At 63.1% G+C, this 57,114-nt stretch carries 51 protein-coding genes and 1 pseudogene (2 of these 52 running past the window's edge); 32 read left to right on the top strand and 20 right to left on the bottom strand.

Annotated elements, in window-relative coordinates:
* Both PRJ_RS15605 and PRJ_RS15600 read left to right on the top strand, forming a co-directional pair.
* Positions 1–1,215, top strand: partial view of a thiamine pyrophosphate-binding protein gene (locus tag PRJ_RS15605; protein ID WP_104961886.1) — the 3' portion only. It extends 471 nt beyond the left edge of the window; only the last 1,215 of its 1,686 coding nucleotides appear in the window; its start codon lies beyond the left edge, outside the window; its stop codon occupies positions 1,213–1,215.
* 63 nt (positions 1,216–1,278) lie between these two features.
* On the top strand, positions 1,279–2,727 hold the full coding sequence (locus tag PRJ_RS15600) for an NAD-dependent succinate-semialdehyde dehydrogenase (protein WP_121161815.1): 1,449 nt from the start codon (positions 1,279–1,281) through the stop codon (positions 2,725–2,727).
* Positions 2,728–2,860: 133 nt separating this feature from the next.
* Here PRJ_RS15600 and PRJ_RS15595 read toward each other — a convergent pair whose 3' ends face one another.
* Positions 2,861–3,586, bottom strand: a complete 726-nt coding sequence (locus PRJ_RS15595) for a FadR/GntR family transcriptional regulator (protein ID WP_104961884.1) — start codon at positions 3,584–3,586, stop codon at positions 2,861–2,863.
* Between the two features lie 328 nt (positions 3,587–3,914).
* On the opposite strand from PRJ_RS15595, the gene PRJ_RS15590 reads away from it, so the two are divergent.
* The 7 genes from PRJ_RS15590 to PRJ_RS15560 all read left to right on the top strand — a co-directional run bounded on the left by PRJ_RS15590 (position 3,915) and on the right by PRJ_RS15560 (position 10,751).
* On the top strand, positions 3,915–5,063 hold the full coding sequence (locus PRJ_RS15590; RefSeq protein WP_223843534.1) for a branched-chain amino acid ABC transporter substrate-binding protein: 1,149 nt from the start codon (positions 3,915–3,917) through the stop codon (positions 5,061–5,063).
* A 131-nt stretch (positions 5,064–5,194) separates the two neighbouring features.
* Positions 5,195–6,133 carry a branched-chain amino acid ABC transporter permease gene (locus PRJ_RS15585; RefSeq protein ID WP_104961883.1) on the top strand — a complete coding sequence of 313 codons (939 nt, stop codon included), beginning with the start codon at positions 5,195–5,197 and terminating at the stop codon, positions 6,131–6,133.
* Between the two features lie 11 nt (positions 6,134–6,144).
* Positions 6,145–7,392: an ABC transporter ATP-binding protein gene (locus PRJ_RS15580; RefSeq protein WP_104961882.1), complete on the top strand. Its 1,248-nt coding sequence runs from the start codon at positions 6,145–6,147 to the stop codon at positions 7,390–7,392.
* Complete coding sequence (locus tag PRJ_RS15575) at positions 7,389–8,162, top strand: ABC transporter ATP-binding protein (RefSeq protein ID WP_104961881.1); 774 nt, start codon at positions 7,389–7,391, stop codon at positions 8,160–8,162. Before PRJ_RS15580 ends, PRJ_RS15575 begins: the two co-directional genes overlap by 4 nt.
* The gene (locus tag PRJ_RS15570; RefSeq protein WP_104961880.1) at positions 8,159–8,875 is read left to right on the top strand and encodes an ABC transporter ATP-binding protein; all 717 of its coding nucleotides are present in this window, start codon (positions 8,159–8,161) and stop codon (positions 8,873–8,875) included. The genes PRJ_RS15575 and PRJ_RS15570 overlap by 4 nt, the downstream gene beginning before the upstream one ends.
* 73 nt (positions 8,876–8,948) lie before the next feature.
* The gene (locus PRJ_RS15565) at positions 8,949–9,296 is read left to right on the top strand and encodes a RidA family protein (RefSeq protein WP_104961879.1); all 348 of its coding nucleotides are present in this window, start codon (positions 8,949–8,951) and stop codon (positions 9,294–9,296) included.
* A 63-nt stretch (positions 9,297–9,359) separates the two neighbouring features.
* Entirely contained in the window at positions 9,360–10,751 is a 1,392-nt protein-coding gene (locus PRJ_RS15560; protein ID WP_104961878.1) for an amino acid permease, read from the top strand.
* A 147-nt stretch (positions 10,752–10,898) separates the two neighbouring features.
* Here PRJ_RS15560 and PRJ_RS15555 read toward each other — a convergent pair.
* Positions 10,899–12,115, bottom strand: a pseudogene (locus tag PRJ_RS15555) (DUF3422 domain-containing protein).
* Positions 12,116–12,620: 505 nt separating this feature from the next.
* Positions 12,621–13,535 (bottom strand): LysR family transcriptional regulator, encoded by a 915-nt coding sequence (locus PRJ_RS15550; protein WP_003253946.1) that lies wholly within the window; start codon positions 13,533–13,535, stop codon positions 12,621–12,623.
* Between the two features lie 206 nt (positions 13,536–13,741).
* On the opposite strand from PRJ_RS15550, the gene PRJ_RS15545 reads away from it, so the two are divergent.
* From PRJ_RS15545 to PRJ_RS15530, 3 genes are all read left to right on the top strand, one after another.
* Positions 13,742–14,764: a zinc-dependent alcohol dehydrogenase family protein gene (locus tag PRJ_RS15545; RefSeq protein ID WP_014591301.1), complete on the top strand. Its 1,023-nt coding sequence runs from the start codon at positions 13,742–13,744 to the stop codon at positions 14,762–14,764.
* Positions 14,765–15,278: 514 nt separating this feature from the next.
* On the top strand, positions 15,279–16,664 hold the full coding sequence (locus tag PRJ_RS15535) for a hypothetical protein (protein WP_104961877.1): 1,386 nt from the start codon (positions 15,279–15,281) through the stop codon (positions 16,662–16,664).
* The gene (locus tag PRJ_RS15530; protein WP_104961876.1) at positions 16,664–18,019 is read left to right on the top strand and encodes a GntR family transcriptional regulator; all 1,356 of its coding nucleotides are present in this window, start codon (positions 16,664–16,666) and stop codon (positions 18,017–18,019) included. The genes PRJ_RS15535 and PRJ_RS15530 overlap by 1 nt, the downstream gene beginning before the upstream one ends.
* A gap of 127 nt (positions 18,020–18,146) precedes the next feature.
* Here the strand turns inward: PRJ_RS15530 and PRJ_RS15525 are convergent, their stop codons facing one another.
* Both PRJ_RS15525 and PRJ_RS15520 read right to left on the bottom strand, forming a co-directional pair.
* Complete coding sequence (locus PRJ_RS15525; RefSeq protein WP_104961875.1) at positions 18,147–19,448, bottom strand: MFS transporter; 1,302 nt, start codon at positions 19,446–19,448, stop codon at positions 18,147–18,149.
* Positions 19,449–19,514: 66 nt separating this feature from the next.
* Positions 19,515–20,828, bottom strand: coding sequence for an L-fuconate dehydratase (locus PRJ_RS15520; protein ID WP_049586184.1), 1,314 nt, complete (start codon positions 20,826–20,828; stop codon positions 19,515–19,517).
* Positions 20,829–20,929: 101 nt separating this feature from the next.
* On the opposite strand from PRJ_RS15520, the gene PRJ_RS15515 reads away from it, so the two are divergent.
* The 8 genes from PRJ_RS15515 (at position 20,930) to PRJ_RS15480 (ending at position 32,336) form a co-directional block, all read left to right on the top strand.
* Positions 20,930–21,877: a LysR family transcriptional regulator gene (locus tag PRJ_RS15515; RefSeq protein ID WP_104961874.1), complete on the top strand. Its 948-nt coding sequence runs from the start codon at positions 20,930–20,932 to the stop codon at positions 21,875–21,877.
* A 27-nt stretch (positions 21,878–21,904) separates the two neighbouring features.
* Positions 21,905–22,876 (top strand): LysR family transcriptional regulator, encoded by a 972-nt coding sequence (locus tag PRJ_RS15510; RefSeq protein WP_104961873.1) that lies wholly within the window; start codon positions 21,905–21,907, stop codon positions 22,874–22,876.
* 146 nt (positions 22,877–23,022) lie between these two features.
* Positions 23,023–24,564, top strand: coding sequence for a UxaA family hydrolase (locus PRJ_RS15505; RefSeq protein WP_064493097.1), 1,542 nt, complete (start codon positions 23,023–23,025; stop codon positions 24,562–24,564).
* A gap of 35 nt (positions 24,565–24,599) precedes the next feature.
* Complete coding sequence (locus tag PRJ_RS15500; RefSeq protein WP_104961872.1) at positions 24,600–25,658, top strand: Ldh family oxidoreductase; 1,059 nt, start codon at positions 24,600–24,602, stop codon at positions 25,656–25,658.
* A gap of 20 nt (positions 25,659–25,678) precedes the next feature.
* Positions 25,679–26,896, top strand: a complete 1,218-nt coding sequence (locus tag PRJ_RS15495) for a fumarylacetoacetate hydrolase family protein (protein ID WP_104961871.1) — start codon at positions 25,679–25,681, stop codon at positions 26,894–26,896.
* A gap of 99 nt (positions 26,897–26,995) precedes the next feature.
* Positions 26,996–28,303: an MFS transporter gene (locus PRJ_RS15490; protein ID WP_177429911.1), complete on the top strand. Its 1,308-nt coding sequence runs from the start codon at positions 26,996–26,998 to the stop codon at positions 28,301–28,303.
* 125 nt (positions 28,304–28,428) lie between these two features.
* Positions 28,429–30,078, top strand: a complete 1,650-nt coding sequence (locus PRJ_RS15485) for a VRR-NUC domain-containing protein (RefSeq protein WP_104961869.1) — start codon at positions 28,429–28,431, stop codon at positions 30,076–30,078.
* Complete coding sequence (locus PRJ_RS15480; RefSeq protein ID WP_104961868.1) at positions 30,075–32,336, top strand: ATP-dependent DNA helicase; 2,262 nt, start codon at positions 30,075–30,077, stop codon at positions 32,334–32,336. Before PRJ_RS15485 ends, PRJ_RS15480 begins: the two co-directional genes overlap by 4 nt.
* 97 nt (positions 32,337–32,433) lie before the next feature.
* Here the strand turns inward: PRJ_RS15480 and PRJ_RS15475 are convergent, their stop codons facing one another.
* Entirely contained in the window at positions 32,434–33,615 is a 1,182-nt protein-coding gene (locus tag PRJ_RS15475; protein WP_104961867.1) for an NnrS family protein, read from the bottom strand.
* 215 nt (positions 33,616–33,830) lie between these two features.
* On the opposite strand from PRJ_RS15475, the gene xerC reads away from it, so the two are divergent.
* From xerC to ureG, 9 genes are all read left to right on the top strand, one after another.
* Positions 33,831–34,745, top strand: coding sequence for a tyrosine recombinase XerC (xerC, locus tag PRJ_RS15470; protein WP_004576552.1), 915 nt, complete (start codon positions 33,831–33,833; stop codon positions 34,743–34,745).
* 277 nt (positions 34,746–35,022) lie between these two features.
* Positions 35,023–35,856 carry an urease accessory protein UreD gene (locus tag PRJ_RS15465; RefSeq protein WP_104961866.1) on the top strand — a complete coding sequence of 278 codons (834 nt, stop codon included), beginning with the start codon at positions 35,023–35,025 and terminating at the stop codon, positions 35,854–35,856.
* A gap of 9 nt (positions 35,857–35,865) precedes the next feature.
* Complete coding sequence (locus PRJ_RS15460) at positions 35,866–36,168, top strand: urease subunit gamma (protein WP_003253929.1); 303 nt, start codon at positions 35,866–35,868, stop codon at positions 36,166–36,168.
* 19 nt (positions 36,169–36,187) lie between these two features.
* Positions 36,188–36,505 (top strand): urease subunit beta, encoded by a 318-nt coding sequence (locus tag PRJ_RS15455; RefSeq protein ID WP_010953752.1) that lies wholly within the window; start codon positions 36,188–36,190, stop codon positions 36,503–36,505.
* Positions 36,502–38,205 (top strand): urease subunit alpha, encoded by a 1,704-nt coding sequence (ureC, locus tag PRJ_RS15450; RefSeq protein ID WP_014591285.1) that lies wholly within the window; start codon positions 36,502–36,504, stop codon positions 38,203–38,205. The genes PRJ_RS15455 and ureC overlap by 4 nt, the downstream gene beginning before the upstream one ends.
* A 9-nt stretch (positions 38,206–38,214) precedes the next feature.
* On the top strand, positions 38,215–38,718 hold the full coding sequence (ureE, locus tag PRJ_RS15445; RefSeq protein WP_003253926.1) for an urease accessory protein UreE: 504 nt from the start codon (positions 38,215–38,217) through the stop codon (positions 38,716–38,718).
* An 18-nt stretch (positions 38,719–38,736) separates the two neighbouring features.
* Positions 38,737–39,282 carry a HupE/UreJ family protein gene (locus tag PRJ_RS15440; protein WP_064493089.1) on the top strand — a complete coding sequence of 182 codons (546 nt, stop codon included), beginning with the start codon at positions 38,737–38,739 and terminating at the stop codon, positions 39,280–39,282.
* On the top strand, positions 39,282–39,956 hold the full coding sequence (locus PRJ_RS15435) for an urease accessory protein UreF (protein ID WP_047605152.1): 675 nt from the start codon (positions 39,282–39,284) through the stop codon (positions 39,954–39,956). The genes PRJ_RS15440 and PRJ_RS15435 overlap by 1 nt, the downstream gene beginning before the upstream one ends.
* Before the next feature lie 11 nt (positions 39,957–39,967).
* Positions 39,968–40,591, top strand: coding sequence for an urease accessory protein UreG (gene ureG, locus PRJ_RS15430; RefSeq protein ID WP_010953755.1), 624 nt, complete (start codon positions 39,968–39,970; stop codon positions 40,589–40,591).
* Positions 40,592–41,353: 762 nt separating this feature from the next.
* Here ureG and PRJ_RS15420 read toward each other — a convergent pair.
* The 11 genes from PRJ_RS15420 to mcpP form a co-directional block, all read right to left on the bottom strand.
* On the bottom strand, positions 41,354–42,082 hold the full coding sequence (locus tag PRJ_RS15420) for a thioredoxin family protein (protein WP_064491051.1): 729 nt from the start codon (positions 42,080–42,082) through the stop codon (positions 41,354–41,356).
* A gap of 94 nt (positions 42,083–42,176) precedes the next feature.
* Complete coding sequence (locus PRJ_RS15415; RefSeq protein ID WP_104961864.1) at positions 42,177–44,378, bottom strand: LTA synthase family protein; 2,202 nt, start codon at positions 44,376–44,378, stop codon at positions 42,177–42,179.
* 135 nt (positions 44,379–44,513) lie between these two features.
* Entirely contained in the window at positions 44,514–45,794 is a 1,281-nt protein-coding gene (locus tag PRJ_RS15410) for a hypothetical protein (protein ID WP_104961863.1), read from the bottom strand.
* Positions 45,795–45,840: 46 nt separating this feature from the next.
* A complete protein-coding gene (locus PRJ_RS15405; protein WP_104961862.1) occupies positions 45,841–46,593 on the bottom strand; it encodes a hypothetical protein in 753 nt (250 codons plus the stop codon).
* A 45-nt stretch (positions 46,594–46,638) separates the two neighbouring features.
* Positions 46,639–47,319 carry a C39 family peptidase gene (locus tag PRJ_RS15400; protein WP_104961861.1) on the bottom strand — a complete coding sequence of 227 codons (681 nt, stop codon included), beginning with the start codon at positions 47,317–47,319 and terminating at the stop codon, positions 46,639–46,641.
* 61 nt (positions 47,320–47,380) lie between these two features.
* On the bottom strand, positions 47,381–48,832 hold the full coding sequence (locus PRJ_RS15395; protein ID WP_104961860.1) for a heme utilization protein: 1,452 nt from the start codon (positions 48,830–48,832) through the stop codon (positions 47,381–47,383).
* Between the two features lie 49 nt (positions 48,833–48,881).
* Positions 48,882–49,460, bottom strand: coding sequence for a hypothetical protein (locus tag PRJ_RS15390; RefSeq protein WP_010953763.1), 579 nt, complete (start codon positions 49,458–49,460; stop codon positions 48,882–48,884).
* A 1-nt stretch (position 49,461) separates the two neighbouring features.
* Positions 49,462–49,899: a hypothetical protein gene (locus PRJ_RS15385; RefSeq protein WP_014591274.1), complete on the bottom strand. Its 438-nt coding sequence runs from the start codon at positions 49,897–49,899 to the stop codon at positions 49,462–49,464.
* Positions 49,900–50,196: 297 nt separating this feature from the next.
* Positions 50,197–50,766 carry an AAA family ATPase gene (locus PRJ_RS15380; protein WP_064491055.1) on the bottom strand — a complete coding sequence of 190 codons (570 nt, stop codon included), beginning with the start codon at positions 50,764–50,766 and terminating at the stop codon, positions 50,197–50,199.
* Complete coding sequence (gene pnuC / locus PRJ_RS15375) at positions 50,763–51,329, bottom strand: nicotinamide riboside transporter PnuC (RefSeq protein WP_104961859.1); 567 nt, start codon at positions 51,327–51,329, stop codon at positions 50,763–50,765. Before pnuC ends, PRJ_RS15380 begins: the two co-directional genes overlap by 4 nt.
* A gap of 243 nt (positions 51,330–51,572) precedes the next feature.
* Positions 51,573–53,207, bottom strand: a complete 1,635-nt coding sequence (gene mcpP, locus PRJ_RS15365; RefSeq protein ID WP_104887511.1) for a methyl-accepting chemotaxis protein McpP — start codon at positions 53,205–53,207, stop codon at positions 51,573–51,575.
* A 300-nt stretch (positions 53,208–53,507) separates the two neighbouring features.
* On the opposite strand from mcpP, the gene PRJ_RS15360 reads away from it, so the two are divergent.
* Complete coding sequence (locus PRJ_RS15360; RefSeq protein ID WP_026031837.1) at positions 53,508–54,338, top strand: undecaprenyl-diphosphate phosphatase; 831 nt, start codon at positions 53,508–53,510, stop codon at positions 54,336–54,338.
* On the top strand, positions 54,331–54,744 hold the full coding sequence (locus tag PRJ_RS15355) for a DUF1294 domain-containing protein (RefSeq protein ID WP_064491057.1): 414 nt from the start codon (positions 54,331–54,333) through the stop codon (positions 54,742–54,744). The genes PRJ_RS15360 and PRJ_RS15355 overlap by 8 nt, the downstream gene beginning before the upstream one ends.
* Positions 54,745–54,802: 58 nt before the next feature.
* Here the strand turns inward: PRJ_RS15355 and PRJ_RS15350 are convergent, their stop codons facing one another.
* Both PRJ_RS15350 and PRJ_RS15345 read right to left on the bottom strand, forming a co-directional pair.
* Positions 54,803–55,162 (bottom strand): MmcQ/YjbR family DNA-binding protein, encoded by a 360-nt coding sequence (locus PRJ_RS15350; protein WP_104961857.1) that lies wholly within the window; start codon positions 55,160–55,162, stop codon positions 54,803–54,805.
* The gene (locus PRJ_RS15345; RefSeq protein WP_003253907.1) at positions 55,155–56,057 is read right to left on the bottom strand and encodes a LysR substrate-binding domain-containing protein; all 903 of its coding nucleotides are present in this window, start codon (positions 56,055–56,057) and stop codon (positions 55,155–55,157) included. Before PRJ_RS15345 ends, PRJ_RS15350 begins: the two co-directional genes overlap by 8 nt.
* Positions 56,058–56,190: 133 nt before the next feature.
* Here PRJ_RS15345 and PRJ_RS15340 point away from each other — a divergent pair, with 133 nt between their 5' ends.
* Complete coding sequence (locus PRJ_RS15340) at positions 56,191–56,802, top strand: FMN-dependent NADH-azoreductase (RefSeq protein WP_020191409.1); 612 nt, start codon at positions 56,191–56,193, stop codon at positions 56,800–56,802.
* Between the two features lie 68 nt (positions 56,803–56,870).
* On the opposite strand, the gene PRJ_RS15335 is transcribed toward PRJ_RS15340, so the two are convergent.
* Positions 56,871–57,114, bottom strand: partial view of an NAD(P)/FAD-dependent oxidoreductase gene (locus PRJ_RS15335; RefSeq protein WP_104961856.1) — the 3' portion only. It continues 959 nt past the right edge of the window; the window shows 244 of its 1,203 coding nt (coding positions 960–1,203); the start codon falls outside the window, past its right edge; its stop codon occupies positions 56,871–56,873.

Here is a 57,114-nt window from a genome sequence, read left to right as displayed (position 1 = left end):
CGCCCGGGCCCGGTGGTGGTGGCGCTGCCCGAAGACATGCTCACCGACTTGGTGAGTGTGGCCGATGCCCGCCCGGCCAAGCGTGTGGAAGCGGCGCCAGCGCCGGAAGCGCTGGGCGAGCTGCAGCAGCTGCTGGCCGGGGCTCAGCGCCCGCTGGTGATCGTCGGTGGCGGCGGCTGGACCGCCGAGGCGGTGGCCGACCTGAAAACCTTCGTGCACACCCAGAACCTGCCGCTGGCGGCCTCGTTCCGCTGCCAGGACCTGTTCGACAACACCGATCCGCACTACGCCGGCGACCTTGGCCTGGCGGCCGGCCCGGTATTGGTGGATGCGGTGAAGCAGTCCGATCTGCTGGTCGTGGTGGGCGCGCGGCTGGGTGAAATGACCACCGGTGGTTATGCCCTGGTCGACATCCCGACGCCGAAACAGGCCCTGGTGCATGTGCATGCCAGCGCCGAGGAAATCGGCCGCGTCTATCAGCCGGCCCTGGGCATCAACGCCGGCCCCGGCAGCTTCCTGCGCCAGGCCAACATCCTCGGTCCGGTGCGCCCGCAGGCCTTCGAAGACTGGACTGCCAGCCTGAACAGTGGCTACCGCGGCAACTTCGACACCCCGCGCTCGCCGGGTGACGTGCAGATGAGCGAAGTGATCGCCTGGCTGAACAGCAACCTGCCGGCCGACAGCATCCTCACCTGCGGCGCCGGCAACTACACCGGCTGGGTGCACCGTGGTTACCAGCATCGGGTGTTCCGCACCCTGTTGGGCCCGACCAACGGCTCGATGGGCTACGGCGTGCCAGCGGCGGTGGCGGCCAAACTCACCTACCCGCAACGTACCGTGGTGGCGTTTGCCGGTGACGGCTGCTTCATGATGAACGGCCAGGAGCTGGCCACTGCCGCGCACTACGACGCCCGGCTGATCACCGTCGTGGTCAACAACGGCATGTACGGCACCATCCGCATGCACCAGGAAAAGACCTACCCGGGCCGCGTTTCGGGCACCGAGCTGCACAACCCGGACTTCGCTGCCCTGGCCCGTGCCTATGGGTTGCACGGTGAAACGGTCACTCGCACCGAAGATTTCGTCGCCGCCTTCGAACGCTGCCAGGCGTCTGGCAAGCCGGCGCTGATCGAGATCCAGGTCGACCCCGAAGCTCTGACCCCGCGCATGACCCTCAGCCAGATCCGCGACAAGGCCTTGCAGGCCCAGCGCTGATTTCACCTCAGGTGGGGCGCGGTCTGGCCCCACCTTTTTTATTCTTCGAACGAGCCAATCGACATGAATCTTGCCGATCACGATCTGCTGCGTGAAGTTTGCTATATCGACGGTAAATGGCTGCAGGCCGACAGCGGTCAGCGCATTGCCGTGACCAATCCGGCCACCGGTGACGTGCTGGGCCACGTGCCGCGCATGGGCGCCGAGGAAACCCGTCGCGCCATCGCCGCGGCCGAGCGTGCCTTGCCGGCCTGGCGCGCACTGACTGCCAAAGAGCGCGCGGCGCGCTTGCAGGCCTGGTTTCGCGAGATCCTTGCCCACCAGGAAGACCTGGCGCGGATCATGACCGCCGAGCAGGGCAAGCCGCTGGCCGAGTCCCGCGGCGAAATCGCCTTTGCCGCGGCCTATGTGGAGTTCTATGCCGAAGAGGGCAAGCGTATCTACGGCGATGTGATCCCGTCGCCGAATGCCGACCGCCGCCTGCTGGTCACCAAGGAGCCGATTGGCGTGTGCGCGGCGATCACGCCGTGGAACTTCCCGGCGGCGATGATCACCCGCAAGGCCGCGCCGGCGCTGGCGGCAGGCTGCACCCTGGTGCTCAAGCCGGCTTCGCAGACGCCGTTCAGCGCCTTGGCGCTGTGTGTGCTGGCCGAGCGCGCGGGCATTCCTGCTGGCGTGCTGAGCGTGGTCACCGGTGATTCGGCGGCCATTGGCGGCGAACTGACCACAAGCCCGGTGGTGCGCAAACTGTCGTTCACCGGCTCAACGCCAATCGGTATTCAATTGCTGCAGCAGTCGGCCGCCACGGTAAAAAAGGTGACCATGGAGCTGGGCGGCAACGCGCCGTTCATCGTGTTTGACGACGCCGACCTGGAAAAGGCCGTGGAAGGTGCGCTGATCGCCAAGTTCCGCAACAGCGGGCAAACCTGCGTGTGTGCCAACCGCTTCTACATTCAGGACGGCATCTACGAGCGCTTCGTGGCGCGCTTTGCCGAGCGGGTCAATGAGCTGGTGGTGGGGCAGGGCGATGCTGCCGGTACTCAAGTAGGGCCGATGATCGACGGGCGTGCTGCACGCGGCGTCGAGCAGTTGGTGGGCGAGGCGGTCGAAGCCGGTGCGCGGGTGGTGACCGGTGGCCGTCGTCATGGGCTGGGGGAGGCGTTCTTCGAACCGACCTTGCTGGCCGATGTGACGCCAGACATGCGCGTGGCGCGTGAAGAGATTTTTGGGCCGGTGGCGCCGGTTTTCCGCTTCAGCACCGAGCAGGAGGTGATCGCCCAGGCCAATGACACCGAGTTTGGCCTGGCGTGTTACGCCTATACCCAGGATGTGGGGCGGGTGTGGCGGGTGTCCGAGGCGCTGGATTACGGCATGGTGGGTATCAACGTCGGCGTGGTGGCCACTGAGGTGGCGCCGTTTGGCGGGGTCAAGGCCTCCGGGCTGGGCCGGGAAGGGTCGCGCTACGGGATCGAGGATTACCTGGAGATCAAGTACACCTGCCTGGGGCTTTGAGGTCGTCCTGTACCTTTGATGTTGGGGCCATTCGCGGGCAAGCCCGCTCCCACAGGTACAGCACAAGCCCAGGCATTGTGCGATCCCTGTGGGAGCGGGCTTGCCCGCGAAGAGGCCGGTGCAGGCATACAGATCAGGCCTTGCTGTCCAGCAACCGCTGATAGCGCGACAGGCTCTCTTCCAGATGCTTGCGCAGCGCCGTACGGGCGCTGCTCACATCGCCCATGCTGATCGCCGACAGGATCGCGCCGTGTTCACGGCCGATCTTCTTGATGTGCGCCTGGCGGTTCTTGCCGGTCACCTGGCCGTGCTTGAGGTTCAGGTCAAGGATGATGTCCGGCCCCAAGGCTTCGAGCAGTTGGGTGAAGTGCGGGTTGTTGGTGGCGCGGGCAATGGCCAGGTGGAACTCGAAGTCGGCCTTGGCTTCTTCTTCCTGGGTGGCGCCATCAAGGGAGTTGAAGCGGTCGAACGCCTCGGTGATCGCGGCCATGCTCGCGGGGCTGCGGCGCTCTGCGGCGCGGGCCACCGACTCGGCCTCGATGCCTAGGCGCAATTCGAGAATGTGCGCGGCAGCGCGCACATCGTCGACCACGCTGTCGATGGCAAAACCGATGCGCTTGACGTCCTGCTCGACCACGAACACGCCCACGCCCTGGCGGGCGATCAGGCGCCCGCCCAGGCGCAAGGAGGCCACGGCCTCACGCACTACCGGGCGGCTGACGCTGAACTCCTTGCACAGCTCCTGCTCGGACGGCAGCTTGTCGCCCGGCCCGTAGGTGCCGTTGTCGATCCGGCTGGACAGCTCCTGGATCACGGTTTCCGCCAGGTTGGCGCGGCGCGTGCCTAAGGACGCATTCATAGAAAAGTTGCTCCTGAAACTGGTTGGCTCATCACGGTTGTTCTCCGGCAGGTTGCGCGCAGCCCGTAAGCGCCTTTGCGGCGGGATCCGTAGCCAACCAGCGGTGATGTTGTCGGCATAGGTTATCAAACATCTGACACAGCTTGTATGACGACCTGTTTTTTGCTGCGAATCCCTTCGTTGCTCGCCGGTTTTTTTAACGACATCCAGAGCATACACCCATTGACAGTTGCCTGCTGACTGTTATCTTACAAGTGCGACGGCGATCCTGCCAGTTCGCATGCGGTAAGTGATGTCGAGGTTCGTCCAATCATACTGGGAGCTGAGCATGTATAAGAACAATGGAGGGCGTACAGCCCTCGCCACCGCGGTAACCTTGCTGATGGCCATGGGGACGGCGCACGCAGTAGAGACCGAAACCGTCAAGATCGGTTTCGCAGGCCCCCTGACCGGGCCGTCGGCACACCAGGGACAGGACGTTGAGCATGGCATTCAGATTGCCGTGGAAGAAGCCAACCAGCAGCAACTGAAAATCGGCGACAAAGTAGCGCAGTTCAAACTGGTGTCCGAGGATGACGTCGCCGACCCGCGCACCGGCACCGCCGTGGCGCAGCGCCTGGTGGACTCGAAAGTGGCGGTGGTGATCGGCCATTACAACTCCGGTACCAGCATCCCGGCGTCGAAAATCTACGCCGCCGCCGGTATTCCGCAGATCTCGCCGTCGGCCACCAACCCGGCACTGACCCGTCAGGGCATCCCGTCTGTGTTCCGCGTGGTCAACGACGACGCCACCCTGGGCCGCTATGCCGGCAATTACCTGGTCGGCAAGCTTGAAGCCAAGCGCATCGCCATCTTCGATGACCGCACCGCCTATGGCCAAGGCCTGGCCGATGAAGTCACCAAGGCCGTCAAGGCCGCCGGCGGCAACGTAGTAGTGCGCGAGTACACCAACGACAAGTCCACCGATTTCAACGCCATCCTCACCACCGCCAAGGCGCAAAAGGCCGACGCGGTGTTCTTTGCAGCCCTGGACTACCAGGCCGCACCAATGGCCAAGCAAATGAAGAACCTGGGCCTCAAAGCCCGTTTCATGAACATCGGCAACCTGCCCAACGACTCGTTCAAGCAGATGGCCGGCAGCGCCGCCGAAGGCACCTACGCCTGGAACTACGGCACGCCGCTGCTGGAGATGCCCAAGGGCGCGGCCTTCGAGCAAAAGCTCAAGGACAAGTTCGGGGTTGGCGTGGTGCAGTCTTCGCCAGCAGCCTACGACGCCACCTGGGCTGCGATCAACGCCATGGTCAAGGCCGGCTCCGACGACCCCAAGGTCTACCTGCCGGTTCTCAAGAAAGAGAGCTATGAAGGTGTCACCGGCACCATCGCCTTTGACGACCAGGGCAACCTGAAGAGCCCGGCCGCGACCGTATTCCAGTTCGCCGATGGGGGCTGGAAGACCCTGTCGGTCGAGCGCGACTGACCCGCAGCACCCATAACAAGCAGGCTTGAGCCTGCACATAACAAGAAGACTTTTCCCACCTGCCAAGCCAGTCGGCCGCGTGGCGCCTTGGCGCCGCGCGGCGACGCAATGCAGTTTCGAGGATTCAGCGCGTGGACGGTACATTCGATATCTTGTTGCAACAGGTGCTCAATGGCCTGGTACTGGGCAGCATCTATGCCCTGGTCGCTCTGGGCTACACCATGGTTTACGGCATCATCGGCCTGATCAACTTCGCCCACGGCGAAATCGTCATGGTCGGCGCTATGGTGACTATTTCGGTACTGACGATGCTTGCCGGCGCAGGTTTTGCTCCCGGCATCATCACCTTGCTGCTGGCGATCATGGCCGCAGTGGTGGTGTGCATGCTGCTGGCCCAGGGCATGGAAAAATACGCCTACCGGCCGCTGCGCAAGGCGCCGCGGCTGACCCCGCTGATTCTGGCCATCGGCATTTCCATCGCCTTGCAGAACCTGGCGATGATGATCTGGGGGCGTGGCTACAAGACCTTCCCGGAAGTGGTTGAAACCCAGCCGGTGGAAGTGTTCGGCGCCACCATCACCAACGTGCAGCTGTCGATCATGCTGATCGCGGTGGTGATCATGTTTGGCCTGTGGCTGCTGGTGGACAAGACCCGCCTGGGCAAGGCCATGCGCGCCACGGCGCAAAACCAGGAAGTGGCGGGACTGATGGGCATCAACATCAACCGGGTGATCAGTGCCACGTTTCTGATCGGCGCAAGCCTGGGCGCCATCGCCGGGGTGATGCGTGCGGTCAACTACGGCCAGGCAGACGCCTACATGGGCCTGTTGCTCGGCCTCAAGGCGTTTTCGGCCGCAGTGCTGGGGGGTATCGGCAACCTGTTCGGGGCCATGGCTGGTGGTTTGCTGCTGGGGCTGATCGAGTCGCTGGCCGCCGGTTACACCGGGCAGCTCACCGGTGGCTTCCTGGGGGCCAACTACCAGGACATCTTTGCCTTTGCGGTGCTGATCCTGGTGCTGTTGTTCCGTCCCAACGGCCTGCTTGGCGAACGCCAGGCCGACCGGGCCTGAGGAAAGCCGTCATGAAAAACCTCAAGACCCAATACCTGCTGTTGATCGTTGCCTTCATCGCCTTGCCGTTCCTGATCGAAGCGATTCCGATGCTGGGCCCCACCTGGGTGCGCATCCTTGGCTTTGCCATGCTCTACGTGCTGCTGGCGTTGGGCCTGAACATCGTCATCGGCTATGCCGGCCTGCTCGACATGGGCTACATCGGTTTCTATGCCATCGGCGCCTACCTGTACGCCTTGCTCGCCTCGCCGCATCTGAACCTGGCAGGGCTTGCCGGCGGCGTGATGGACTGGCCGCTGTGGGTGATCATCCCGCTGGCAGCGGTGGCGGCGGCGGTCTGCGGGGTGTTGATCGGCGCGCCGGTGCTCAAGCTGCGCGGCGATTACCTGGCCATCGTCACCCTGGGCTTTGGCGAGATCATCCGCATCTTCATGAACAATCTCGACCAGCCGGTAAACCTCACCAACGGGCCTCAGGGCATCAGCAACATCGCCCCGCTGCATATCGACGGTGGGCCGTGGATGCACGCGGCGGGCGAGGGCGCGGTGCCGGTGCTCTCACTGCAGCAGAGCTGGAGCCTGTTTGGCCTGCAGGTGTCGCCGGTGATCAGCTACTACCTGTTCTTCCTGTTCATCGTGATCCTGTGCATCGTGCTGTCCAAGCGCCTTGAAGTGTCGCGCATCGGCCGCGCCTGGATGGCGCTGCGCGAGGACGAAGTGGCCGCCGAGGCCATGGGCCTGAACAAGCGCAACCTCAAGCTGCTGGCCTTTGCCATGGGCGCCACCTTTGGCGGCGTGTCGGGGGTGCTGTTCTCCAGTTACCAGGGCTTTGTCAGCCCCGAGTCGTTCACCCTGATGGAATCGATCATGGTGCTGGCCATGGTGGTGCTCGGCGGCATGGGTTCGATCCGTGGCGTGGTGCTGGGCGCGCTGATCCTGTCGGTGATGCCCGAGCTGTTCCGCGACCTGGTCAACTGGATTCAGCCCTGGGTGATGGACAACGTCACCTTCATCAGCCGCGACATCCTGCGCAACGTGCTGGATGCCTCGACCCTGCGCATGCTGGTGTTTGGCCTGGCGCTCATCCTGGTAATGCGTTTTCGCCCCGAGGGCCTGTGGCCGTCCAACCGCCGCCGCGCCGAGCTGCACGACGGCGACCCGGAGCCCGCGCCGCCCGCGGCAGCCCTGGCCACTGCGGTACACGCCCCGGCCAGCGAAGCATCCTTCGAACTCCCGATCAAAGAGGCAGACAAGGCATGAGCGACGTCCTTCTTGAGCTGCATCAGGTCAGCAAGTTCTTTGGCGGCCTGCAGGCCCTGCATGGCATCGACCTGAGCATCCGCCGCGGCGAGATTCGCGGCCTGCTCGGCCCCAATGGCGCCGGCAAGACCACCCTGTTCAACGTGCTTACCGGGCTGTACCGGGCCGAGCAGGGACGGGTGGTGTTCGATGGCAAGCCGCTGCTGATCAGCAAACCGCACAAAGTGGTGGAAGCCGGGATTTCCCGCACCTTCCAGAACATCCGCCTGTTCCACAACATGACCGCCCTGGAAAACGTGATGATCGGCCGCCATGTGCGCACCCGCAGCGGTGTGCTCGGCGCCATCCTGCGCACCCCGGCCTGTGTCCGTGAAGAGCGGGAAATCCGCCAGGCCGCGCGGCACTGGCTGGAATACGTAGGCGTTGGCCACCTGGCAGGGGAGCTGGCCAAGAACCTTTCCTATGGCGATCAGCGCCGCCTGGAGATCGCCCGTGCCTTGGCCACCGAGCCCAAGCTGATTGCCCTGGACGAGCCGGCGGCGGGCATGAACGCCTCGGAAACTGAAGGCCTGCGCCAACTGATGTGCAAAATGCAGGCGGACGGCAAGACGGTGTTGCTGATCGAGCACGACGTAAAGCTGGTGATGGGCCTGTGCGACCACATCACCGTGCTGGAATTCGGCCGCAAGATCGCCGACGGCCTGCCGGCCGATGTGCGCAAGGACCCCAAGGTGATCGAGGCGTATCTGGGCTCGGAGGCAGTGGCATGAACAACATTTTGCAAGTAGAGGGCCTGCAGGTTGCCTACGGTGCCATCCAGGCGATCAAGGGCATCGACCTGAACGTGGCCCAGGGCGAAATGGTCGCCCTGATCGGCGCCAACGGCGCCGGCAAGACCACCACCCTCAAGACCCTGGCCGGGCTGCTCAGGCCCAATGCCGGGCAGATCACCTTCGACGGCAAGGCCCATGCGGCTATCAAGGGCTTCAACCTGATCCGCGAAGGGCTGGCGCTGGTGCCGGAGGGGCGCGGCATCTTCCCCAAGCTGACCGTGCACGAAAACCTTGAAATGGGCGCCTATTCGCGGCGTGACGGCAAGGACGCCATCGCTGCCGACATCGAACGCATGTATGGCGTGTTTCCGCGCCTGAAGGAGCGTGCGTTCCAGCTGGCCGGGACCATGTCCGGGGGCGAGCAGCAGATGCTGGCCATCTCCCGGGCGCTGATGGGCAAGCCGAAACTGCTGCTGCTGGACGAGCCGTCCATGGGCCTGGCGCCGATCATCGTGCAGAAAATCTTCGAGACCATTCGTGAAGTGGTCAAGAGCGGGGTGACCCTGCTGCTGGTGGAGCAGAACGCCCGCCTGGCGTTGCAGACCTGCGACCGCGCCTATGTAATCGACTCCGGGCGTATTGCCCTGACTGGCAGCTGCCAGGACCTGTTGCACGACAAACAGGTGCAGAAGGCCTACCTGGGGGAGTGATGCCTTGGGGCCGCTTCGCGCCCCATGCCAAGCGCCCCCATTCATCGTGTTTTCCATCAAAAGAGTGTGTGCTGTGACTGATATTGAGCGTTACCAATTCGATACCCGTGTTCACCATGCCGTTAAACACAACGGTGTGGTGTACCTCACCGGCCAGGTCGGAACCCCCGGCACCTCTGCCGCCGAGCAGACCCGCGAAGTGCTGGCCAAGGTCGACCACCTGCTGGCGCTGGCCGGCACCGACAAGCGCAAGATCCTCAACGTGATCCTGTGGCTGGATGACCTGCGCGATTTCGATGAAGTGAACAGCGTCTGGGACGCCTGGGTGGACAAAGAACACGCCCCGGCGCGCTCCACCGGCCAGGCCCGCATGGCCAAGCCCGGCATGCTGGTTGAATTGATCATTACTGCCGCTACCTGACGGGCAGTGCCTGCTTAACCTCGCCGTTGCCTGCGCGACGGCGAAGCCGCACGAAGGTTTCAGATGACGTCGATTCAACAAGAACAACAGCGTTCACTGCAACATGGCCTGACCTCGCGTCAGGTCTCGATGATCTCCATTGCCGGCATCATTGGCGCCGGGCTGTTCATTGGTTCCTCAAACGCCATCGCCTCGGCAGGCCCGGCCATTCTGGTGTCCTACGCAATGACCGGCCTGCTGGTGCTGCTGGTGATGCGCATGCTCGGCGAGATGGCGGTGGCCAACCCCGACAGCGGGTCGTTTTCCACCTATGCCGGCCAGGCCATCGGGTCGTGGGCAGGCTTTACCATCGGCTGGCTGTACTGGTGGTTCTGGGTGCTGATCATTCCGGTCGAGGCGATTGCCGGTGCCGATATCCTGCACGCCTGGTTTCCTTCAGTGCCGTCGTCGCTGTTCGCCTTTTTGATCATGGGCTTGCTGGCGTGCAGCAACCTGGTCAGCGTGAAGAACTTCGGTGAGTTCGAATTCTGGTTCGCACTGGTCAAGGTGGTGGCGATCATTGCCTTCATCGTGGTCGGGGGTATGGCGGTGGCCGGGGTCTGGCCGTTGACCGAAACGTCGGGCGTGAGCCACCTCTGGGCCAACGGCGGGTTCGCGCCCAACGGTTGGGGTGCGGTGCTTGGCGGCGTGTTGATCACCATCTTCTGCTTCTTTGGCGCCGAAGTGGTGACCATTGCGGCGGGAGAGACCGACAAGCCCAAGGAGAAGATCCGCCGTGCCACCAATCTGGTGGTGTACCGCATTGCAATCTTCTACCTGGTGTCGATTTTCCTGGTGGTGTCGCTGGTGGCCTGGAACGACCCGGCGCTTAAGGCGGTGGGCTCGTTCCAGCGGGTGCTGGACGTACTCAACGTGCCGGGTGCGAAGCTTGTTGTGGACATCGTGGTGCTGGTGGCGGTGACCAGTTGCATGAACTCGGGGCTGTATACAGCCTCGCGCATGCTCTATTCACTGGGAGCGCGCGGCGAGGCACTGCCCGTTACCCGGCGGGTGTCGCGCAGTGGCGTGCCGGTGGTGGCGGTGCTGCTGTCGACCCTGGCCGGGTTTGCCGGCTGCGTGGTCAATTACTGGTTCCCGGGGCAGGTGTTCAGTTTTTTACTGTCGACCACGGGGTCCATTGCGTTGTTGGTGTACCTGGTGATTGCCATTTCGCAGCTGCGCATGCGCGCCCGGGCTGAGCGCGAGGGTGCCGAGCTTGCTTTCAAAATGTGGCTGTTCCCGTGGCTCACCTGGTTGGTGATCGGCGCCATTTTGCTGGTGTTGGGGTACATGCTGGTCAACGATGCCTATCGGTACGAGGCACTGATGACAGCAGGGGTGACGCTGTTCATCCTGCTGGTCTGCTTTACCCGTCAGCGCGTGCCGAGGTTGTTGCGGGCGGTTGGGCAACGTTAGCTCAGGATTGCCGCGCTCTTTGGAGCGGCCTTGTGCCGCAAAAGGGCTGCAGAGCAGCCCCGGCGATATTTGCATTCGCATGGATATCCTGGGGCCGCGTTGCGGCCCTTTCGCGGCACAAGGCCGCTCCTGCAGGTTATCCGGCCCTCAATGCTGCTTGGCCCGGTGAATGCGCAGCAGAATCACCAGCAAGGCCAGCAGCACCGGCGGCGCCATCGCCAGCAGTGCATCGCGCGGCGCCAGCCCCGCACCCAGCACATTCAACCCGCCATACAGCAGCTTGAACAGGTTCAGCAGGTAATAGGTGATGGCGATGATCGACAGCCCCTCGACCGCCCGCTGAATCTTCACCTGGGCATCGGCGCGGGTGTTGAGGCTGCGCAGGATACCGGCGTTCTGCTCCTCCATTTCCACCTGTACCCGCGCCTGCAGCAGGTCGCCGAGGTTGGCCACGTTCTTGGCCAACTGGTCGAGGCGTTGCTCGGTGGCGGCGCAGTAGCGCACGGTGGGTTTGAAACGCCGCTCGATGAACACCCCCAGCCGCTGGCAGTCGCCCACATGGCTTTCGCGCAGCTCTCCAAGGCGCTCGAACACCAGCTGCGCATAGGCCTGGGTGGCGCCGAAACGGTGGCGGTTTTTCACCGTGCGGCTGACCACCTGGCGCGACAAGTGGGCGATGGCTTCGAGCAAGGCCTTGGAGTCATGGCCATCGCCGCCGGCGCTGCGTTCGGACAACTGCACCAGCGTCTTGTCGAAGGCGTCCAGTTCTTGGCTCAAGGCCTTGGCGGTGCTCAGGGCCAGCGATGCCATCATGCGGTAGGTTTCGATTTCCAGCAGGCGGCGGATCATGCGTCCCTGGCGGTAGGCATTAAGGCGACGGTTGATGAACAGGAAGCGGTTGGTGCCTTCGCTGTCCAGGCGAAAGTCGCTCCAGACCACCGCATCGCCACCGCCCACGCAGGAGCCACAGGGGTCTTTGAAGCCGTAGCGGGCAGCTCGAGGTCTGTCTCGTCGCGCACCAGAATCTGCACGGCGTTGATGATCTCGGCAGTCTGTGGCGCTAACGCGTCAGCCAGCACTTTGGGCAGCGGCTGCCAATCGCTGTCGGCAACGCTGCAAGGCACCACCAGCGTCAGGGTGAAGAATTCAGTGTGCCGTTCCCACTTGAACGGGTGCCCGTCCAGCAGCGTGATGCCCTGAGCCTGCTGCGCATCGAGTGCATCCGGGCAGCAGCGCCGCAGCAGCGCCGCGCAGGCTGCATCGCCGCCGAGCACGGCCAGGTGATGGACATGGGCCGGGCCGTCGAAGTACAGCGACGGGCGGGCGTGCAATTCGTTGTGCAAGACAGTGCGTTGAGGGTGCATGGTCGTCCGCTTTGGCGTTGTGATTGTTGGAGTGCCAGGTAGTGGGACTTTGCTGTAGAAGCGGGAAGTCACATTGCTTGCAGTGCGGCCGGCTTAAAAAACGCAGGGCTTTATTCGGTGCTGCTGCTTAGCGCATCGCGACACCGGGCTACCCCATGACGCAGAGTCCACTCAGGACATGGCAGAGCCCCAAACTGTGTAGTCGATGCGCCACGCTCTGGTTCTCGCTTCCCATTCACTGTAAATACGACTTTGCTGTTCATCGTGTTAAAAAACGGATGGGTGCTTTCATGGGATCGGGTGGTTGGTTTTTCAGGATTACGCCTTTAACCGGGTGGCAGGGTCGGCGGTTTCAACGGTTCCCATCATGGTCTGTGCAAACAGCGTCAGCATGTCGTGCGATGTAGCTCCCGGATACTCAACTATATGCGACGGACGGTCCTGCACTAAAAAATCAAGTAAAATACTGATTGTATTGATATTTGTGGATGTCAGTGCAGCTCAGTCACAAGCTATCAGGATCCCCGAAGAACATCTGTATCCGCGACCGCAGCCACCGCTCCGCCGGGTCATTGTCCTGTGCCCCGCGCCAGGCCATGTGCAGTTCGAAACTGCGCACGGGTATCGGCAGGTCCTCGGCCCGCAAGCCGCCGGCGGCCGTCAGTGCATCCGCCGTGTAGTCCGGTACCGTAGCCACGATATCGGTGCCTGCCAGCAAGCTCCCCAGCCCGTTGAACTGCGGTACCGCCAGCACCACGTGGCGCTTGCGGCCGATTTCTTCCAGGGCTTCGTCGATGAACCCGGACAAGTCCCCGGCAAACGACACCAGCGCATGGGGGCGGGCGCAGAAGTCATCCAGGGTGATGCTGCCGGGTACGCTGTCGGCGCGCAGCAGTTTCGGCATGCTGCGGCGCAGCACCTTGCGCTTGGCGTTGGCCGGCAGTTCGCTGGTGTAGCTGACCCCCACCGAAATCTCGCCCGAGGCCAGCAGGGTTGGCATCAGCAAGTAGTTGACCCGTCGCACCACCAGCACGATACCGGGCGCCTCGGCGCGAATGCGCTTGAGCAGTTGCGGCAGCAAGGCGAACTCGGCGTCGTCCGACAGGCCGATGCGGAACACCGCATTGCTGGTGGCCGGGTCGAATTCGGCGGCGCGGCTGACTGCCGTGGAAATCGAATCCAGTGCCGGTGACAGCAGGGCGAAGATCTCGTGGGCACGTGCCGACGGCTCCATGCTGCGCCCTGTGCGCACGAACAGCGGGTCATCGAACAGGTTGCGCAGGCGCGACAGCGCCGCGCTGATGGCCGGTTGGCCGAGAAACAGTTTTTCTGCGGCACGGGTCACGCTGCGCTCGTGCATCAGCGTTTCGAACACGATCAGCAGGTTGAGGTCTACACGACGCAGGTCGTTTCGATTCATCGGTGCGCTTCGCCTAATGTGGGGCAGAGGTGAATCTTAAGGCCAAAGGCTGTTACCCTGCACGGGTTTAGGGGGACCAATCGCAGGGAAAGTCAGGTGCCCAATCGATGACAAGCATGTCGACTATTAATGGCCACTGATGGTCTAACGGGCAAAGCCCGGATAGAGTCAGTGGTAATTAGAGGTTCACAAAGGCGAGGTATGCGATGTCCCGCATGATCCGTTTCCACAAGTTCGGCGCTGCCGACGTGCTCCGTTGCGAAGAGCAGGCCGAACCGTCACCCGCTGCCGACGAGGTGCAGATCCGCGTCGAGGCGGTTGGCGTCAGCTGGTATGACGTGCTTTGGCGCCAGAATCTGGCACCGTCCCAGGCGCGTCTGCCAGCGGGGATCGGTCACGAAATGGCCGGGGTGGTGACTGCGGTTGGTGAAGGGGTCGATGACATTGCCGTCGGTGACCGGGTCGCCAGCTTCCCGGCCACCAGTGCCAACGACCACCCGGTGTACGGCGATGTCATCGTACTGCCCCGTACAGCCATCACGCGCTACCCGAATGTGCTCACTCCGATCGAGGCCAGCGTGCACTACACCCCGCTGCTGATCGCCTATTTCGCCTACGTCGACCTGGCACGGGCCAAGGCCGGGCAGACAGCACTGGTCACCGATGCCAGCCATTGCGCCGGGCCTGCCTTCGTGCAACTGGGCAGGGCCCTGGGGCTGAAAGTGTTCGCCGCCACCAAGGAAGCGGCGCAGCGTGACTACCTGCTGGGCTTGGGCGCAGACAAAGTGATCGTCACCGAAGAGCAAGACCTGCTGCTGCAGATTGGCAAGTACACCGATGGCCGTGGTGTGGACATGGTGCTCGACGGCATGGGTGGCCCGCAGATGTCGCTGTTGGGTGATGTGCTGGCGCCGCGTGGCAGCCTGGTGCTGTACGGTCTGCAAGGCGGCAACCAGACGCCGTTCCCGGCCTGCGCGGCATTCCAGAAGAACATTCAGTTCTATGTGCACTGCATCGGTAACTTCACCGGCAAGCCAGAGCTTGGCATCAGCCAGGACCAGGTGGCGCTGCAGCGTGCCTTGCGCGATATCAACCAGTTCACGGCCGACCAGCTGCTGACACCGCAGATCATCAAGGTGTACCCGTTCGAGCAGGTGGTTGAGGCGCATCGCTACATGGACCAATGCCCGTGCGGCGGGCGCGTCGTGCTGGACATGGCGCATCACTGACGGTGGATGGCGCAAGCGACGAACCCGGGCAAGGTCCCGGGTTTTTTGTGCGCGGGATAAAGTGATTCAACACTTAAAGTAGGACTGTTCCTACAATAAATCACGATATGGACTACATATAAGTCAGTAGCTTTCGGGATGTCAGAAATATCCCGGCAAATAATCAGCCTTGAACGCTTTTGCCTTGCGAGTCACTGTGAACTGACACGGATGCTGAATGGTTTTTTTACCCTGAACTGTATCTTCAATTCGCGCTGCCTCCCTCTCGATAATGGCCCAATGATAGTTTGTGCAAGGAACGTGGGATGAGCATGGCTATGCCTGATATGGAGCAGTATGTGACAGCGACAGGCCATCGCAGGGGCGGTTTTTTCTCGATGGCTTGGCGACAGTGAAGGGTTACGTCATTACTTTCATTTTGTTGTAGGAAATTTCTTCTAGGTAAGTTTGGTGCATGTTCACGCTCAAATGTTGGGTGCATGCGCTGGCTGCATGAAGTTGATGAGGTGATTGCGTGACTGCTATTCACGACCAGGCGATGCATTATATCTACCAGCAAGTACTCGAGCGCTTGTTGAATCACATGTCCCAGGCGCAGCGCGCTTCCTTGCAGTTGCTGATACAACGCCTGTTGGTCGCTGCAGGCGGGCCGGAGTACATCGGTACTTTCAGCTTGCAGGTATTGCAAGGGAGCGACCGCCGCAGCAGCCGGCTGCTGGCCATGTTGCGTGCCGCGCAGCTGAGCATTGCCCTGCGTTCGCCGGTAACCTTCCAGCTGCGGGTATTGGTGGTCAGCCTGCCGGTTGCCGATAACGCCACGCTGGAAGCTCACGAGCGCAGTTTTAGCGCGTTGTTCATGCAGGATGACCCGCGGGTGCAATTGCAGATGATCGAGGGGCGCGCAGTGGTGCCGTTCAGTCGTCGGCTCTCGGTAATGCCTGAGCGCTGGCTGCTGGCGAGGGACGCGATGTTGATGTTCGGCCACATGATCGATGCCAGGCCGGAAGCCCTGCTGGGTTGCCGCCTGTACCTGGAGCTGGCGGGCGCCGTGGTTCAGGCGCTGCAGGCAGCGGTGCCTCCCGATGCGTTGGTCACCGCCATGCCCGGGCTCCAGCGGCGCCGATACCTGGCGTGGGCCCGGCGTAGCCTGCGCCTGGCCGGCGTGCATGCCCCGCATGCAGTGCACCAGTGCCTGGCGGCGCTGGCCCAAGGGCTGAGCCGATTGCACGGTGCTGTTGGGGGCGCACCGTGTGGTCAGCACGAGCCGGTTCCAGGCGCCGTACCGGAGCGTGCGCCGGTACGGCTGATCGCTATTGATGACCTGTTGCCGCACTTGCTTGAAGAGCAGCAGCTTGACGCGATGCTGGGTTGTCACTTCGAGACGGCTGCGGATGCTTTGCCGCTGTCCGAATTCGTCGACTCGCTAGCCACGGCACAGCTGCATGAACTGCGCGCCCGCAGTCTGGAGCCGCTGGCCGGGCGCCCAGCGCTGAGGCTGGCAGGGCAGGCGGGTGGCAGCAAGCAGCGTGACGCCGTGCCGTTGCTATTTGGCAAAGCCTACGGCATCAACCAGGCCCAACTGGTGTGCCTGCTGTTCAGCCCGTTTGCCAGGCAGGGGAAAAACCTCGAGCGGTTCTTGCAGTGTCGGCACGCCGACATGGTGGTGGCGTTGCCGTACCTGCACAGGGCCTTGCAAGGCAAACCCTGCCCCGATGCAGTCAAAGCCTGGCTGGTGAACACCAGTGGCTTGCCGTTGGGGCAACTGCGGCAAATTTATGATGGGCAGTTGCCGTTGGCGGGATGGCGCCTGCTTAACAACCTGGCCCGCCGCGATGTACACCTGAGGCTGCTGCCACAGCTGGCGTTGGGGCGGCGGCGTGGTGTTGCGGGGCTGCCTTGATGGGGCGAGCGGCCCCAGGCGAGTTCGCGTATCGCAAGGTGTATCGCTACCTGGAAGCGTTGATCGAACAAGCTGCAGGCGTTGGCACATGCCGGTTGCCGTCATTGCGTGAGCTGTCCCGGCGGCTGCGGGTGTCGTTGGCGACGGTACAAAGTGCCTACAGCCTGCTGGAAGAGGAGGGCCGTGTACACTGCCTGCCGAGGTCGGGCTATTACGTACAGAACGGTGGCAAAGATCAGGCTGTGGCCGTGGCCCGGCAGCCTCCCTTGCCGACGCAGCCACTGTTGGAGCGCATGCTGCTTGGTCACGAACGGCGTTTGGCCCGTCAGCGTGATCGCAGCGTTGCGTCCTGGGAAGCGCTGGGTAGCGCCCGTTTGCGCAGTGCCGTGGCTGAGCGATACACCCGCTGCTCCAACCAGTACTGGCATGCCGATGACGTCCATCTGGCCCCCGATGTGCTCGCGTTGCTGGAGACGCTGCTCGCGGCGCTGGCCCTGCAAGGTGGTACCGCATTGGTGCATTCGCCCTGTTGCTGGCAAGTGTTGCGCGCCCTGGCGCGTGCCGGCATGCGCGTGCTGGAGGCACCACTGGATGCCCGTGGCAACCCCGAGCTGCACGCGTTGGCCAAGCTGCTGGGTAGCGAGCCGGTAAGCCTGCTGGTCATGCCGTCTTGCCTGGGCATGCCACAAGGGCGGCTGGTTTCCCCGTATTACCAGCAGCAGCTTGGTCTTTTGCTTGGCCAGCACCCTGTATGGCTGCTGGAAAACGACCTGGACAGCGAGCTCTGTTACGACGGGCCGCCGAGCACACGCCTGCGTGACTGGATCGACCCGCGCTGGCTTCTGGTGATGGGCACGTTCGAGGCCGCAGTGGGGGCAGAGGCGCCGTATGCCTATTTACTGAGCCATGACACCGTGTTGGCCAAGGCATTCGCTGAACGGGCGTTTCGGCTTGCGCCGCTACGTTTGCAGGCGCTTGCTCACATGCTCGGCAAGGGGGAAATCGAAACGCAGCTGGGCCAGCAACGCACAGACTTGCAAAGGCGTACGCAATACCTGGCGCATGTACTGCAATCGCAATTCGGCCAACGGGTGGTCTTCGACATACCGCAAGGTGGGCAGATGCTGTGGGTGAGCTTTTGCCAGCCGCTGGCGTGGGACGGTATTGCCGCAGCGTTGGCAGGTTCTGCACTGCACGCACTACCGGGCGAGCAGTTCGGCCTGCCGGGGCATTACCCTCAACACCTTGCGCTGATTTGGCTGGGTGGGCGCCCGGATGAACTGCAACTGGCGGTAAGGCGACTGGCGCAGGCGCTTGAGGTGCGCTGCGGGCGAAACACCCGCTTCACAAGTTGAAATCAAGACGCTTGCAGGTGCTGCCAAGTACTGCGAGAGGGCCGACAAGTGAAATGACGGCCTGAAAACCTCAAGGTTCATTCGCAGCACAAAGAGCCACCTGCAGGGGGCGTAAATTGAGTTCTCCTCAGGGTTGCTCTTGCCCCTGACGCAAACGGGTACTGATCAGCGCCGCACATACCAGCAACGCGGCAATGATCCACAACCCGTTGCGGGTGCTGCCGGTGGTCTGCTCGATCAAGCCCATCACCGACGGCCCGACGAAACCGCCAAACAGACCGCAAGTGGTGACGAAGGCCAAGCCCGCCGCCAGCGCGCTGCCGCTCAGTCGGCTGGAGGGAAAGACGAAGATGATCGACTGCACCACGAACAGCATCAGCGCGGTCAGGGAAAACCCGATCAGGCCGATGAACGAGTTGGTCAGCGATGCCAGCAGCAATCCGGCCGCCATGGTCAGCAGGCCAAAGAACAGCAGCGTGCGGCAGCGGCGCGGCGAGGTGGCCAGGCGTGGGAAGGTAGCTGCGCCAATGGCTGCTGCAATCCACGGCACCGCTGTCAGTAGGCCGACCTGGAAGGGCGAAAGCGCAGCGTAGGTGCCGATAATGCCCGGCAGGAAGAAAATCACCGTGTAGATGGTGATCTGGTGCACGAAGTAGACCGCGATTGCCAGCCAGATCTGCCGGTCGCGGAACATCTGCCCCAGCTTGCTCTGCTGCGGTGCGGCCGCCTGCTCTGCGGCCAGGCGGCGCTCGATGTCCTGGGCGTCGGCAGCCGTCAGCCAAGGCGCCGAGGCCGGACCGTCCGGCAGCTTCTTCCACACCACATAGGCCAAGGCTACGGCGGGCAGGCCTTCGAGCACGAACAACCATTGCCAGCCATGCCAGCCCAGTACACCGTCCAGCTCCAGCAGGGCACCGCCCAGCGGGCCGCTAAGGATGTTGGCCAGGCACACACCCAGCAGGAAGTACCCCGTGGCACGGGCGCGTTGTTCGCGGTCGAACCAGTAGGTCAGGTACAGCATTACCCCGGGGAACAGGCCAGCTTCGGCTACCCCCAGCAACAGGCGCATGATGTAGAACGAGGTTTCACCTTGAACGAAGGCCATGCCCGCCGAGAGCAAACCCCAGGTAATCATGATACGGGTGATCCAGAAGCGCGCGCCTACCCGGTGCATGATCAGGTTGCTGGGCACTTCGGCCAAGGCATAGGTGAGGAAGAACAAGCCCGCGCCCAGGCCATAGGCGGCTGCCGAAAGGCCCAGGTCGATGCCCATGCTGGCTTTCGCCAGGGCGATGTTGGTGCGGTCAAGAAAACTCATCACGTAGACGATGATGAGCAGTGGCATCAATTTGCGTAGCAGCAGGCCGTTCAAGCGCTGCTCATGGGTGGTGGCAGGGGCGCAAGCCGCTGCGCGGGTGAGGGTTGTCATTGTTTTTTTCCCCGTGAAAAGTGCTGGTGGTGTGCCGCGCAGCAGCGGCACACTCAGGTCTGTGGGTCAGGAACGGTTGATGTCGAGCCACACGGCGCCGTTGGGGTACTGGTAACGTTCCAGGGTCTCAGCGTGCATCTCGATGCTGTAGCCAGGGCGTTGTGGCGGCATGTAGCGCCCGCGATGGATCACCACCGGGTCGATGAAGTGCTCGTGCAGGTGGTCGACGTACTCCAGCACCCGGTTATGCAGCGAGGCAGAAACCGCGATGTAGTCGAAAAGCGCGATGTTCTGCACATATTCGCACAGCCCGACGCCACCGCCGTGCGGGCAGACCGGCACGTCGTACTTGGCGGCCATCAGCAGCACGATCAGGACCTCGTTCAAGCCACCCAGGCGGGCTGCGTCCAGCTGGCAGAAGTCCAGTGCACCGGCCTGGAACATCTGCTTGAACATCACCCGGTTGTGGCAATGCTCACCGGTGGCGACACCGATTGGCGCAATGCGCTGGCGAATGGTGGCGTGGCCAAGAATGTCATCGGGGCTGGTCGGTTCTTCGATCCAGAGCGGTTCGAATGCGGCCAGGCGGCGCATGTTGGCCACCGACTCTTCGACGCCCCACACTTGGTTGGCATCCATCATCAGTGTGCGTTCCCAGCCGATTTCGTCGCGCAGGATGCTGGCGCGGCGGATATCTTCTTCCAGGTCGGCCCCGATCTTCTGTTTGATGTGGGTCCAGCCGTCTGCCACGGCCTCGCGGGCCAGTTTGCGCATCTTCTCTTCGCTGTAGCCCAGCCAGCCCGGGGCAGTGGTGTACCCGGGGTAGCCTTCACGCAGCATGTGTGCCTCGCGCTCGGCTTTGCCCGGCGCCTGGCGGCGCAGCAGGGCGATGGCCTCTTCGGGGGTGAGCACGTCGGTGACGTAGCTGAAGTCCAGGCAGCGCACCAGCTGCTCTGGCGTCATGTCGGCCAGCAGTTTCCACACGGGCTTGCCTTCGTGCTTGGCCCAGAGGTCCCACACTGCGTTGATGATGGCGGCGGTGGCCAGGTGGATCACGCCCTTTTCCGGGCCCAGCCAGCGCAACTGGCTGTCGCTGACGGTAAAGCGATGCCAGAAAGCGCCCATGTCGGCGCTGATTTCTTCGAGCGTAAGGCCGACGATCAAGGGGGCCAGCGACTGCACCGCCGCCGCGCATATCTCGTTGCCACGGCCAATGGTGAAGGTCAGGCCATGGCCTTCGAGGGCGGCAGCGTCGGTGTGCAGCACCACGTAGGCCGCCGAATAGTCGGGGGCGCTGTTCATGGCGTCGGAGCCATCCAGCGACAGCGAAGTGGGGAAACGGATATCGCGAACGCTCAGGTGGGTAATGCGTATGCTCATGGTCGACTCTTGTTCTGCTCAGGCACAGGGAGACCTGACTGTAGGTTGTTGAGCGATACAGGCATAATCGCCAAATCTTAATCAGTGATACCGGATTCGATATGTCTCGCTTGCCACCTGACAAGGCCCAGGCGCCTGCCAGCCTCGGTGCCTTGAAGATTTCCAGCCGTCAGATCACGTTGCTCAATGCCCTGGGTGAATTCGGCAACCTGCGCCGCGCCGCCGCCGCGATGCACACCACGCAACCGGCCGCCAGCCTGTTGCTACAGCAGCTCGAGGAGCGCCTGGGGGTACGTCTGTTCGAGCGCCTGCCCCGGGGGATGCAAGCGACGCTGTATGGCGAGGTGATGATTCGCTATGCGCAAAACGCATTGCATGAGTTCGATCATGCCCAGGCGCAAATCGCCGAACTGGCGCGCGGGGCGTTGGGCCTGGTGCGGGTGGGCAGCGTCATGGGCCCGGTACCGGGCGTACTGACCAAGGCGGTGCTGGCCTACAAGCGCGACCAGCCCAAGGTACGTATCTCGCTGGAAGTGGGCACCAGCGATACCTTGCTGCCGGCCTTGCTACGCGGTGATTTCGATATGGTGGTGGGGCGCCTGCCGGACCAGAGCGACAGCCAGGAACTGAATATCGAGCTGTTCGACGGCGGTGAGCAGATGCGTGTGATTGCTCGCGCAGGTCATCCCTTGGCGACAGCCACAGGGCTGCAGCTGGCCGACCTGGTGAGCTTGACGTGGATCTTGCACCCCATCGGCAGCCCGATGCGCCGTCGCGTCGAAAGCGCATTGCAGGCCGGCGGCATGGTGCAGTCGCTGGATATCGTCGAAACCGCGTCGATCCTGGCGACCACTGCCATGCTCGAAGCGTCCGAAATGATTGCGGTGGTGCCCAATGACGTGGCCCAGCATTATGCCCGCTATGGCATGGTCACCATCCTGCCGCTGGAGCTGCCACTGGCGATGGCCAACCTCGGCGTGCTGACCCTGCGCTCGCGGCCCAATTCGGTTGCCCTTGATACCTTGCTGCGCTACCTGCGAGCACAATAACTTTCACCTGCATGAGGCCCTGCGTCTATGCCGCCGGACATGACCCATTCCAGTTTTTGCAACTGGATCCGCTACAAGCACCTAGTGTTGATCGACACCCTGGCGCGCACGCGCAACATGCACGCCACCGCCACGCGCATGAACCTCAGCCAGCCGGCGCTCAGCAAAATGCTGCGTGACCTTGAGGAGCAGTTCGGCTTTGCCCTGTTCGAGCGCCTGCCTCGCAGCATGCCCCCCACCGAGCTGGGTGAATACGTGGTGCGGTACGCCCAGGGTGCCCTGGCCGAGTCGCAACAGTTCGTCGACCAGGTCAACCGCCTGCGCAACGGCGGGCACGGTTTCATCCGCGTTGGCGGGATCTTTGCCGCGACCGCATTGGTATTGCCGCAGGCCATCGCCGCCATCAAGGCGCGAAGCCCGTTACTGTCGATTGAAGTGGTGGAGCATTCCAGCGATCACCTGCTGACCATGCTCGAGCAGAACAAGCTGGACATCATGATTGGCCGCTTCACCGAGGAACGCTTCGGTCAGCTGTTCGACTTCCAGCCGCTGGAGCCTGAACCCTTCAGCCTGGTGGTGAACAGTGAGCATCCGCTCAACCAGCTCGACAACACACCGCTTGAAGCGCTAGGCGATTGGCCGTGGGTGCTTTATCCGGTAGGTACGCCCATCCGCAACCGCCTGGAGCAGGCGTTCCGGGTGGCCGGAATCGCCACGCCTGCCGACTGCGTGGAGACCATCTCCATGCCGATGTTCCTGCAGTTGCTGCAATCGGCACCGATGATTGCCATGCTGCCGCGCTCAATGGTGGCCGCGCAGTTGGCCAGCGGGCAGTTCAAGGAGCTGCGCAGCTCTTTGCAGGTGCCCGCGCTGGAGTATGGTGTGGTCACCCGCAAGGATGAACCGCTGAGCGCCTCCGCCAGGGCGTTTGTCGAGATTCTGCTGGAGGGCGCGCAACGCCGGCGGCAATCTCCGGAAGATACTGCGTTCTGCCCCTAGCCGATTGAAGATCACGCACCGAAATACCCTTGCGATAACTCCAGGTTATCGCTCGATCGGATCATCTCATTGGGAATGCGGCACCAGGCTTCTTACAGTGGCTACAGCCATAACAAGAAGTCAGCCGCTCCGCCCTGAGAGGTCCCATGCAACTGATTGCCAAATCCGGTGACCCCGCCGTCATCCGCCTCAACCCTTTGGACAACGTCGTCATCGCCCGCCAGGCCCTGCTGCCAGGCGTGCGCCTGGATGCCGAGGCGATTACCGTGCGCCAGCCCATCCCTTCAGGCCACAAGCTCGCCACCGAGCCTGTGGCGCAGGGCCAGCCGTTGCGCCGTTACGGGCAGATCATCGGGTTTGCGTCCCAGGCGATCGACGCTGGCGACCATGTGCATGTGCACAACGTGCAGATGGGCGATTTTGCCCGCGACTATGCGTTTGGTGTCGATACCCGCAGCCTGCCAGGCAGCGCCGCGCAGTTCCAGGGCATCGTGCGCGCCGATGGCCGTGTCGCCACCCGCAACTACATCGGCATTCTCACCTCGGTGAACTGTTCGGCGACCGTGGCCCGGGCCGTGGCCGACCATTTCCGCCGTGACATTCACCCCGAGGTGCTGGCCGACTACCCGAATGTCGACGGTGTGGTCGCCCTGACCCACGGTGCCGGTTGCGCAGTCGACCCGAGCGGTGAAGCCCTGGGCCTGTTGCGCCGCACCCTGGCCGGTTACGCCGTCCACCCCAACTTCGCTGCCGTGCTGATCATCGGCCTGGGCTGCGAAACCAACCAGATCGAAACCCTGCTGGAAACCCAGGGCCTGCAGGCGAGTGCGCAACTGCGCGCCTTTACCATCCAAGGGATCGGGGGCACTTCGAAAACCATCGCTGCCGGTATCGCCCAGGTCAAGGCGCTGTTGGCCGAGGCCAATCAGGTACGGCGCCAGCCGGTCAGTGCCCGCCACCTGGTGGTCGGCCTGCAGTGCGGCGGCTCAGATGGCTATTCGGGGATCACCGCCAACCCGGCACTGGGCAATGCCGTTGACCGCCTGGTGGCCGCCGGTGGTACCGCCATTCTCTCCGAAACCCCGGAAATCTATGGTGCCGAGCACTTGCTCACGCGGCGCGCGGTAAGCCGTGAGGTGGGGGAGAAGCTGGTGGCGCGCATTCGCTGGTGGGAAGACTACTGCCAGCGTATGAACGCCGAATTGAACAACAACCCCTCGGCCGGCAACAAGGCAGGGGGGCTGACCACTATCCTCGAGAAATCCCTGGGCGCAGTGGCCAAGGCAGGCTCCAGCAACCTGGTCGATGTGTATCAGTACGCGCAAGCCGTGCGAGCCCAGGGCCTGGTGTTCATGGACACCCCCGGCTACGACCCGGTCTCGGCCACCGGTCAGGTGGCCGGCGGGGCCAACCTGATCGCCTTCACCACCGGCCGCGGCTCGGCCTACGGCTGTGCCCCGGCGCCATCGATCAAGCTGGCAACCAACAACCGGGTGTTCGAGCACCAGCAAGAGGACATGGACGTCAATTGCGGCGGCATCGCCGATGGCTCCACCAGCATCGAGGAGCGCGGCGCATTCATCTTCGAGCAGATGCTGCGCATTGCCTCCGGGGAACGCAGCAAGAGCGAACAGCACGGCTACGGGCAAAACGAGTTCGTCCCGTGGCAGATCGGCGCCGTGACCTGATCGACCGCTCCCGTCCCATTTGCGAGGCAACTGCAATGATTCAAACCACGCTGTACAACGTGCAAGCGCTTACCACGTTTGTCGAGCAACTGTTCATGAAAGCCGGAGCCGACGTGGACGTCGCCCAGGTGGTGACCCGGGTGCTGCTCGAAGGCGAACTGCTCGGCCACCGTACCCATGGCCTCAACCTGGTCAGCCGCTACATCGACGGCATGCTCAGCGGGCAGGTAAAGGCCCGCGCGCAAGCGCTGGAACAGGTCGCCGACAGTGGTGTTTCCAGCCTGTTCGACGGCCACTACGTGTTGGGGCCCTATTGCGTCAGCCGGGCACTGGATTGCGCGGCCGCGGGCGCGACCAAGCAGGGCATCGGTATTGCGGTAGTACGCCGCGCTGCCCATATCGGCTGCCTGGCCGCCTACCTCAAGCCATACACCGACCAAGGGTTGCTGGCCATGGTCTACTCGTCGGATCCGTCGGTGGGGTTGGTCTGTGCTCATGGTGGCATCGACCCGGTGTACACCCCCAACCCGATTGCTGCCGGTATCCCGACCCAGGGTGAGCCGATCCTGCTGGATGTCAGCATGTCCACCGTCACCCTCGGCCTGGTCGGCCAATGCCGCGATGCCGGCCGGCGTCTGCCGCACCCTGTGCTGGTGAGCAATGACGGGCAGCTCAGCGATGACCCGGGCGATTTCTTTACCCGCCCGCAAGGCAGCATCCTGCCGCTCGGCGGCCAGGCCTTTGGCCACAAAGGGTTTGCCCTTGCGCTGTTGGTCGAAGCCCTCACCTCGGGGCTGGCCGGCCATGGGCGCAAGGATGCACCGGATCAGTGGGGCGCCTCGGCCACTGCGCTGGTGATTGACCCGCGCATGTTCGGCGGCCTGGAGGCGTTCCTCGACGAAACCAGCTTCCTGGGGGGATTGGTTCTGGCAAGCCGCCCGCTCGACCCCGAACGCCCGGTACGCCTGCCGGGGCAAGCAGGCCTTGCCCTGCGTCGACAGGCCTTGGAGCAGGGCGTGAACCTTTCGCCGCAGCTGATAGCCGACCTTGAGCGCGTGGCTGGGCAGTTGCAACTGCCGGGACTTTTCCAATGATGCACAGCAAGGGAACACAGATGACTGATCGAACGAACGCCAATCAACCGCTGCCAGTGAACCATGATGCCAGCGTTTTCGACAGCGGCAACTGGGTAGGGCGCGTCTGGTTGCCGGAGCAGGGGCCGGCGGTGGTGCTGGTGAAAGCCGGCGCCGTCTACGACATCAGCACCCACGTGGCGACCGTCTCGGCGCTGCTGGAAGTGGACGATCCGGTGGCCTACCTGCGTGCCTTGCCGCTGGCCGAACCCTTGATTGCGCTGCCGGCATTGCTGGACAACAGCGATCCTGCACGGCGCACCCCGCACCAGCCGTGGCTGCTGGCGCCGATCGACCTGCAAGCGGTGAAGGCCGCAGGTGTGACCTTCGCCACCAGCCTGCTGGAGCGTGTGGTAGAAGAACAAGCCAAGGGCGACCCGGCCAAGGCCGACGCCATCCGTGACACCCTGGCCAGCCGCATTGGCGCCGACCTGTCGCAGATTGTGCCCGGCTCGGCTCAGGCCGAAGCGCTGCGCAAGGTGCTGGTAGAGCAGGGCCTGTGGTCGCAGTACCTGGAGGTGGGTATTGGCCCGGATGCCGAAGTGTTCACCAAGGCCCAACCGCTGTCTGCGGTTGGCCACGGTGCCGACATCGGCATCCACCCCAAGTCCAGCTGGAACAACCCAGAGCCGGAAGTGGTGCTGGCCGTGTCGAGCAATGGCAGCATCAAGGGCGCCATGCTCGGCAACGACGTCAACCTGCGCGACTTCGAAGGGCGTAGTGCGTTGCTGCTGTCCAAGGCCAAGGACAACAACGCTTCCACTGCACTGGGCCCGCTGCTGCGGTTGTTCGACGAAAGCTTCGGCCTGGACGATGTGCGTGCTGCCGAGGTGGACCTGCGGGTGGAAGGCGAGGACGGCTTTATCCTCTCCGGGCGCAGTTCCATGCGCCAGATCAGCCGTGACCCGCAAGACCTGGTGCAGCAAACCCTCAACGAAAACCACCAGTACCCTGACGGCCTGGTGCTGTTCCTCGGTACCCTGTTCGCCCCCAAGCAGGACCGCGATCAGCCGGGTAACGGCTTTACCCACAAACCGGGTGACGTGGTGAGCATCAGCAACCCGCAACTGGGTACCCTGTGCAACCGCGTGACCACCAGCGATCTGGCACCGCAGTGGGACTTCGGCCTGCGCGCGTTGATCGACAACCTCGGCCGGCGTGGCCTGCTGGAGGTCGCGGCCACCGCCCGCCCGCTTTGAACGGCTCGCTGCGTCAGGGAGGGGCGCAGCATCATCGAGGGATCGTCAAGGCGCTGACAGCGCGGCAACAATAATAATAAAGGTCATCACATGAACCTAATGAAGAAGTACCAGCGCATTACCGTCGTGTTCCTGCTGCTGATCGGCATCGTCAACTACCTGGACCGTAGTGCGCTGTCGATCGCCAACACCTCCATCCAGAAAGACATGATGATCAGCCCGTCGCAGATGGGCATCCTGTTGTCGGCGTTTTCCATTGCCTATGCCTTTGCCCAGTTGCCAATGGGCATGATCATTGACCGCCTGGGCAGCAAGATCGCCCTCGGCGCCTCGTTGCTGGGCTGGTCGGTTGCCCAGGCGGCGTTTGGCATGGTCAACAGTTTTGCCGGTTTCATGGGCCTGCGGGTGTTGCTGGGGATTGGCGAGGCGCCGATGTTCCCATCGGCGGCCAAGGCATTGTCGGAGTGGTTCGACGCCAACGAGCGCGGCACCCCGACCGGTGTGGTCTGGTCGTCGACCTGTCTTGGCCCCTGCCTGGCGCCGCCGTTGCTGACGCTGTTCATGGTCAACTTTGGCTGGCGCGGCATGTTCATCATTACCGGCGTGATCGGCGTGGTACTGGCGCTGTGCTGGCTGACCTTCTACAAGAGCAAGGCCCGTTTTCTGGCAGAGCTTGCCGCCGAGGGCAAACCGCTGCCGAGTGAGCGCCCGGCTGCGGCCGCCGCTGCAACCGCGCCGAAGGCTTCGTACTTTGCCGGCTGGCTTGATCTGTTCAAGCACCGCAGTACCTGGGGCGCGGTGTTGGGTTTCATGGGGGTGATCTACATGCTCTGGCTGCACCTGACCTGGCTGCCGGGCTACTTCGAGCGCGAGCATGGCCTGGACCTGTACAAGACCGCCTGGGTGGTGTCGCTGGCGTATGGCTTCGGTGCGGCGGGGACCATCGTTGCCGGGCGCTTCTGTGACTGGCTGGTAAGGCGTGGCATGAGCGTGCTGGGCAGCCGCAAGTTCAGTGTCATCACTGGCCTGGTGCTGGCAGCGCTGTTCACCTTGCCACTGTCGTTCGTCACCGGCCTGACGGGGTGCATCATGCTGCTTTGCCTGGCGCTGTTCAGCATCAATATGGCCAGTGCCACCGCCTGGATGATCGTCAACACCATTGTCGACAGCCAGCGCGTGGCCTCGTTTGGCTCGATCCAGAACTTCGGCGGTTACATCGCAGGCTCGGTGGCACCGATCGTGACGGGCTTCAGCATCCAGTACTCGGGCTCGTTCACCACAGCGTTCATGATCAGCGCGGTGGTGGCGCTGTGCTCGGCGGTGGCGTACTTCCTGCTGCTACAGGCACCCATTGGCAGTGCCAGGGTCGAGGCGGGCGGGATGGCTGGCGCAACTGAACAGGCGTGAACGCTACGGGGGCTGCAGTGCAGCCCCTGAACCCTTGGTTGATCTTGAGGCGACCCGCGGCGCTTGTCATGGAGGGGTATCTGTATGTATAAACAGTGCCTGTTGCCGCAACCTGACCTCCGCCCGTGATCGCCCATTCCGTCGACGACCCGTTCTACTACCTGCATAACTTCCGCCAGGTCGTGCTGTGGGTCGAACAGCGCTACCAGGACCTGCTGGATGACCAGGAACTGGCCTTCATCCGTGCCTTCAGTCAACTGCAAGCGCCAGCCCAGGCCTTGATGGTGCGCATGGTGATGCGCAAAGGCGAGTTGTTTCGCAGCGATCGGCTCGACTACGCCGAAATCGGCGATACTGCGCTGGCGGTGCAGCCGTTGCTGGCCCTCGGCTGGGTACGGGAGCCCGAGCAACTGGACCTTGAGCAGCTGTTCGCGTTGCTGCGCAAGGAAGAACTGGCCCGCTGCTTCGCCCGGCAACTGAACCGCCCGCGCGCGGCCAAGCATGAGTTGTTGGCACAGCTGCAACCCCTGGCGCTGGCAGCCCGATCACTGGTCGAATGGTTTCCTGACAGCGATGTGCGCATCCTCCAGTGGTGCCTGCAACCTTTGTGCGACCGCATACGCCTGCTGTTTTTCGGCAACCTGTACCAGGACTGGTCAGACTTCGTCCTCGCCGACCTGGGCTTGCTGCGTTACGAGCAGGTGCCGTTCAGCCCTGATTCGCGTGCCTTGCAGCAACGTGACGATGTCGACCTGGCCATGGCGCTGCACCAGTGCGCCGAGCGCCTGGAGCAGGGCGGCGACCCGCTGCCGATCCTTGCCACCCTGCAGGGCCTGCACAGCGACAACCCCTGGCTGGCCCGGCGCCATGCGCGGCTGCAATTCGCTGTGGGCCAACAATGCGAACGCCTGGGTGAATGGGACCTGGCCACGGCGGTGTATGCGCAATGCAACCACCCCCAGGCGCGCATTCGCCAGGTGAGGGTGCTGGAGCGCAGCGAACAGTGGCACCAGGCCCATGCACGGGCGTTGCAACTGGCAGCGGCACCTGCCAATGCGCTGGAGGAGCAGGCGCTGCAACGCATGCTGCCACGCCTGGCGCGCAAACTCGGCGGCCCGCCACAGCGGCGCCAGCGCACCACGCCGCTGGAACTGATCGAGCTCGAACTGCCCCGTGGGCACGCTGCGCTGGGTGTTGAAGAAGCCGTGCGTCAGCACCTGATGCAAGAGGGGGGGCAGGCGCATTACGTGGAGAACACGCTGTTCAACAGCCTGTTTGGCCTGTTGTGCTGGGAGGCCATCTTCGCTCCGGTGCCCGGCGCATTCTTCAACCCGTTCCAGGCCGCGCCACAGGACCTGCACGACAGCGACTTCCAGCAGCGGCGCAGTGCACTGTTCGAACGCTGCCTCGGGCGGCTCGACGAGGGTAGCCATCGCCAGGCGATTCTCGACTGCTACGTGGCCAAACAGGGATTGCAGTCGCCGTTCGTGTCCTGGTCCATGCTCAGCGAGGAACTGCTGGAGCAGGCCTTGGCGTGCCTGCCGGCCGCAGCGCTCAAGCAATGTTTCCTGCGCCTGTTGCAGGACATTCGCAGCAACCGTGCCGGCATGCCCGACCTGATTCAGTTCTGGCCCGAGCAGGGCCGTTATCGCATGGTCGAGGTCAAGGGGCCCGGTGACCGCCTGCAGGACAACCAACTGCGCTGGCTGGAGTTCTGCAGGCAACACGGCCTGCCGGTCGCGGTGTGCCACGTGCGCTGGAGCGAAACACCTTGAGCTACAGCGTAGCGGTGCGCGCCTTGTGTGAGTTCAGCGCCAAGGTCGGCGACCTGGACCTGCGCTTCACGCCATCGCCCACCGCCCAGGAGGGTATCGAAGGGCATCAGCGGGTGGTGGCACGGCGGGCTGCTGGCTACGAGTCGGAAATCGCCCTTGAAGGCCAGTTCGAAACCCTCAGGGTGCGGGGCCGTGCCGACGGATATGACCCTGCCAGCAATCGTCTGGAAGAGATCAAGACGCACCGTGGCGATCTGGCGCGTCAACCGGCCAATCACCGTCAGCTGCACTGGGCACAGGCCAAGGTCTATGGCTGGTTGATGTGCCAGGCACGACAACTGCCGGCCATCGAGGTGGCGCTGGTGTACCTCGACGTGGACAGCGACGGCCAGACGCTGTTCACTGAGCACTGTTCGGCTGCCGAGTTGCAGGCCTTCTTCGAAACCCAGTGCCAGCGCTTTCTGGGCTGGGCTCGATGGCAGCAACGACGCTTGGCCGAACGTGACCAAGGCCTGCTGGCGCTGAGTTTCCCCTACCCACAGTTCCGAAAAGGCCAGCGGCAGTTGGCTGAAACCTTGTACAAGGCGGTGAGCACCGGCCGTTGCCTGATGGCCCAGGCCAGCACCGGCATTGGCAAAACCCTTGGTACCTTGTTCCCGCTGCTCAAGGCCATGGTGCCGCAGCAGCTGGACAAGCTGTTTTTTCTCACCGCCAAGACACCAGGCCGGGCACTCGCCCTGGATGCCATGCGCCAGATCACCGATGCCACGCCGCAACCTGCCCTGCGCACACTGGAGCTGATCGCTCGCGACAAAGCCTGTGAATACCCGGACAAGGCCTGTCATGGTGAGTCCTGCCCATTGGCCGCAGGCTTCTACGACCGTTTGCCGGCTGCGCGCGAGGCTGCGGCAGCACTGCCGTTGCTCGACCGCGCCAACCTGCGTGAAGTGGCTTTGGCGCACCAGGTGTGCCCGTACTACCTGGGCCAGGAGATGGCGCGCTGGGCCGACGTGCTGGTCGCTGACTACAACTACTACTTCGATGCGCATGCTTTGCTGTTCGGCCTGACCCAGCTCAACCAGTGGCGAGTGGCAGTACTGGTGGACGAAGCACATAACCTGGTCGAGCGGGGGCGCGGCATGTACAGCGCCAGCCTTGACCAGGGCCAGCTGCTGGCGTTGCGCCAGAGCAAACCGCCTGGGCTGGTCAGTGCGCTGGACCGCCTGAACAGGCAGTGGAACGCGCTGTATAAAGAGCAGCGTGCGCCGTACCAGGCCAGCGAGTCGCTGCCTGAAGGGCTACTGCGCGCCCTGCAGCAGTGCGTCGGGGTGATTCAGGAGCAGATGAACCAGGCGCCCACGCACATCGACCCCCAGGTGTTGCAGTTCTACTATCAGGCCTTGCAGTTCTGCCGGGTTGCCGAACTGTTCGACGAGCACTTTCTATTCGACATCAGCCAGCGCCAGGGCCCGCGCAAGCGGCGGCTGGCCACGCTGTGCCTGCGCAATGTCACCCCGGCGCGGCTGCTGGCACCGCGCATGCAGGCGGCGCGCAGTGTGACGCTGTTTTCCGCCACGTTGAGCCCACGGCATTTCTACAGCGACCTGCTGGGCATGCCAGCCGATACCGCCTGGCTGGACGTGGCCGCGCCGTTCCGTGCCGAACAGCTGGAAGTGCGCATTGCCAGCCAGGTATCCACCCGTTACCAGCAGCGCCAAGCCTCCCTGGCGCCGATCGTTGACCTGATTGCCCGGCAGTATGAGCGCATGCCGGGTAACTACCTGGCGTTCTTCAGCAGCTTCGAATACCTGCAACAGGTGGCAGGGCTGTTGGCCGAGCAGCATGGGCAGATTCCGCTGTGGTCACAGGAGCCGGGCATGGACGAGGCGGCCCGCCAGGCATTTCTCGATCGCTTTGTCGCCGATGGCCGAGGTGTGGGCTTTGCTGTATTGGGCGGTGCTTTCGGCGAAGGGGTGGATTTGCCCGGCACGCGGCTGATTGGCGCGTTTGTCGCCACCCTGGGGCTGCCTCAGGTCAACCCGGTCAACGAGCAGTTCAAACAGCGCCTGGGGCGGCAATTTGGAGCGGGTTTCGATTACGCATATCTCTACCCGGGCGTGCGCAAGGTGATCCAGGCGGCGGGCCGGGTTATTCGGGGTGACCAGGACCGTGGCGTACTGGTGCTGATTGACGAACGCTTCGCCGAGCCCCGGGTGCAGCAGATGTTTCCAGGGTGGTGGGCGGCGGCTATTGTCTAGCGGTCTTTCGCCTTTGACGATCAGTCGCAATCAGGGGGGATCAAACCATCCACCAAGTTCCCCTCATGGCACACCGCCGCAAGGCGGCCCAAGCACGTCAACCGGGCATTCCGTCTGCCCGGGGCCGGAGCAGGATGGGCAGGTAATGGCGCAGGAACAGCAACAGCGCCAGGCTCCAGCACAGTGCCGAAACGCTTACCCCCAGCGATGTGAACAGCGGCAGAATCACCCGGGCCAAGGTCGCCAGTTGCATCAGGGCAAAGGCCCAGGCAATGCTGGTCGGCACCTGCAATGGCCTGCCGGTGTGGCCCAGGCTGACCCGCGCCATCATGGCCAGGATCAGCCCGGTCATGGCGCCAACGGTCAGCGCGTGGGTCACCAGGCTCGGGCTCAGGGCCACCCCGCTATGCCACAGCGCCATGCCCAGGCAGGCCAGGGCGAGCCAGGCGTAGGCCAGGTGTAGCGACCACAGCAACGGTACGCGCCACAGGCCACGGTCGTGCCACAGCACCAGTCGGGTCGCATGCAGCGCGAACAAGGCAAAAAACAGCACCGCCAGGCTTGCTTGCGGCGTATCGGCCAGGCCGGTGGCAAACGCCAGCGGTACTGCGACGCCGAGCAACAGGCAGGCTCGGTCCAGCCATGGGCGGGCAGGGGCCGCGTCAAGGTAACCCAGGCCACGGCGGGTAAAGAATGGTATGACCCGGCCGCCGAGTACGGTCATCATCGCCGTCACCAGCCACAGCCCGGCAAATATTCCACGACGCTGCCACAGTTCGTCCTGGTGCAACCAGCCGGCCAAGGTCAGCCACTGGCAGGCGGCAATCAACAGCACCAGTACGACGATCGGGTAGTTGTTGCGCAGGCGCCGTTGCAGGACCGGTCGTGCCAGGCTCAATGCCACCAATGGCAGGAAGCTGCCCTCGACCAGTACCAGCAAGCTACCCGGTAGTGGCATAAACCAGCTTACCCGCCCCAGCAACCAAAGCAGGAACACACCCTGCAGCGCCCGCCCGCTCAAGCCTGGGATGCCGCTCCAGTTCTGCACGGCGGTCAGCAGAAAACCCGCGATAATGGCGGCGGCGAAGCCGTAAAGCATCTCGTGGCGGTGCCAGGCGAGCATACCCCCGGGCGGTGCAGGGGCCAGTGCCCCAGCCAGTACGCCGGCCCACAACAGCAGGGCGATCAGCGCAAACAAACTGCCACCCAGGAAGAACGGGCGAAAACCCAGGCCCCAGACGGCTTGGCGTGGGCGTGAAGCAGTGGGTTGCAAGAGCATGGGCAGTCCTTGGTTCGTTCAGTAGGCTTCAATTGGGGTAAGATCACGATCCGTGCCAGTTGCAAAGCCCTTGAATATCAAGGTGATGGCACTTCTCAGGGTCCGAATGACACGCGCGTATTGCGGTCATTCAGACTGGCTTGTATGTCGTTTTGACTTGCTTCAGGGTTTGCCTGGTTCAGTGCCGGCTGACGCTTCGCTACAGGATTCACGTTTTGTCCGACCTCTCGAAAAATCCGCTGCTGCAGTACATGGCCCGTCTGGCCCCATCCAGCCAGCAAACCATGCGCTACATTCTTCAGGACGCCGCCGACCGGCTAGGTTTTGTCGACTGCAACATTGTCGATGTGCCTTGGCATCGGCTCGAGCCGGGCCATGTGATTGCACTGGTGGCTGCCCTGCGTGCCGATGGCTACGCGCCCAACAGCTCGTCGCTGTACGTCAACGCGATTCGCGGGGTGATGAACGAGGCCTGGCGTCAGGGCCTGATCGACCACGAGCAGCTGTTGCGTATTCGCGAGGTCAAGCCCGCCACGGGCAGCCGCCTGCCGCCAGGGCGCAACCTGCGCCGCAGCCTGATCCGCGAGCTGATGGATGTGTGCGCCGCCGACCCGCGGCCACAGGGGGTACGTGATGCGGCGATCATTGCCTTGCTTTACGGCACCGGCATGCGCAAGTCGGAGTCGGTCGACATCGACCTCGACCAGGTCGACTTCGAGGCGCGCAGCCTGCAGGTAGTGGGCAAGGGCAACCACCAGCTGGTCAAGTACGCACCGCCGTGGGCGTTCGAGAAGCTGCAGGCCTGGCTTGAACTGCGCCGCCAGGACCTGCCTGCCGGGGCGGAAGATGACCCGTTCCTGTTCAACCGCATCCGTCGCGGCAACCACATTACCCGGGCGCGCATTACCAAGCATGCGATCTACTACATTGCCCGCCAGCGCGGCGCGCAGGTGGGGGTGAAGATCATGCCGCACGATTTTCGCCGGGCATTCATTACCCGGGTGATCGAAGAGCACGACCTGTCGATTGCGCAGAAGCTGGCGCACCATGCCAATATCCAGACCACGGCTATCTATGACCGGCGTGATGACAACGAGCGTCGGCGTGCCGTGGACCGCTTCGATTACTGAGGCTTGATATTGTGGGGCTCAACGCAGCCCCATTTTCACGTATGCCGGCACCGAAACAGGGCCGACACACGCCCCTGCTTTGTGCGCCATTCCCCCGCATGCCCGATGCCAGAGCGGGCACTGCACAGGTTTCATCATCGTTCACCTGCGAAGTTGGCCCGCAACCTGCTATATCCAGCCTGCGAATTTGATCGAGTGGTCAGGCCGTGCGCGCTAGCAGGCGCCCGCGCCGGACCCTCTAAACGGCCAGCAGGCCACGGATTTCAGGGGCCGCAGGATGTCGCTCGCGGAGCAGATCGAACAACAGCAAGACGATGCGGGCTGGAGTGCTCACCTGCAGTTGCGCTTTGTCCAGCGTGACGGCGTGACCCGCCTTGGTGCGTGGAAGCATTTCGGACCTCTTTTGGTGCAGCGGCCTTTCTATCCTGAAGGTGCGCCGTGCCATGTCTATGTCCTGCACCCGCCAGGCGGCATCGTCGCCGGCGACCGCCTGGAACTGGACATTCACCTGGAGCCGGGTAGCCACGCGCTGCTGACCATGCCCGGCGCCAGCAAGTTCTACCGTAGCATCGGCCCGACCGCGCGGTTGGCCCAACGCTTACATCTGGCCGCGGGCAGCACCCTGGAGTGGCTGCCGCAGGACAGCATCTTCTTCTCCGGCGCCCGGGCCAGCCTCGCCAGCCGTTTTACCCTTGAACCGGGCGCCCGCCTGCTGGCCTGGGAAACCCTGTGCCTGGGCCGTCCGGTCATGCACGAGCGTTTCGACCACGGCGCCCTCGACAGCCTTTTGCACATCGAACTGCCTGACGAGGTTGGCCTGCATGAGCGCCTGCGTCTCGAAGGCGGGCATCTGGACAAGCTGGGTGGGCACCCGCTACTCGCCACCTTCTGCGCCGCACCTGCCGATCAGGCCGTGCTGGAGCAGGTTCGCCCGCTACTCGATGAATTGGGCAACCCGGCCGGTGCGACCCTGCTCGGGTCGTTGCTGGTGATCCGGGTGCTCGACCATGACAACCAACACCTGCAACGCACCCTGCAACGCCTGTGGCATGTGCTGCGCCCGGCCATCCTCGGCCTGCCAGCCTGCCCACCGCGAATCTGGGCTACCTGAGAGAGCGCCATGGAGCTTACCCCGAGAGAGAAAGACAAACTGCTGCTGTTCACTGCAGCGCTGCTGGCGGAGCGGCGTCTGGCCCGTGGCCTGAAGCTCAACTACCCGGAGGCCGTGGCGCTGATCAGTGCCGCGGTGCTCGAAGGCGCCCGCGATGGCCGCACAGTCGCCGAACTGATGAGCCTGGGGCGTGAAGTGCTGACCCGTGAGCAGGTGATGCCCGGTATCGCTGAAATGCTTCACGACGTGCAGGTCGAGGCGACCTTCCCGGATGGCACCAAGTTGGTGACCGTGCATGACCCCATCGTCTGAAACCGCCAAGGAGCGTCGCATGATCCCAGGTGAAATCCAGGTCGCCGCGGGCGACATCGAGTTGAACAGTGGCCGAGAAACGGTCAGCGTCAGTGTGGCCAACCATGGCGACCGGCCGGTGCAGGTCGGCTCGCACTACCACTTCTATGAAGTCAACGACGCGCTGGTGTTCGACCGGGCGCCCACCCTGGGCTTTCGCCTGGACATCCCGGCCGGCACTGCCGTGCGCTTCGAGCCGGGTCAGGCGCGTACCGTGCAACTGGTGGCTTACGCCGGCAAGCGTGAGGTCTATGGTTTTCAGGGCAAGGTGATGGGCGCGCTGGAGGGCAGGGCATGAGCCGTATTTCCCGTCAGGCCTATGCCGACATGTTCGGGCCCACAGTTGGCGACCGCGTGCGCCTGGCCGACACTGCGCTGTGGGTGGAGGTCGAGAAAGACTTCACGATCTACGGCGAAGAGGTGAAGTTCGGCGGCGGCAAGGTCATTCGCGATGGCATGGGGCAGGGCCAGATGCTGGCGGCCGAGGCCATGGACCTGGTGTTGACCAACGCGCTGATCATCGACCACTGGGGCATCGTCAAAGCCGACATCGGCATCAAGCATGGACGTATCGCGGTGATCGGCAAGGCCGGCAACCCCGATGTGCAGCCGGGCGTGAACGTGCCGGTCGGGCCAGGGACCGAGGTGATCGCGGCCGAGGGCAAGATCGTCACCGCCGGTGGTGTCGATTCGCATATCCACTTCATTTGCCCACAGCAGGTGGACGAGGCATTGAACAGCGGTGTCACCACGTTCATCGGCGGTGGAACCGGGCCGGCCACTGGCACCAATGCCACCACCTGCACGCCCGGCCCCTGGTACCTTGCGCGCATGTTGCAGGCTGCCGACAGCTTGCCGATCAACATCGGGCTGCTGGGCAAGGGCAATGCCTCGCGGCCAGACGCGCTGCGCGAGCAGATTGCCGCAGGTGCTGTCGGGCTCAAGCTGCATGAAGACTGGGGCTCTACGCCAGCAGCCATCGACTGTTGCCTGGGCGTGGCCGAGGAAATGGATATCCAGGTGGCGATTCACACCGACACCCTCAACGAGTCGGGCTGTATCGAAGACACGTTGGCGGCCATCGGCGACCGCACCATCCACACCTTCCATACCGAAGGTGCCGGTGGTGGCCATGCCCCGGACATCATCCGTGCGGCGGGGCAGGCCAACGTGCTGCCATCTTCGACCAACCCGACCCTGCCTTACACGATCAACACCGTGGACGAGCACCTGGACATGCTCATGGTCTGCCACCACCTGGACCCGAGCATCGCCGAGGACGTGGCCTTCGCCGAGTCACGCATTCGCCGCGAAACCATCGCTGCCGAGGACATCCTCCACGACATGGGCGCCTTTGCCATGACCTCGTCCGACTCCCAGGCCATGGGCCGGGTTGGCGAGGTGGTGCTGCGCACCTGGCAGGTGGCGCACCAGATGAAGCTGCGTCGCGGGCCGCTGGCACCGGACACCCCGTACAGCGACAACTTCCGGGTCAAGCGCTACATCGCCAAGTACACCATCAACCCGGCACTCACCCATGGCATCGGTCACGAAGTGGGCTCGGTGGAGGTCGGCAAGCTGGCCGACCTGGTGCTGTGGTCGCCAGCGTTCTTTGCGGTCAAGCCGGCCCTGGTGCTCAAGGGCGGGATGATCGTCACCGCGCCCATGGGCGACATCAACGGCTCCATACCCACCCCCCAGCCTGTCCACTATCGGCCGATGTTCGGCGCGCTGGGTGCGGCGCGGCATGCCACACGCATGACATTCCTGCCCCAGGCGGCAATGGACCGCGGGTTGGCCGAGGAGCTGAACCTGCGCAGCCTGATTGGCGTGGTCAACGGTTGCCGGCGGGTACGCAAGCCGGACATGGTCCACAACACCCTGCAGCCGCTGATCGAAGTCGATGCGCAGACCTATCAGGTGCGTGCCGATGGCGAGCTGCTGGTCTGCGAACCGGCCAGCGAACTGCCGCTGGCCCAGCGCTATTTCCTGTTCTGAGGAGCACCCATGATTGTCTTGAGCCGCCGTATCTCCGAACCCGGCACGCGGGTTGTCAGTGGCACTGTCACCCTCGACGTGGACAGCCGTATCAAGAGCCGCCTGCGAGTAACCCTGGACGATGGCCGCGAAGCCGGGCTGATGCTGGAGCGCGGCCACCTGCTGCGCGGAGGTGAACTGCTGGCCGATGCCGAGGGCACCCAGCTGATCCGCGTGCTGGCGGCGCCCGAGGCGGTGTCGACGGTGCGCTGTGCCGATCCACACCTGTTGGCCCGCGCCGCCTACCACCTGGGTAACCGCCATGTGCCGCTGCAGATCGAACCCGGGCTGTTGCGCTTCCAGCACGACCATGTGCTGGACGACATGCTGCGGGGGCTGGGCCTGACGGTAGAGGCCGAACAGGCCCCGTTCGAGCCTGAAGCGGGCGCTTACCAAAGTGCACCGCATGGCCACAGCCACAGTCATGCCCATGGCCACGATCACCCGTTCGTACGCCTGCCTGCCCATTCCTGAACTGCCCTGGAGCAACCGATGAAAAAGACTTTCGCCCTGTTTCTGTTGATGCTGGCACTGCCAGCCTTCGCCCATCCGGGCCATGACAGCAACCCGCTGCAGGACGGCCTGCTGCACCCGCTGACCGGGCTCGATCACCTGCTGATGCTGCTGGGTACCGGCGTGCTCGCCGCGTTGACCCGGCGCAACCTGACGTTGCCTCTGGCGACCCTGGCGGCCATGTTCGGAGGGGCCGTGTGCGGTCACCTGTTCGGCGATGTGCTGGGCATGGAGACCCTGATTGCCGTGTCGCTGCTGGTGGCTGCCGGGGCGGTGCTGCTGCCGAGCCGCCAGTTGCTGCTGGCCATGGCCATGCCGGTGTTCGCCCTGTTCCATGGCTGGGCCCATGGCGTAGAAGCCACCCCGAGCGCTTTCTGGCAATTCAGCGCAGGGTTTGTCGCGGTCAGCGGCTTGCTGCTGGCGGCGGGCTTTGCAGTCGGTTGCCTGCTGCGCCGCCACAGCGGCCTGCAGAAGGCCTTTGGCGGTGGCCTGTTGGCCGGCGCCGCGCTGGTACTGGCCGGTTGATGAACAGCGACCTGGCGCTGCTGCGCCTGCTGCAGTTGGCCAGCCCCGGCTTGCCGGTGGGTGGTTTTACCTATTCGCAAGGCCTGGAGTGGGCGGTCGAGGCCGGCTGGGTTCGGGGCGTGGACAGTTTTGCCGGCTGGCAGCGTGAGCAGGTTCACGACACCCTGGCCTGCCTCGATTGGCCGGTGCTGGCGCGTCTGTACCAGGCCTGCCAGGCTGAGGACGCCGAAGCGTTCGGTCACTGGAGCCGGTTCTTGCTGGCCAACCGCGAAACCGCCGAGCTGCGCCTGGAAGAACAGCAGCGCGGCGCAGCGCTGGCGCGGTTGCTCGACGGCTGGCAACTGGGCCAGGCACCGGCCTGGCGCGCCAGCCTTGAGCTGACTCAGTTGGGCGGTATGGCCTGGCTGGCTGCACACTGGGCCATCCCGCTGCGCCAGCTGGCATTGGGCCATGGCTTTGCCTGGCTGGAGGGCGCGGTCATGGCCGGGGTCAAGCTGGTGCCGTTCGGCCAGCAGGCTGCCCAGACCTTGCTGCGCGACCTTGGCGCCGACTTGCCTGCTGCACTGGACCAGGCACTGGCCCTGGGCGATGACCAGCTTGGCGGCGGCCTGCCGCTGCTGGCCATCGCTTCATCGCGTCACGAAACCCAATACACCCGTTTGTTCCGTTCCTGAGGACTGCCTGCATGCAAAGCTATCAACAACCCCTGCGCGTCGGTGTCGGCGGCCCGGTCGGCTCTGGCAAGACCGCACTGCTGGAAGCGCTGTGCAAGGCCATGCGCGATCACTACCAGATCGCCGTGGTTACCAACGACATCTACACCAAGGAAGACCAGCGCATCCTCACCGAGGCCGGCGCCCTCGAGCCGGAGCGCATCGTTGGCGTTGAAACGGGTGGCTGCCCGCACACGGCCATTCGTGAAGACGCCTCGATGAACCTGGCGGCGGTCGAAGCGCTGGCGCGCAAGTTCGGTAATCTTGAAGTCATTTTCGTGGAAAGCGGCGGTGACAACCTCAGCGCCACCTTCAGCCCGGAGCTGGCTGACTTGACTATTTACGTGATCGACGTGGCTGAGGGCGAGAAGATCCCGCGCAAGGGCGGCCCAGGCATTACCAAGTCCGACTTCCTGGTGATCAACAAGACCGACCTGGCGCCTTATGTAGGGGCGTCACTGGAGGTGATGGAGCGCGACACCCAGCGCATGCGGCCGCAGCGACCCTGGACCTTCAGCAACCTGAAGAAGGGCGAGGGGTTGCAGGCGGTGATCGACTTTATCGTCGAGCGCGGGATGCTGGGGGTGCGAGGCTGACAGATCGAGGACTCTGTGCGGGCATGTCCGCGAAGAAACCAACGCGGTGGATGGCACCGGCTCTGCCGGTGTTCGCGGGTGAACCCGCTCCTACGACGGGCTGTGTCCAATCACCGATGTGTGTCCACCCCCGATCAGGTGTAGGAGCGGGTTTACCCGCGAATACGGTAGCGGCTGCGACGGTGAACGGCGGGTGAAAATTGGCCAGCAGGCCCGGCCCTTTCGCGGGTGAACCCGCTCCTACACGACGGCCTGTGTCCAACCTCCGATGTGTGTCCACCACCAATCTGTGTAGGAGCGGGTTTACCCGCGAATACGGTAGCGGCCGCAACAGTGAACGGCGGGTGGAAATTGGCCAGCAGGGCCGGCCCATTCGCGGGTGAACCCGCTCCTACGACGGGCTGTGTCCAACCTCCGATGTGTGTCCACCACCAATCTGTGTAGGAGCGGGTTTACCCGCGAATACGGTAGCGGCCGCAACGGTGCACGGCGGGTGGAAATTGGCAAGCAGGGCCGGCCCTTTCGCGGGTGAACCCGCTCCTACGACGGGCTGTGTCCACCCCCCCCGTGTGGGTCCACCACCGGTGTAGGAGCGGGTTTACCCGCGAATACGGTAGCGGCAGCAACGGTGAACGGCGGGTGGAAATTGGCCAGCAGGGCCGGCCTCTTCGCGGGTAAACCCGCTCCTACGGGGCGACCGCGCAGGCCGTCAATGTTGAGCAGGACAGTTGCCCCCCCCCACAGGTGTGCGTGTTGCCAGCATCATCTGTGACAGCAGTGAGGCTTGTCCGGTTGACCTTCATAGCGGTCATGGTGCCGCACCCAGTCCATGGTCCCACCTTCATTGCGCCCCAGTGGCGCAATGTCGAGGAAGTTGTAGGTGTTGACCAGAATGTCCAGCCCGCGGGCGTAGGTTGAGTAGGTGTGGTACACGCTGCCGTCGCCTTCGCGGAAAAAAGCACTCAAGCCGGGCAGCTCGCTTTCATTGCCCTCATACGGCTCATAGTTGTACTGCCGCTGGCCTTCGCTGCCGACACTGACGCCAAAGTCCTCGTTGAAGTCGCTGCCATGCGACGAATACCACGGGAACTGCCAGCCCATGCGCTGGCGAAATGCCTGGAATTCGGCATACGGCGCCCGTGACACCGCCACCAGCGACACATCGTGGTGGGCCAGGTGCAGATTGGCGCCGTCAAAGTGGTCGGCCAGAAAAGAGCAGCCGGGGCAGCCCTCGCTCCAGCCTTCGGCGAACATGAAGTGGTAAAGCAGCAACTGGCTGCGGCCTGCGAACAGGTCGGCCAGGCTCAACGCGCCGTTTGGCCCGAAGAAGCGGTAATCCTGCTCGACCTTTACCCAAGGCAGGGCGCGACGGGCTGCAGCTAGCGCGTCGCGGTGGTGGGTAAATGCTTTTTCGTGCAGCCACAGTTGCTGGCGAGCCGCCAGCCACTGGCTGCGGGAAACCACCGGGTGCCTGCTTTCGCGGGTGCTCATGGTGCTGTCTCCTCGCTGGGGGATTCACACCCTGGTCGAGTACGACCAGGTCGATTCGACAAGCACCGGTGGCCGGGCGATGAGCGGTACCGGCTCAGCCCGAATGGGCGATATGCCCCTCGGCCCGTTCATCGGCGCCGTCATCCTCACCAGGCAGGGCGGTGATCACGCTGAAGTCGCTGACTTCTACCTTGCCGCCGCCATAGCCCAGCAAGTGGAAGGAAAACGCCTTGCGCTCGGTTGGGTTGTCGAAGCTGAACTCCATCTCCAGTGGCGCGTCGGCGGTGACCTTTACCTCTTCGGGCAGGCCCAGCGGCACGTCCTGTTCCAACTGCTTGGCCTTGAGCCGGATATAGGCCGCACGTTTGGGGTCCAGCGAGCGGACCTTGACCCGCACGCGGGTGTGCGAGCCTCCGGGCATTTCCAGATACTGGGCGCCAATGAGGTTGTCGGCCCAGTCATCGTCAATGCGCTTGCGCAACTTGATCGGCGAAGGGCCGCCGAACTGGTAGCGCAGGTTGAGCGGGGTTTGCAGCAAGGATTGGTCGAGCACCCCGGCCAAGGCGCCGATCTGTTGGCCCAGCAGGCTGTCGGCCGGACCGAGGTAGCGGGCCTGGTCGGCGATGAAGCCTTCACTGGCATAACGCCGGCAGCGCTGTTGGAAGTCACATTCGGTGAACAGGCCCTGGCCGTTGTGGTAGCGCAGCATGCCGTTGGTGTAGGAGATCATCTCGCGGCCGCTGTCGTAGTCGCGGAACAACGAGCGACCGCCAAGCGCGACGGGAATGGGCAGTGCGAAGTAGTCGAGCAGCGAGGTGGCCAGGTCGATATGGCCGTAGGTGCCGCGCTTGATGGTTGGCAGCTGGGCCTGCTCCGGCGCCAGGGTAAGGTTGAAGCCCCAGGAGGAGGCCAGGCGCACGCCATCGATGCCGTGGGACTCGTCGGAAGTCAGCACCACCAGTGTGTCCTTGAGGACGCCCTGGCGCTCAAGATTGTCAAGAAATGCCCCGACCGCGTCATCCAGGTAGGCGACCGCTGCCTGTTTCGGTGTGGCGTAGCGCTCGAGGTACTCGGCCGGCGCCGAATAGGGCTGGTGGGTGCCCACGGTGAGCAGCGTCAGCATCCATGGCTTGTCCTGCTTCTGCAACTGGCCCACATAGCCCAGGGCGCCTTCGAAGAAAGCGCGGTCATCCTTGCCCCATGGGAAGTGCAGGTAGTTCTTGTTGCTGAACCATTCCTGGCCATGCACCGCATCGAAACCGATGTGCGGCATGATGCGGTCCTTGGCCATGAAGCGCAGGCCCGCGCCTTGCAGGTAGTGAGTGGTGAAACCGGCCTGGCGCAATTGTGCCGGCAGACAGGCCTGGTTGCGTTGGTTCTGGGTCAGCAGTTCCACGCCCTTGGGCGTGCCGTTGGCCAGCTTGTCGTAATCGCCGCACAGCATCGCATACAGGCCACGGATGGTCTGGTGGGTGTGCAGCACGTAGTCTGGGGTGTTCATGCCGCGCTCGGCCCACTTGCTGAGCTTGGGCATCAAGTCCTCATTGAAGCGGCTGTTTAGCGCCTGGCGGTTAGGTCGCAGGTAGGCGCCCGGGATGCCTTCCATTGTGATCACCAGCAAGTTGCGGGCGCTTCCCGGGCCGGCAAGCAGCCTTTGCCCATGCAGGTCGGATTGAGTCAGGCCGCTGCTGGCGAGCGGTGTGAAGGTTTGTGTGCGGCCCATCCAGCCTTCGACCTGGCGTTGCAGGTTACCGACCCCGGCAGACATCAACTGGTGGGGGAGGTTGTATTGCCGCCACTGGTCGGCATCGGAAGGTAGCAACTGCTGGCTGCCCCAATGCGCGCCAAACAGCAGTACGGGTATGGCCCAGGCTTTGCGCGGCAGTGGCTGGCTACACCGTGCACGGCTGCGCCACGCACAGGCCAGCCAGGCCAGCAGGCCGCAACCCAGGGCCCAGGGCAGCCAGGCATGGGCCAGGCCGCCACCGGTTGAATTCTCCATGAATTGCGGGTCGGTCAGGTAGTTAAGGTCGGCGCTGGTGGGCAGTCGACCCACCGCGCTCACCAGTTCGGCCGAGGCCACCCAAAGCGCCGCCCAGGCTAGCAGCACCGGCAGCGCCAGCCACCACGGCCTGCGGTGTAGCAGCACGATCAACAGGCTGCCAAGGGCGAGGTCGGACAGGTAGCCGAACGGGTTGGACCAACCCAGCATGGCGCGTGTACCCAGTGGGATCACCAGTACCAGGGCAGCCAAAGTGGCAAGCCGGGTGCTCGGGTGGTCGGACAGGTTCTTCACAAAAACTTCCCTTTTGCCATTAAATCGTCATGCATCTGTGCTTGATGATATCAGGCCAGGGCAGGGAAGGCGGCCGGTTACAAGGCTTGTAACCAAAGCCGGGCCCGTTCGCACAGGCCCGGCCGATGGCAACTATCAGAAGTAATAAGGGAATTTCAGGCTGAAAGAAAAGTCAGGTGCGTCATCGGTCAGACCAATGGACAGGTTGGGCACGATGGTCAGGTTGTCGGTGGCGGCGAAGGTCAGGCCAATATTGAAGTTGGCGGCGTTGTAGTCACTGTTGGAGATCGATTGCCAGTCGCCGCCATCAGGTTTGATCTTGCTCTTGCGGGCGAACTGGTCGGATACCGAGAACGACATACTCATCTTTTCGTTAAGGGCAAAGGCGATGCCCCCGCCGATCTGCCACGAGTCGCCAAGCTTGACGTCACCCGGCACCTTGCTGTTCACCTGCGGACTGATGTCGCTGAACGAGTCTTGCATGTTGTAGGTGTAGGACAGGCTGCCGAACAGCACGGCCGGGTCGAAGGTCTTGACCAGCGAGATGCCCGGTGTGATCGACCATACACCGTTGCCGGTCGGTAGGCTTTCCGGTACCGCGAGGTTGTTGTTGCCGTCCACCTCGCGCAGTTTGATGCCGTAGGGGTCTTTGCCGGTCGGTGCCTTGATGCGCAGGGTGGCCACTGCGTCAGGCCAGGTTTCGTCCTCGTCGAGGAATTTGTAGGCCACCCCGACGTTGATATCGCCGATTTCCGGGTCGCGGGTCACGCTGGCATCGGAAGTGGTTGCCCCGGCCCCCCCCGCACCACCGGACGAGTAGGTGGACTCGCGGTAAACCACGGGGACGTTGATGTCGAACTGCCAGCGCTGCGCCAGGTTATAGCGGGCAGTCATGTCCAGGGTCCAGTTGTCAGCCTTGATCCGGTCGAGGTTGATGCTGCCGAGGAAGATCGAGTCCAGTGCCAGAAAGCCATTGAGGGTCAGCGCACGGGTATCGTAATGGGTATAGGTGACGCCGGTTTCGAAGCTGAACTTGCCCCCGCCAAAGAATCCGCTGGCTTCGTCATACAGGTTGGAAACGCTTTGCGCCGGCTCGGAATCGGCTGTCAGCGCTTGGCCGTAGGAGCTCCCTGTAGTGCCCGGTGCGCCAGAGGCGACGGTCTGAGCACCTTTCACCCCCTCGGCCGGAGACTTGACCAAGCGTCTGGGTTGCGCGGCAGCAGGGGCCTCCTCGACCTGGCGCACACGTTGCTCCAGCACCATCAGTGCCTGTTGCTGTGCCTCATAGCGGCGTTTGAGTTCAATCAGTTCCTGTTTCAGCGCTTCGACCTGTGGGTCGGCGGCTGCGTAAAGTGCTGTGGCTGGGGCCAAGGCAGTCAAGCACACAAAAGCTCTGAGCGTAAAAGATCGGTACATGGAGTTGCCGTCCCTTCCAACTACTTTTGATGAGACTGAGCGTAGATCAGTATCCGAAGGTGCGAAGACCTTTGAGCTGGTCGAGGCTACCGTTGAGGGAAGCCGCTGTCGGCACGCTCTCGCGCATGACAACGTTCAAGGTGGTGACGTTGTTGACCAGGTTACCGTTGCCGAGCAGCGTCGAGTTCTGCAGCAGGCCACCCTGGGCCAGGCGTTGCACACTGCTGCCCTGGTTGTTGCTGGCATTGATGTTGAGCTGCACGCCCACACCGCTTGAGGACACACTGAGCGCGCCGGCGCCATTTTCCCCGACCAGGGTCTGGCCGGCGGCCAGTACCTGGCCTTGCTGTTGTGCAGCGGGGGCCTGGTTGGCTTTGGTCACGTTGATATCGACGTTGTTGTAAGCGGCGTTGTTATCACCGGCTGCACGGACCACCTGGGTCACACCTTCGGTGGTGGTCAGGCCGTTGCCGCCCGTTACCACGCCAGTCCCGGCAGCAGACGCGCTGCTCGGTGCCGTACCTGCGCCTTTTTTGTCAATCATCGAGACATAGAACTGGGGTTTGATGGTCGATTGCTGAACTTGCAGCGTGGACGTTGCCCCGATCACATCCCCTTTTGCATTTTGCCAGGTGCTGGACATGACAATGCCGAAGCTCACGATTCGTCCGGGCATCACATAGCGGCCCCGCAGGTTGGCCAGCTCCTGATCCTTCAGTTCGATGGGTTTGAATGCCTCTGCGTGACTGGGCAAGCTGGCTGCCAGACAGGCCATGGCCAACCACAATGAAGTCTTCATGAAATGCTCCCTGGAGCCTCATGCTCCTTGTCATTAGAACAGTCGTTAGAAGAAGTCGCTTCTGATGAAGCCGAAGTCCAGCAGCTCTGCGTCCTGCACGGGGGTGAAGTTGTTCACCCGGCCCTTGGCGGTCAGTGGCAGGGGCGGGTCGAGCAGGATGTTGTTCTTGTCGTAACCCTGGCCGATCACCGCGAAGATGATGCCGTTCCAGCCCTTGAGGAAATCGTCGACCTTGTATCGTTTGTGGCCCAGCACCGGATCACCGATGTACACCCAACCTTTGTCGACTTTCTGCATGACCACGAAGTGCTTGTAGCCGCGCACATCCATCAGCACCACGACAGGAATGCGTACGCTGTTCAGGGTTTCGGGCGCCACCCGGTAACCGCGGGCACGCATCCCGAGGCTTTCGACGTAGCGCTTCATGTCGAGCATCGAGAAGCCTTGCGTGCGCACAAGGTCCTGGTCGGCGTGGGCCAGCATGCCTTCGATGATCTGATGTTCGTCCACATCCAGCCAGTAGGCCTGGCGCAGGATGGTCGCCAGCGCGGCGGCGCCGCAGCTGAAGTCGGTCTTTTGTTGCACCAGGTCGGCGAACTTGCGTTCGCGCAAGCTCTGGATCGGTTTGAACACCACGGCGCCGCCCGGGAGGACGGACAGCGGCATTTGTGCAGCTTCGCTCACGCTGGCCAGGCACAGCAAAAACGCCAAGGCGAAAATACGCATGATCGGGTGCCTTACGGTGTGTTGAAGAAAGGCCCCCCGAAGGGGGCCTCAAGCACAGCGGTCAGAACGAGGTGTTGGAGATGGCCAGCGAGTTGCTTTGCTGGTTGCCCACACCGGCTGCTACGTTCACGCCCAGGTTACCGCTGCCACCGTTCACCGAACCGCTAAGGGTTGCAGTGTTGGTGACTGGGTTGGCCCAGCCGGTCGGGGTCAGCACTTGGAAGGACACAGTATTGCTCAAGTCGTAAGCGCTGCTTTCGCTGTAGCTCTTCGAAATGTCGTTCGAGGATTCTTTCGAATGCTCGCCAGACTTCGAGAACTCAGACGCCGAAGCATTCTCGTACGAAGAGTCGTGAGACTTGGTGTACGAAGACTCTTTGGACTTGTCGTACGACGACTGATGCGACTTGTCGTAGTTGGAGTCGAATGCTTTCTCGAACGACGAGTCGTATGCACTTTCGTGCGACTTGTCGATCGACGCATCCAGCGACGCACTCAGCGAGCCATCGAAGGACTTGGTGTGGGAGCGCTCGTAACGGCCATAGTCGGTGGTATGGGTACGCGAGGCGCTAACGTCAGCGTCCAGCGAAGCTGCCAGGCTGGCGCTGCTCGACGCGCTGTGGCTGCCGCTGGCAGAGCCACTGGCACCCCAGCCGAACGAGCCACTTGCGCTCGAGTTGTGGGAGCCGCTGGCACTGCTGGATTGCGAGCCGCTGGAGTCCCAGCCACTGGAGCCGCTGGAGCTGGCGCTATGCGCACCGGCGAGGCTGAAGCTCGAAGACGAGCTGCGGTCGTCGGTCGAGTTGAAGCTGCCCTCCTTCGAGCTTGAACCGCTGGCCGACTTGGTGATGGTAATCGTATCCACCCGGTAGGTGCGGTCGGCGCTGTTGTTTACAACCAGGCCTGGGCCGTCCTGATTGGCCGAAGCCGTGGCAGTGGCGTTGCCCAGCGGAGCACCGGTGTTGGCGATGGCCATGGTGTTTTTCTGCTGGTTGAGGTCGCCACCGGCAACGTTGATGCCGATGTTGCCCTCAGCCCCGCTGGCTGAGCCGCTCATCACAGCCGAAGACTGGGTCGAATAGTTGTCGACCCGGTTGTTTCTGCTGGTTTGCACGACGTCAGCCGTGGCACTGGCCATGCCGAACACGAAGCTGTTGTCCAGGCTCGAGTCGGAGCCTGCGTTGGCAATGGCAGCGGCGTTGTCTTGCTGGTTGCCGTTACCGGCCGCCACGTTTATGCCAACGTTGCCGCTGGAGCCGGTGCCAGAGTCACTCATCTCGGCTTCGTTGATGGTGCCTTGATTGGAGATGCGGTTGCGAGTGCTGGTTTGGGTGTCCCAGGCATTGGCCGTTGCATACACAGGGATCTTGGTGGGTGGAGGATTGTGATGACCATTGTTATGGTGGCCGTTATGGTGGTCATTACGCCGATCATTTTGCCCAGCTTGTACAGCAACAGCCATGACCGCAGCAATTGCGAAAACCAGAGGCTTGATTGCCATCGAGGGTTTCATGGTGATTCTCCGTACGCTATTAGGTTAAGTGTCGTTCTTAACTGCAGGGTCAATCCGCGACCCGGATGCTCAAGGTGTTGGCCATTCGGTTTCCCACCCCGGCACTCTGGTTCAACTGGATCACCCCTCGGCTACCGGTGAAGGCCTGGTCACTGGTAGTGACCTGGCGATAGCCTGCTGGAATGTCAGTTGCTCCTGAGTTGTTGATCAGCGCCACGTTCTGTTGCATGAGGACGCTGTCGTCGATGCTTTGCGGTTGTGCACCAATGCTGATGCTCAGTGCGTTGGCTTGCTGGGTGTTGGCACCTGCGCTCTGGTTGACGCCCAGGGCGCCGCTGCCGTTGCTGAAAGCGTTGCCCTGGATGGTCGAGCGGGCGTCCATCGCGGGGTCGGCGGGCGTGTCGAGCCGTTGTCGGATCTGGGTGCTTGCATTGGCTTCGGGGCCGACGGCGATGGCGCGCGCATTGACCTGCTGCTGTTTGTCACCAGCGGCCTGGTTGACAGAGAGGTTGCCCTGATAGCGGCTGCCGGAGCTGTCGATATCGGCGTTGTTGATGACCGGAACCAGGGATTGCGCAAAGGCCGGTGCAGTGCAAAGGGCGGCCAGCATCAGCAGTGTGCGCTTCATCTCACTTGCCCCCGCCGGTCAGAATCTGCAGTGGCGCGAGGCCTCGCTGCACGCTTGAGTTGACCATGTTCGAGATACCGTTACCCGACCCCGTGCCGCGTCCGCCCGCCAAGTTGGGAAGTTGGTTCTGGTTGCCGAGGTTGCCACCCAGGTTGTTGGTCTGCTGGGTGACCAGGTTGCTGATGCCTGCGCCACTGCTGATGCTGGCGAAATCGCCATCGCTCAGCTCGTTGGTTTGCTTGAGCACGTGGGCAGAAGGGTTGGCATTGACGGTGGTAGGGCTCGGGTCTGGAATCAGCGGCGGGATGGTCGCGTTGCGCACCTGCACATCGCGCTTGATGATGATGATCCCCTTGTCCGCCTGAGCCGTCAGGCTGAGTGACCCCAGTACACAACCCACCAGTAATAGGTGATAGAGGCGTTTGTCACGTTTCCTCACGACGGCAACTCCTTCTTTGAGCGCTGGGCCTGTTCAGCGATGCGAACGACAGAGCAGAAGGTGTGCCGCTTTTTAGAATACGTTTCAGATCAGATAGTTAGGGCAAGAGGCTGACAAAATGCGGCGCATGCTGTCTCAGGCTTGAAACAGCTTGCCCTGCGCGTTGCCGGCAAAGTCAGCTGTGGCCTTGATGGGAAGGGTTTTTGCAAGTGTGTTTCACGGGCTTGACACTGCCCCCAGGACAGGGGGAAGCCCCGCAATTTCGGGGGCTTTGCCCCACCGGGGTGTGTCAGTGGTTTAACACTCGGTTGGGCATGATGGCGCATCGCTACCAAGCAGCATAGCAACCGATTGCAGGGCCAGCAATTGGCGTTGCGGCCAATTGCCATCAAGTATTTGGTGCGGTTGGTTGTGTCGCCTCAGCCACGCCTGGCTGTCGTCGAAAAAGCGCTGACGATCACTGAGGTCGGGTTGGCAACGCTGCCCATCGGCAATCCAGTCCACCCCTTGCGGGCTGAGCAACAGGTGCAGGTCGTAACGCCGTGCCAGCAGTGCCTCTTCCAGCCAGGTTGGGCAGTCGTCGAACAGTGCGTGGCTCCAGAGCATGTTGCTTAGCAGGTGGGTGTCCAGAATTAGCAGCGGGGGCGCCTGCTCACGTGCACGGTCCTCCCATGCCAGTTGTCCGCGGGCGATGGCGGGAATATCGGCGTAGCAGGTGTCACGGCATTGCTGGTCGATGAAATGGCGCACGTATTCGCCCACCACCACGCCACCAAAATGTGCCTGGATCACCCCGCTGAGCCAGCTTTTGCCACTGGATTCTGGGCCGCACAGTACCAGCACTTTCATTGCTTGCGGCGCACTCATGGCTGTACCAACGCCGGGTCGCGCCGCCATTCCAGCCAGCCGCGTACAGCAATCAGGGTGAGCACGGCGAAGAAGCCTGCGGTGAAATACAGCTGCTGATGCAGGTATTGGCCCACATAGACGATGTCGACCACGACCCACATTGGCCAGCACTGCAGGCGTTTCTGCGCCATCCACAGTTGCGCGACCAGGCTGAATCCGGTCAGGGTGGCATCCAGCCAGGGCAGGGCGGCATCGGTCCAGTTGGCCATGGCCGCGCCCAGGGCGGCGCTCAGCAGCACCCCGGCGGCCAGGCCGGTGAGCAGTGCCGGGCGTGGCAGACGGGAGACCTGACGGGCGTCCTCAGCGTGGTCGGGGCGCTTCCATTGCCACCAGCCGTACAGTTGCAGGATGGCGTAGGCCACTTGCAGCAACATGCCCGAGTACAGCTTTACTTCGTAGAACAGCCAGCCATAGATCAGCACCATGACCAGGCCGATCGGCCAGCACCAGGCGTTCTGCTTGACCGTGAGCCAGACAGCGGTAACGCCGAGGAGGGCGGCAATGAGTTCAAGGCCGGACATCGGCGATCCTTGGAGACTACGGGGAATGGGCGAGATTGTAGCGGGTCGGCCGGTGAAGGTGTAGGGCGCAGCGGTGGGATACCCCTTTGTAGGAGCGGGTTTACCCGCGAACACCGGCAACGCCGGTGCCATCCACCGCGTTGCTTCCTTCGCGGGCATGCCCGCACACAGGTGCAGCGCAGGCTTCAAGGTCACTCGATACCTGCTGGAGCAGGCCTGCCCGCTCCCCCAAAGGGCTTGTTCTCAGACCCGGAACTGCCGCAACAACTGCTCCAGCTCTTCGCTCAACCGCCCCAATGCCACCCCGGCATCGCTGGACTGACGCGCCGCATCGGCGGTCTGCTGCGACAACCCGGCAGTATCCAGCACATTGCGGTTGATCTCTTCGACCACATGCGACTGCTGCAAGGTGGCGCTGGCAATGGAGGCGTTCAATGCGGTGAGGTTGTTCAGCACCTGGTTGATGGCGTCCAGGCTGGCGCCGGCCTCGCGGGCTTGTTCGACAGTCTGGCGCGATGCCTCGCTGCTGGTGTCTATGGCCTTGACCGCAGCGTCCGACTGACTCTGCAGGTGCTCGATCATGGTATGAATCTCGGCCGTCGATTGTGCTGTACGCTGGGCCAACAGTCGCACCTCGTCGGCGACCACGGCAAAGCCCCGGCCTTGCTCGCCAGCCCGTGCCGCCTCGATCGCGGCATTCAGCGCCAGCAGGTTGGTCTGTTCGGCAATGGAACGAATCACGTCCAGCACGCCGCCGATGCGCGTGCTGTGGCCGGCCAGGTCGCGGATTACCTGTACGGCCTCATCGATGGTCAGCGACAGGCGGTCGATCTGCGCCAGGCTGCCGTGGATGGCCTGCTGGCCGTGCGTCACCTGTTGTTGTGCCGTCCGCATCTCTCCGGCGGCCTGTTCAGCGGTCTTGGCCACGTCCTGCACGGCGTAGGTCACCTCATTGACTGCAGTGGCCACCTGGTCCATCTGTAACGATTGCTGGGCACTGCGCTGTTGTGCGGCACCTGCATTGTCACCGACGTGCCCGGCGGACTGGGCCAATGCGTGGGCCGCGCCTTGCAGTTGGCCGACGACACCTTGCAGTTTGCCGTTGAAGCGGTTGAAGTGCTCGCCAAGGTGGGTGATCTCGTCGCGGCCATGGGTGTCCAGGCGCCGGGTCAGGTCGCTTTCGCCGCTGGCGATGTTACCCATTGCCTGCACCGCTTCCTGCAGCGGGCGGGCGATGCTGCGGGCAATCAGCATCACCACCAGCGCCATCAGCAGGGCAATGCCCACGCCAACCAGCGAAGCGTCGCGTAACTGGCGAGCGAATTCGGCCTGCACGTCATCGACGTACACGCCCGAACCGATGATCCAGCCCCACGGCTTGAACAACTGAATATACGAGGTCTTGGCTACCGGCTCACTGGCGCCGGGCTTGGGCCAGCGATAGTTGACCGGGCCGGCGTCCTGCTGGCGGGCAAGGGCGACCATTTCGTTGAACACGGCGAAACCATCGGGGTCGCGGATGGCGGAAAGGTCCTGGCCGTCGAGCTTGGGGTTGGCCGGATGCATGATCATCTTCGGCCCCAGGTCGTTGATCCAGAAATAGTCGTCATGGTCGTAGCGCAGCGCGCGCACTACCTGCAGCGCCTGTTGCTGGGCGGCTTCGCGGCTGAGCGTACCGGCAGCTTCCAGGCCTTGGTAATAGGCCAACACACCCGCGGCGGTCTGCACCACGTGGCGGGTTTTCTCTGCCTTGGCCTGGTACAGGTCACCATGGATCTGCCGCAGCATCAACAGGCCCAGTACCACCAGCATGGCCACCGCCACCACAAGGATCAGCCACAGGCGCCGACTGATTGACATCGATCTCAGAGTGTTCATCCATCAGCTCCCGCATTGTTCTTTTTATTGAGGTGCATCGAAGCATGCTTTGCAGCGAGCCCACACCCGACTAATGGCTAAGTGCTATGTTGGTGATAGTCTGCAACGGGTCAGGTAAAGCGATTGCCAAGGGGCTCTGTCAGGATTTCGGCCGCGCAAGATGAAACCTTTAACAGGCATGAACTTTTCTACTGGCGTTGCGCCCAACAGTCGCTGTAAAACAGCCGGGCCGTGTAAGGCAATTTCAAGCAAATCAAGAACAAGGGGCCTGCGACAAGCAGCGCTCCATCCGGGGGAATGATGGATTTTTGGACTGCCTTCCAGGCAATCATCTTAGGCGTGGTCGAAGGGCTGACGGAGTTTCTGCCGATCTCCAGTACCGGTCACCAGATTATCGTCGCCGACCTGATCGGTTTTGGCGGCGAACGGGCCATGGCTTTCAACATCATCATTCAGCTGGCGGCGATCCTGGCGGTGGTGTGGGAGTTTCGCAGCAAGATTTTCGAAGTGGTCTTCGGCCTGACCCACCAGCCCAAGGCGCGCCGCTTCACGGGCAACCTGCTGTTGGCGTTCATGCCGGCGGTGGTACTGGGTGTGCTGTTCGCCGACCTTATTCACGAATACCTGTTCAACCCCGTCACCGTGGCGGCGGCTTTGGTGGTGGGGGGCGTCATCATGCTCTGGGCCGAGCGCCGTGAGCACCGCGTGCAGGTGGACCATGTGGACGACATGCGCTGGAGCCATGCGCTGAAAATCGGCTTCATCCAGTGCCTGGCGATGATCCCGGGCACGTCGCGCTCCGGTTCGACCATTATCGGTGGCCTGCTGTTCGGCCTGTCGCGCAAGGCAGCGACCGAGTTCTCGTTCTTCCTGGCAATGCCGACCATGGTCGGTGCGGCGGTGTATTCGGGCTACAAATACCGTGACTTGTTCCAGCCCGGCGATCTGCCGGTGTTCGCGCTCGGCTTCGTGACCTCGTTCATCTTCGCCATGATTGCCGTACGGGCGTTGCTCAAGTTCATTGCCAACCATAGCTACGCGGCATTTGCCTGGTATCGCATTGTGTTCGGCCTGTTCATTCTGGCGACCTGGCAGTTCGGTTGGGTCGACTGGTCCACGGCACATGGCTGAGGCGCTGCGTGGGCAACGGGCTGAAGGCGTGCGCAACGTGCGCCTGAAGCTGCTGCTGTTGGGCGTGCTTTGCCTGTTGCCCGGCCTGGGGGCGGCGCGCATGGCCTGGAACGATCAGGCCTGGTGGCCGTTGGCGTTGTACCCGGCCATGAGCCTGATCAGCCTGTTGCTGTATTGGCAGGACAAGCAGCAGGCACGTAACCAGGCCTGGCGTACCCCCGAGAAAGTGCTGCATGCCAGTGAGCTGCTCGGTGGTTGGCCGGGGGCGCTGTTGGCGCAGCAGCTGTTTCGGCACAAGACCCGCAAGGTGTCGTTCCAGGTGGTGTGCTGGGGGATTGTGCTGCTGCACCAGGTGTTCTGGGCAGACTGGCTGTTTCTTGACGGGCGTTATCTGCCCCTTGGCTGATGTGCAGTTGTACCGGCCTCTTCACGGCTAGTGCCGTGAAAGGGCCGGCTCAGCTGGATCACATGACCAACCCCACCTGCAACCGCTTTGGCAACCGACGCACTACCAACTGGTGCGACCGCTGCAACACCTCACACAGTTCATCACGCCCCATGGGGTAGGGCGGCGCCATGCTGACCCACCGCGCCCGCGCCAGGTACGGCGCCGGCCGTATCCCGGGTCGATCGCAATAACCCAGAAACAGCTCGTCGGCTACCTTGAACGACAACCCGGCACCCGCCAGGTCGAGCACCGCGAACATCTTGTTTTCTGCCACCCAAAACACTCGGATGCCGCCCCATTTGTAGTCTTCCCGCGCACCCGGCAGGCTTAGGCAAAATGCCGCTACCTGGGCTTCGCTCATCTTCCGTTCAGACATACCGCTCTCCACAAGCCTCGAATGACGCCGCCAGGTGATCGATCCACACCCGGACCGCAGGCAGCAGGCCACGCCGGTGTGGGTAAACCGCCTGCAGGTAGCCACCCGGCAGCGACCAGTCTGGCAGTAGGCGCACCAGTTCGCCGCGTTCCAGTTCCTCTTCACAGAACATGCTGGGCAGCGCAGTGAACCCCAGGCCGGCACGTACAGCAGCGTTACGCACTACGAAATCATCGATCGCCAAGCGTGGCTCCAGCGCTATTTCCTGCTGTTTGCCATGGGGGCCGAACAGGCGGAAGTGTACCAGCCGGTCTGCTTCGGCTGCGCCCAGTACGGGCAATGATGCCAACTCGCCTGGTTCGCGAATGTGGTCGGCAAAACCGGGTGCGGCCACCAGTTGCATTTGCGCCTGGCGCAGGCGGCGGGTCACCAGGGCCGGGTCTTCGTCGCCCAGGTCGCGTACGCGCAACGCCACATCAATGCCTTCGGAAATCAGGTCGACCCGGCGGTTGAGCAATACCATGTCCAGTTGCACCAGCGGGTACTGCTCGAGAAAGCGGCTGATCACATCCGGCAGGAAGGCGTGTGCCAGTGCCACCGGGCACGATACCCGTAAACGCCCGCGCGGCTCACTGCTCATGCTGGCCACGGTCTCGTCGGCGGCTTCGGCCTCCAGCAACATGGCCTGGCAATGATGCAAATAACGTTCACCTACTGCGGTGAGCTTGAGTTGCCGGGTGGTGCGCTGCAACAGGCGTGTGCCCAGGCGCTCTTCAAGCTCGGCGATACGCCGCGACAGGCGCGACTTGGGGATGCCCAGCTGGCGCCCGGCGGCGGCGAATCCGCCGGCTTCGACGACGCGCGCGAAGTAGAAGAGGTCGTTAAGGTCTTGCATGGGAAAGTCTCACTGTTCCACCTGTGGGACAAACTAACGCATTTTTGCTTACTTATCAGCTATTGATCATCTCGGTAGGATTCTCCCCATCGTGATCGCCCACAGCTGCGGTCTTCACTCACAGGAGAGTCCCATGAAACTGTTGCACATCGATTCGAGCATCCTGGGCGACAATTCCGCCTCGCGTCAGCTGAGCCGTGAAGTGGTCGAAGCCTGGAAGGCTGCAGACCCAAGCGTTGAAGTGGTTTATCGCGACCTGGCTGCCGATGCCATCGCCCACTTCTCCGCTGCCACCCTGGTCGCTGCAGGCACCCCTGAAGACGTACGCGACGCGGCCCAGGCTTTCGAAGCCAAGCTGAGCGCCGAGACGCTCGAAGAGTTCCTGGCTGCCGATGCCGTGGTGATTGGTGCGCCCATGTACAACTTCACCGTGCCGACCCAGCTCAAAGCCTGGATTGACCGCGTGGCCGTCGCCGGCAAGACCTTCCGCTACACTGAAGCCGGCCCGCAAGGCCTGTGCGGCAACAAGAAAGTGGTGCTGGTTTCCACTGCGGGTGGCCTGCACGCTGGCCAGCCGACTGGTGCCGGGCATGAAGACTTCCTGAAAGTGTTCCTGGGCTTCATCGGGATTACCGACCTGGAAATCGTCCGGGCCCACGGCCTGGCCTATGGCCCGGAGCAGCGCAGCCAGGCGATCGATGCTGCACAGGCGCAGATTGCCAACGAGCTGTTTGCGGCTGCCTGATCAAGGGAGCGGTTGGTTGCAAGCGTGGCCCTGTGGAAGCACAAGGCCACTCCAACCTGTAGAAGCGTTCAGGCCACCGGGATAAGCGGATCAGCTGCCGCCAGGGCCGATGCCCGGTCAGCCGCTGGCGGATAAATCCACACTGAATTGATCTGGCGCTTCAGCGCCTTGGCTTCGGCCTTGTCCTCCGGTGGCGAAACCTCACGGTCCCATCCTTCGGTGTACACCGCGCCCCAGGCCCCCAGGTCCAGGCACGTCACGTACTTGGGCTGGCTGTAAGCCATTGGTGCTACGCCAAGCAACTCGGCAGCG

Source organism: Pseudomonas sp. XWY-1, from assembly GCF_002953115.1.
GTDB lineage: Bacteria > Pseudomonadota > Gammaproteobacteria > Pseudomonadales > Pseudomonadaceae > Aquipseudomonas > Aquipseudomonas alloputida.
Note: the sequence above shows the minus strand (reverse complement) of the source record. Positions and strands in the feature narration are given on the sequence as shown.

Excerpts from the sequence above, each read along its gene's own strand:
- PRJ_RS15600 (WP_121161815.1), top strand. The coding sequence starts at position 1,279 with ATGAATCTTGCCGATCACGATCTGCTGCGTGAAGTTTGCTATATCGAC.
- PRJ_RS15595 (WP_104961884.1), bottom strand. The coding sequence starts at position 3,586 with ATGAATGCGTCCTTAGGCACGCGCCGCGCCAACCTGGCGGAAACCGTG.
- PRJ_RS15590 (WP_223843534.1), top strand. The coding sequence starts at position 3,915 with ATGTATAAGAACAATGGAGGGCGTACAGCCCTCGCCACCGCGGTAACC.
- PRJ_RS15580 (WP_104961882.1), top strand. The coding sequence starts at position 6,145 with ATGAAAAACCTCAAGACCCAATACCTGCTGTTGATCGTTGCCTTCATC.
- PRJ_RS15575 (WP_104961881.1), top strand. The coding sequence starts at position 7,389 with ATGAGCGACGTCCTTCTTGAGCTGCATCAGGTCAGCAAGTTCTTTGGC.
- PRJ_RS15570 (WP_104961880.1), top strand. The coding sequence starts at position 8,159 with ATGAACAACATTTTGCAAGTAGAGGGCCTGCAGGTTGCCTACGGTGCC.
- PRJ_RS15560 (WP_104961878.1), top strand. The coding sequence starts at position 9,360 with ATGACGTCGATTCAACAAGAACAACAGCGTTCACTGCAACATGGCCTG.
- PRJ_RS15550 (WP_003253946.1), bottom strand. The coding sequence starts at position 13,535 with ATGAATCGAAACGACCTGCGTCGTGTAGACCTCAACCTGCTGATCGTG.
- PRJ_RS15545 (WP_014591301.1), top strand. The coding sequence starts at position 13,742 with ATGTCCCGCATGATCCGTTTCCACAAGTTCGGCGCTGCCGACGTGCTC.
- PRJ_RS15530 (WP_104961876.1), top strand. The coding sequence starts at position 16,664 with ATGGGGCGAGCGGCCCCAGGCGAGTTCGCGTATCGCAAGGTGTATCGC.
- PRJ_RS15525 (WP_104961875.1), bottom strand. The coding sequence starts at position 19,448 with ATGACAACCCTCACCCGCGCAGCGGCTTGCGCCCCTGCCACCACCCAT.
- PRJ_RS15520 (WP_049586184.1), bottom strand. The coding sequence starts at position 20,828 with ATGAGCATACGCATTACCCACCTGAGCGTTCGCGATATCCGTTTCCCC.
- PRJ_RS15515 (WP_104961874.1), top strand. The coding sequence starts at position 20,930 with ATGTCTCGCTTGCCACCTGACAAGGCCCAGGCGCCTGCCAGCCTCGGT.
- PRJ_RS15510 (WP_104961873.1), top strand. The coding sequence starts at position 21,905 with ATGCCGCCGGACATGACCCATTCCAGTTTTTGCAACTGGATCCGCTAC.
- PRJ_RS15505 (WP_064493097.1), top strand. The coding sequence starts at position 23,023 with ATGCAACTGATTGCCAAATCCGGTGACCCCGCCGTCATCCGCCTCAAC.
- PRJ_RS15500 (WP_104961872.1), top strand. The coding sequence starts at position 24,600 with ATGATTCAAACCACGCTGTACAACGTGCAAGCGCTTACCACGTTTGTC.
- PRJ_RS15495 (WP_104961871.1), top strand. The coding sequence starts at position 25,679 with ATGACTGATCGAACGAACGCCAATCAACCGCTGCCAGTGAACCATGAT.
- PRJ_RS15490 (WP_177429911.1), top strand. The coding sequence starts at position 26,996 with ATGAAGAAGTACCAGCGCATTACCGTCGTGTTCCTGCTGCTGATCGGC.
- PRJ_RS15475 (WP_104961867.1), bottom strand. The coding sequence starts at position 33,615 with ATGCTCTTGCAACCCACTGCTTCACGCCCACGCCAAGCCGTCTGGGGC.
- PRJ_RS15465 (WP_104961866.1), top strand. The coding sequence starts at position 35,023 with ATGTCGCTCGCGGAGCAGATCGAACAACAGCAAGACGATGCGGGCTGG.
- PRJ_RS15460 (WP_003253929.1), top strand. The coding sequence starts at position 35,866 with ATGGAGCTTACCCCGAGAGAGAAAGACAAACTGCTGCTGTTCACTGCA.
- PRJ_RS15455 (WP_010953752.1), top strand. The coding sequence starts at position 36,188 with ATGATCCCAGGTGAAATCCAGGTCGCCGCGGGCGACATCGAGTTGAAC.
- ureC (WP_014591285.1), top strand. The coding sequence starts at position 36,502 with ATGAGCCGTATTTCCCGTCAGGCCTATGCCGACATGTTCGGGCCCACA.
- ureE (WP_003253926.1), top strand. The coding sequence starts at position 38,215 with ATGATTGTCTTGAGCCGCCGTATCTCCGAACCCGGCACGCGGGTTGTC.
- PRJ_RS15440 (WP_064493089.1), top strand. The coding sequence starts at position 38,737 with ATGAAAAAGACTTTCGCCCTGTTTCTGTTGATGCTGGCACTGCCAGCC.
- PRJ_RS15435 (WP_047605152.1), top strand. The coding sequence starts at position 39,282 with ATGAACAGCGACCTGGCGCTGCTGCGCCTGCTGCAGTTGGCCAGCCCC.
- ureG (WP_010953755.1), top strand. The coding sequence starts at position 39,968 with ATGCAAAGCTATCAACAACCCCTGCGCGTCGGTGTCGGCGGCCCGGTC.
- PRJ_RS15420 (WP_064491051.1), bottom strand. The coding sequence starts at position 42,082 with ATGAGCACCCGCGAAAGCAGGCACCCGGTGGTTTCCCGCAGCCAGTGG.
- PRJ_RS15410 (WP_104961863.1), bottom strand. The coding sequence starts at position 45,794 with ATGTACCGATCTTTTACGCTCAGAGCTTTTGTGTGCTTGACTGCCTTG.
- PRJ_RS15405 (WP_104961862.1), bottom strand. The coding sequence starts at position 46,593 with ATGAAGACTTCATTGTGGTTGGCCATGGCCTGTCTGGCAGCCAGCTTG.
- PRJ_RS15400 (WP_104961861.1), bottom strand. The coding sequence starts at position 47,319 with ATGCGTATTTTCGCCTTGGCGTTTTTGCTGTGCCTGGCCAGCGTGAGC.
- PRJ_RS15395 (WP_104961860.1), bottom strand. The coding sequence starts at position 48,832 with ATGAAACCCTCGATGGCAATCAAGCCTCTGGTTTTCGCAATTGCTGCG.
- PRJ_RS15390 (WP_010953763.1), bottom strand. The coding sequence starts at position 49,460 with ATGAAGCGCACACTGCTGATGCTGGCCGCCCTTTGCACTGCACCGGCC.
- PRJ_RS15380 (WP_064491055.1), bottom strand. The coding sequence starts at position 50,766 with ATGAGTGCGCCGCAAGCAATGAAAGTGCTGGTACTGTGCGGCCCAGAA.
- pnuC (WP_104961859.1), bottom strand. The coding sequence starts at position 51,329 with ATGTCCGGCCTTGAACTCATTGCCGCCCTCCTCGGCGTTACCGCTGTC.
- mcpP (WP_104887511.1), bottom strand. The coding sequence starts at position 53,207 with ATGAACACTCTGAGATCGATGTCAATCAGTCGGCGCCTGTGGCTGATC.
- PRJ_RS15360 (WP_026031837.1), top strand. The coding sequence starts at position 53,508 with ATGGATTTTTGGACTGCCTTCCAGGCAATCATCTTAGGCGTGGTCGAA.
- PRJ_RS15355 (WP_064491057.1), top strand. The coding sequence starts at position 54,331 with ATGGCTGAGGCGCTGCGTGGGCAACGGGCTGAAGGCGTGCGCAACGTG.
- PRJ_RS15350 (WP_104961857.1), bottom strand. The coding sequence starts at position 55,162 with ATGTCTGAACGGAAGATGAGCGAAGCCCAGGTAGCGGCATTTTGCCTA.
- PRJ_RS15345 (WP_003253907.1), bottom strand. The coding sequence starts at position 56,057 with ATGCAAGACCTTAACGACCTCTTCTACTTCGCGCGCGTCGTCGAAGCC.
- PRJ_RS15340 (WP_020191409.1), top strand. The coding sequence starts at position 56,191 with ATGAAACTGTTGCACATCGATTCGAGCATCCTGGGCGACAATTCCGCC.